Origin of the sequence: Streptomyces sp. JJ38 (assembly GCF_019303475.1) — a bacterium.
Classification (GTDB): domain Bacteria; phylum Actinomycetota; class Actinomycetes; order Streptomycetales; family Streptomycetaceae; genus Streptomyces.
This window is the reverse complement of sequence record NZ_JABLSI010000003.1, coordinates 1-55,978: the sequence shown is the minus strand read 5'-3', so window position 1 is coordinate 55,978 and position 55,978 is coordinate 1. Positions and strand designations below refer to the sequence as shown.

Annotated in this window: 51 protein-coding genes and 2 pseudogenes (1 of these 53 cut by a window edge); 20 read left to right on the top strand and 33 right to left on the bottom strand. The window is 72.4% G+C overall.

All coding sequences use genetic code 11. The annotated features are described in order from the left end of the window. Nucleotides 1-695, bottom strand: partial view of a putative protein N(5)-glutamine methyltransferase gene (locus HPT28_RS02145; RefSeq protein ID WP_219088631.1) — the 5' portion only. Its footprint begins 139 nt before the window's first position; the window shows 695 of its 834 coding nt (coding positions 1-695); its start codon is at nt 693-695; its stop codon lies beyond the left edge, outside the window. 214 nt (nt 696-909) lie between these two features. Between HPT28_RS02145 and HPT28_RS02140 the strand changes: the two genes are divergently transcribed. Both HPT28_RS02140 and HPT28_RS02135 read left to right on the top strand, forming a co-directional pair. Next, nucleotides 910-2,241: a molybdopterin-dependent oxidoreductase gene (locus HPT28_RS02140; protein ID WP_219088629.1), complete on the top strand. Its 1,332-nt coding sequence runs from the start codon at nt 910-912 to the stop codon at nt 2,239-2,241. Further along, complete coding sequence (locus tag HPT28_RS02135; protein WP_219088628.1) at nt 2,241-2,705, top strand: hypothetical protein; 465 nt, start codon at nt 2,241-2,243, stop codon at nt 2,703-2,705. The genes HPT28_RS02140 and HPT28_RS02135 overlap by 1 nt, the downstream gene beginning before the upstream one ends. Here HPT28_RS02135 and HPT28_RS02130 read toward each other — a convergent pair. Beyond that, the gene (locus tag HPT28_RS02130) at nt 2,680-3,504 is read right to left on the bottom strand and encodes a class I SAM-dependent methyltransferase (protein ID WP_219088626.1); all 825 of its coding nucleotides are present in this window, start codon (nt 3,502-3,504) and stop codon (nt 2,680-2,682) included. The genes HPT28_RS02135 and HPT28_RS02130 overlap by 26 nt on opposite strands. Beyond that, entirely contained in the window at nt 3,479-4,273 is a 795-nt protein-coding gene (locus HPT28_RS02125; protein WP_219088624.1) for a class I SAM-dependent methyltransferase, read from the bottom strand. The genes HPT28_RS02130 and HPT28_RS02125 overlap by 26 nt, the downstream gene beginning before the upstream one ends. 371 nt (nt 4,274-4,644) lie before the next feature. Here HPT28_RS02125 and HPT28_RS02120 point away from each other — a divergent pair, with 371 nt between their 5' ends. Next, the gene (locus tag HPT28_RS02120; RefSeq protein WP_219088622.1) at nt 4,645-5,346 is read left to right on the top strand and encodes a helix-turn-helix transcriptional regulator; all 702 of its coding nucleotides are present in this window, start codon (nt 4,645-4,647) and stop codon (nt 5,344-5,346) included. A 125-nt stretch (nt 5,347-5,471) separates the two neighbouring features. Beyond that, a complete protein-coding gene (locus HPT28_RS02115; protein ID WP_257577932.1) occupies nt 5,472-6,929 on the top strand; it encodes a hypothetical protein in 1,458 nt (485 codons plus the stop codon). Nucleotides 6,930-6,996: 67 nt separating this feature from the next. On the opposite strand, the gene HPT28_RS02110 is transcribed toward HPT28_RS02115, so the two are convergent. From HPT28_RS02110 to HPT28_RS02095, 4 genes are read right to left on the bottom strand one after another with little or no spacing between them, the layout of a single operon-like run. Beyond that, nucleotides 6,997-7,755, bottom strand: coding sequence for an SDR family NAD(P)-dependent oxidoreductase (locus HPT28_RS02110; RefSeq protein WP_219088620.1), 759 nt, complete (start codon nt 7,753-7,755; stop codon nt 6,997-6,999). Between the two features lie 2 nt (nt 7,756-7,757). Continuing rightward, nucleotides 7,758-8,735 (bottom strand): alpha-ketoacid dehydrogenase subunit beta, encoded by a 978-nt coding sequence (locus HPT28_RS02105; protein ID WP_219088618.1) that lies wholly within the window; start codon nt 8,733-8,735, stop codon nt 7,758-7,760. Then, nucleotides 8,732-9,739: a thiamine pyrophosphate-dependent dehydrogenase E1 component subunit alpha gene (locus HPT28_RS02100; RefSeq protein WP_219088616.1), complete on the bottom strand. Its 1,008-nt coding sequence runs from the start codon at nt 9,737-9,739 to the stop codon at nt 8,732-8,734. Before HPT28_RS02100 ends, HPT28_RS02105 begins: the two co-directional genes overlap by 4 nt. Further along, nucleotides 9,736-11,064, bottom strand: a complete 1,329-nt coding sequence (locus HPT28_RS02095) for an MFS transporter (RefSeq protein ID WP_219088614.1) — start codon at nt 11,062-11,064, stop codon at nt 9,736-9,738. Before HPT28_RS02095 ends, HPT28_RS02100 begins: the two co-directional genes overlap by 4 nt. 323 nt (nt 11,065-11,387) lie before the next feature. Here HPT28_RS02095 and HPT28_RS02090 point away from each other — a divergent pair, with 323 nt between their 5' ends. Further along, nucleotides 11,388-12,659 (top strand): ATP-grasp domain-containing protein, encoded by a 1,272-nt coding sequence (locus tag HPT28_RS02090; RefSeq protein ID WP_219088612.1) that lies wholly within the window; start codon nt 11,388-11,390, stop codon nt 12,657-12,659. Nucleotides 12,660-12,690: 31 nt separating this feature from the next. Here the strand turns inward: HPT28_RS02090 and HPT28_RS02085 are convergent, their stop codons facing one another. The 11 genes from HPT28_RS02085 to HPT28_RS27555 all read right to left on the bottom strand — a co-directional run bounded on the left by HPT28_RS02085 (nt 12,691) and on the right by HPT28_RS27555 (nt 24,040). Continuing rightward, on the bottom strand, nt 12,691-12,948 hold the full coding sequence (locus HPT28_RS02085) for an acyl carrier protein (protein WP_219088610.1): 258 nt from the start codon (nt 12,946-12,948) through the stop codon (nt 12,691-12,693). After that, a complete protein-coding gene (locus HPT28_RS02080) occupies nt 12,945-14,633 on the bottom strand; it encodes an AMP-binding protein (protein WP_219088608.1) in 1,689 nt (562 codons plus the stop codon). Before HPT28_RS02080 ends, HPT28_RS02085 begins: the two co-directional genes overlap by 4 nt. Before the next feature lie 55 nt (nt 14,634-14,688). Beyond that, nucleotides 14,689-15,900 (bottom strand): MFS transporter, encoded by a 1,212-nt coding sequence (locus HPT28_RS02075; protein ID WP_219088607.1) that lies wholly within the window; start codon nt 15,898-15,900, stop codon nt 14,689-14,691. After that, nucleotides 15,897-17,120 carry an ATP-grasp domain-containing protein gene (locus HPT28_RS02070; protein ID WP_219088605.1) on the bottom strand — a complete coding sequence of 408 codons (1,224 nt, stop codon included), beginning with the start codon at nt 17,118-17,120 and terminating at the stop codon, nt 15,897-15,899. Before HPT28_RS02070 ends, HPT28_RS02075 begins: the two co-directional genes overlap by 4 nt. 236 nt (nt 17,121-17,356) lie before the next feature. After that, nucleotides 17,357-18,346, bottom strand: coding sequence for an alpha/beta hydrolase (locus tag HPT28_RS02065; RefSeq protein ID WP_219088603.1), 990 nt, complete (start codon nt 18,344-18,346; stop codon nt 17,357-17,359). Continuing rightward, complete coding sequence (locus HPT28_RS02060) at nt 18,343-19,257, bottom strand: carbon-nitrogen family hydrolase (protein ID WP_219088601.1); 915 nt, start codon at nt 19,255-19,257, stop codon at nt 18,343-18,345. Before HPT28_RS02060 ends, HPT28_RS02065 begins: the two co-directional genes overlap by 4 nt. Before the next feature lie 22 nt (nt 19,258-19,279). Beyond that, nucleotides 19,280-20,056 carry a hypothetical protein gene (locus HPT28_RS02055; protein ID WP_219088599.1) on the bottom strand — a complete coding sequence of 259 codons (777 nt, stop codon included), beginning with the start codon at nt 20,054-20,056 and terminating at the stop codon, nt 19,280-19,282. Nucleotides 20,057-20,082: 26 nt separating this feature from the next. Beyond that, a complete protein-coding gene (locus tag HPT28_RS02050) occupies nt 20,083-20,826 on the bottom strand; it encodes an SDR family NAD(P)-dependent oxidoreductase (RefSeq protein ID WP_219088598.1) in 744 nt (247 codons plus the stop codon). Between the two features lie 6 nt (nt 20,827-20,832). Then, nucleotides 20,833-22,200 carry a hypothetical protein gene (locus HPT28_RS02045; RefSeq protein WP_219088597.1) on the bottom strand — a complete coding sequence of 456 codons (1,368 nt, stop codon included), beginning with the start codon at nt 22,198-22,200 and terminating at the stop codon, nt 20,833-20,835. Further along, nucleotides 22,197-23,342: a hypothetical protein gene (locus tag HPT28_RS02040; RefSeq protein ID WP_219088596.1), complete on the bottom strand. Its 1,146-nt coding sequence runs from the start codon at nt 23,340-23,342 to the stop codon at nt 22,197-22,199. The genes HPT28_RS02045 and HPT28_RS02040 overlap by 4 nt, the downstream gene beginning before the upstream one ends. Nucleotides 23,343-23,752: 410 nt before the next feature. Next, nucleotides 23,753-24,040: a hypothetical protein gene (locus HPT28_RS27555; protein WP_308119047.1), complete on the bottom strand. Its 288-nt coding sequence runs from the start codon at nt 24,038-24,040 to the stop codon at nt 23,753-23,755. Between HPT28_RS27555 and HPT28_RS02035 the strand changes: the two genes are divergently transcribed. Beyond that, nucleotides 23,930-24,700: an alpha/beta hydrolase gene (locus HPT28_RS02035; RefSeq protein WP_308119045.1), complete on the top strand. Its 771-nt coding sequence runs from the start codon at nt 23,930-23,932 to the stop codon at nt 24,698-24,700. The two genes, HPT28_RS27555 and HPT28_RS02035, sit on opposite strands and share 111 nt — an antisense overlap. A 157-nt stretch (nt 24,701-24,857) precedes the next feature. On the opposite strand, the gene HPT28_RS02030 is transcribed toward HPT28_RS02035, so the two are convergent. Continuing rightward, on the bottom strand, nt 24,858-25,883 hold the full coding sequence (locus HPT28_RS02030; RefSeq protein WP_219088594.1) for an ATP-dependent 6-phosphofructokinase: 1,026 nt from the start codon (nt 25,881-25,883) through the stop codon (nt 24,858-24,860). 229 nt (nt 25,884-26,112) lie between these two features. Here HPT28_RS02030 and HPT28_RS02025 point away from each other — a divergent pair, with 229 nt between their 5' ends. Together HPT28_RS02025 and pyk are read left to right on the top strand one after the other, a co-directional pair. Beyond that, nucleotides 26,113-27,318, top strand: a complete 1,206-nt coding sequence (locus HPT28_RS02025) for an acetate/propionate family kinase (RefSeq protein ID WP_219088593.1) — start codon at nt 26,113-26,115, stop codon at nt 27,316-27,318. 54 nt (nt 27,319-27,372) lie between these two features. After that, nucleotides 27,373-28,800 carry a pyruvate kinase gene (pyk, locus tag HPT28_RS02020; protein WP_219088592.1) on the top strand — a complete coding sequence of 476 codons (1,428 nt, stop codon included), beginning with the start codon at nt 27,373-27,375 and terminating at the stop codon, nt 28,798-28,800. A 99-nt stretch (nt 28,801-28,899) separates the two neighbouring features. Here pyk and HPT28_RS02015 read toward each other — a convergent pair whose 3' ends face one another. From HPT28_RS02015 to HPT28_RS02000, 4 genes are all read right to left on the bottom strand, one after another. Then, entirely contained in the window at nt 28,900-30,183 is a 1,284-nt protein-coding gene (locus HPT28_RS02015; protein ID WP_308119038.1) for a hypothetical protein, read from the bottom strand. Beyond that, on the bottom strand, nt 30,173-30,814 hold the full coding sequence (locus HPT28_RS02010) for a DUF6114 domain-containing protein (RefSeq protein WP_219088591.1): 642 nt from the start codon (nt 30,812-30,814) through the stop codon (nt 30,173-30,175). Before HPT28_RS02010 ends, HPT28_RS02015 begins: the two co-directional genes overlap by 11 nt. A 104-nt stretch (nt 30,815-30,918) precedes the next feature. Beyond that, nucleotides 30,919-31,557: a DUF6230 family protein gene (locus tag HPT28_RS02005; protein ID WP_219088589.1), complete on the bottom strand. Its 639-nt coding sequence runs from the start codon at nt 31,555-31,557 to the stop codon at nt 30,919-30,921. A gap of 596 nt (nt 31,558-32,153) precedes the next feature. Continuing rightward, nucleotides 32,154-33,128: a tetratricopeptide repeat protein gene (locus tag HPT28_RS02000; protein ID WP_219088587.1), complete on the bottom strand. Its 975-nt coding sequence runs from the start codon at nt 33,126-33,128 to the stop codon at nt 32,154-32,156. Between the two features lie 144 nt (nt 33,129-33,272). Between HPT28_RS02000 and HPT28_RS01995 the strand changes: the two genes are divergently transcribed. Continuing rightward, nucleotides 33,273-33,944: a TetR/AcrR family transcriptional regulator gene (locus tag HPT28_RS01995; RefSeq protein WP_219088585.1), complete on the top strand. Its 672-nt coding sequence runs from the start codon at nt 33,273-33,275 to the stop codon at nt 33,942-33,944. On the opposite strand, the gene HPT28_RS01990 is transcribed toward HPT28_RS01995, so the two are convergent. From HPT28_RS01990 to HPT28_RS01980, 3 genes are all read right to left on the bottom strand, one after another. Continuing rightward, the gene (locus HPT28_RS01990) at nt 33,920-35,620 is read right to left on the bottom strand and encodes a methylmalonyl-CoA mutase (protein WP_219088583.1); all 1,701 of its coding nucleotides are present in this window, start codon (nt 35,618-35,620) and stop codon (nt 33,920-33,922) included. The two genes, HPT28_RS01995 and HPT28_RS01990, sit on opposite strands and share 25 nt — an antisense overlap. A gap of 159 nt (nt 35,621-35,779) precedes the next feature. Beyond that, the gene (locus HPT28_RS01985; protein ID WP_219088581.1) at nt 35,780-36,118 is read right to left on the bottom strand and encodes a DUF3817 domain-containing protein; all 339 of its coding nucleotides are present in this window, start codon (nt 36,116-36,118) and stop codon (nt 35,780-35,782) included. Between the two features lie 196 nt (nt 36,119-36,314). Further along, nucleotides 36,315-36,824 (bottom strand): MarR family winged helix-turn-helix transcriptional regulator, encoded by a 510-nt coding sequence (locus tag HPT28_RS01980; protein WP_219088579.1) that lies wholly within the window; start codon nt 36,822-36,824, stop codon nt 36,315-36,317. A 151-nt stretch (nt 36,825-36,975) separates the two neighbouring features. On the opposite strand from HPT28_RS01980, the gene HPT28_RS01975 reads away from it, so the two are divergent. Beyond that, nucleotides 36,976-37,980, top strand: a complete 1,005-nt coding sequence (locus HPT28_RS01975) for a glycoside hydrolase family 6 protein (RefSeq protein WP_219088577.1) — start codon at nt 36,976-36,978, stop codon at nt 37,978-37,980. Between the two features lie 54 nt (nt 37,981-38,034). On the opposite strand, the gene HPT28_RS01970 is transcribed toward HPT28_RS01975, so the two are convergent. The 5 genes and pseudogenes from HPT28_RS01970 to HPT28_RS01955 form a co-directional block, all read right to left on the bottom strand. Then, nucleotides 38,035-39,969 carry a kelch motif-containing protein gene (locus HPT28_RS01970; RefSeq protein ID WP_219088575.1) on the bottom strand — a complete coding sequence of 645 codons (1,935 nt, stop codon included), beginning with the start codon at nt 39,967-39,969 and terminating at the stop codon, nt 38,035-38,037. A gap of 3 nt (nt 39,970-39,972) precedes the next feature. Next, complete coding sequence (locus tag HPT28_RS01965) at nt 39,973-41,709, bottom strand: glycosyltransferase family 2 protein (protein ID WP_219088573.1); 1,737 nt, start codon at nt 41,707-41,709, stop codon at nt 39,973-39,975. Nucleotides 41,710-41,896: 187 nt separating this feature from the next. After that, nucleotides 41,897-41,977: pseudogene (locus tag HPT28_RS27680) on the bottom strand (thiamine-binding protein); the annotation flags it as partial. Nucleotides 41,978-42,057: 80 nt separating this feature from the next. Next, nucleotides 42,058-42,180, bottom strand: a pseudogene (locus HPT28_RS27675) (MTH1187 family thiamine-binding protein); the annotation flags it as partial. After that, nucleotides 42,177-42,533 (bottom strand): DUF3817 domain-containing protein, encoded by a 357-nt coding sequence (locus tag HPT28_RS01955; protein WP_219088570.1) that lies wholly within the window; start codon nt 42,531-42,533, stop codon nt 42,177-42,179. The pseudogene HPT28_RS27675 and the gene HPT28_RS01955, both read right to left, overlap by 4 nt. Before the next feature lie 110 nt (nt 42,534-42,643). On the opposite strand from HPT28_RS01955, the gene HPT28_RS01950 reads away from it, so the two are divergent. Genes HPT28_RS01950 through HPT28_RS01935 form a run of 4 tightly spaced genes read left to right on the top strand, consistent with a single transcriptional unit; the run spans nt 42,644 to nt 45,134 of the window. After that, nucleotides 42,644-43,282: an AIM24 family protein gene (locus tag HPT28_RS01950; RefSeq protein WP_219088568.1), complete on the top strand. Its 639-nt coding sequence runs from the start codon at nt 42,644-42,646 to the stop codon at nt 43,280-43,282. Beyond that, nucleotides 43,282-43,932, top strand: coding sequence for an AIM24 family protein (locus HPT28_RS01945; protein ID WP_219088566.1), 651 nt, complete (start codon nt 43,282-43,284; stop codon nt 43,930-43,932). Before HPT28_RS01950 ends, HPT28_RS01945 begins: the two co-directional genes overlap by 1 nt. Further along, a complete protein-coding gene (locus HPT28_RS01940) occupies nt 43,929-44,630 on the top strand; it encodes an AIM24 family protein (RefSeq protein ID WP_219088564.1) in 702 nt (233 codons plus the stop codon). Before HPT28_RS01945 ends, HPT28_RS01940 begins: the two co-directional genes overlap by 4 nt. A gap of 27 nt (nt 44,631-44,657) precedes the next feature. Further along, the gene (locus tag HPT28_RS01935; RefSeq protein ID WP_219088563.1) at nt 44,658-45,134 is read left to right on the top strand and encodes a MarR family winged helix-turn-helix transcriptional regulator; all 477 of its coding nucleotides are present in this window, start codon (nt 44,658-44,660) and stop codon (nt 45,132-45,134) included. Between the two features lie 14 nt (nt 45,135-45,148). Here the strand turns inward: HPT28_RS01935 and meaB are convergent, their stop codons facing one another. Both meaB and HPT28_RS01925 read right to left on the bottom strand, forming a co-directional pair. Continuing rightward, entirely contained in the window at nt 45,149-46,108 is a 960-nt protein-coding gene (meaB, locus tag HPT28_RS01930) for a methylmalonyl Co-A mutase-associated GTPase MeaB (protein WP_219088561.1), read from the bottom strand. A 55-nt stretch (nt 46,109-46,163) separates the two neighbouring features. After that, nucleotides 46,164-47,366, bottom strand: coding sequence for an acetyl-CoA C-acetyltransferase (locus tag HPT28_RS01925; RefSeq protein WP_219088559.1), 1,203 nt, complete (start codon nt 47,364-47,366; stop codon nt 46,164-46,166). 136 nt (nt 47,367-47,502) lie between these two features. Here HPT28_RS01925 and mce point away from each other — a divergent pair, with 136 nt between their 5' ends. The 6 genes from mce to HPT28_RS01895 all read left to right on the top strand — a co-directional run. After that, the gene (mce, locus tag HPT28_RS01920) at nt 47,503-47,934 is read left to right on the top strand and encodes a methylmalonyl-CoA epimerase (RefSeq protein WP_219088558.1); all 432 of its coding nucleotides are present in this window, start codon (nt 47,503-47,505) and stop codon (nt 47,932-47,934) included. Nucleotides 47,935-48,188: 254 nt separating this feature from the next. Then, nucleotides 48,189-51,668: a polarized growth protein Scy gene (scy, locus tag HPT28_RS01915; protein WP_219088556.1), complete on the top strand. Its 3,480-nt coding sequence runs from the start codon at nt 48,189-48,191 to the stop codon at nt 51,666-51,668. Between the two features lie 225 nt (nt 51,669-51,893). After that, nucleotides 51,894-52,832: a cellulose-binding protein gene (locus tag HPT28_RS01910; protein ID WP_219088554.1), complete on the top strand. Its 939-nt coding sequence runs from the start codon at nt 51,894-51,896 to the stop codon at nt 52,830-52,832. A 138-nt stretch (nt 52,833-52,970) separates the two neighbouring features. Then, nucleotides 52,971-54,029, top strand: a complete 1,059-nt coding sequence (locus tag HPT28_RS01905) for an ABC transporter ATP-binding protein (protein ID WP_219088552.1) — start codon at nt 52,971-52,973, stop codon at nt 54,027-54,029. A 2-nt stretch (nt 54,030-54,031) separates the two neighbouring features. Beyond that, entirely contained in the window at nt 54,032-54,799 is a 768-nt protein-coding gene (locus tag HPT28_RS01900; RefSeq protein WP_219088550.1) for an ABC transporter permease subunit, read from the top strand. Nucleotides 54,800-54,921: 122 nt separating this feature from the next. Next, nucleotides 54,922-55,978 (top strand): ABC transporter ATP-binding protein (locus HPT28_RS01895; RefSeq protein WP_219088548.1); only part of this gene is annotated, 1,057 nt, incomplete at its 3' end.

Sequence of the window (55,978 nt, the reverse complement as noted above, 5' to 3'; positions counted from 1 at the left end):
AGGACGCCGCCGGGGGCCAGCCAGGCGGGGGCTTCGGCCACGAGGCGGCGCAGGACGTCGAGGCCGTCGCAGCCGCCGTCGAGCGCGGTGCGGGGCTCGTGGAGGCGGGCCTCGGGCGGGAGCAGGGCGACGGCGGCCGTGGGGACGTAGGGGACGTTGGCCGTCAGGAGGTCCACGCGGCCGCGGAGGCCGGACGGCAGGGGGGTGAACAGGTCGCCCGCGTGGGCGTGGCCGCCGCAGGGGGCGAGGTTGCGGCGGGCGCAGCGGACGGCGGCGGGGTCGAGGTCGGCCGCGTGCAGCTCGGCGGGGGCGAGGGCGGCGCCGAGCGCGGCCCCGACGGCTCCGGAGCCGCAGCACAGGTCGAGGACGACGGCGGGGCTCCGGGCTGCGGCGAGGGCCTGCCGGACGAGGAACTCGGTGCGGCGGCGCGGGACGAAGACGCCCTCGTCGACGGCGATCCGCAGGCCGCAGAACTCCGCCCAGCCGAGAACGTGTTCGAGCGGGAGCCCAAAGACGCGCCGGTCGACCAGGGCGGTGAGGTGGGCGGGGGTACGGGCGGCGGTGGCCAGCAGCGCCGCCTCGTCCTCAGCGAAGACGCAGCCGGCGGCGCGGAGGCGAGTGACGATCTCGGGCGAGGGCGAGGGCGAGGAAAGGGAAGGGGAAAGGGAAGGGGAGGGCGCATGCGAGGGGCGCATGGTGAGTGCCTTTCGGAGTACCGAAGGGCGCTCCCGCGGTCGCGCTCCTCACGCGCGGAGAGGTGACGGGAGCACCCGGCCTGCAACGGCGGTAATGGGTCCCACCTCCTCGTTCCGTGCTTGATCCGGTCAGCGTACCGGCCGCGTGTGTCGCGCGGGGGCGGGGGCCCGGCGTGGTTAGCGTCGTCCGGGGCCATTGCCGTCGGAGGGTGCCATGCAGCAGGACGAGGGGCGACGAGACGACGGGCCGTCAGGGCACGGGACGACGCGGGAAGGGCCCGGACGAGGGAGGCACCGGGGCTCGCGGCGGCCGCCGCCGGGGCCGACGCGGCCGGAGTTCTGGCGGTCCCCGGTGCGCGGGGTGCGGTTCACCTCGGTGCTGGGCGTGGTGCTGCTGGTGGGCGTTCCGGTGCTGTTCCTGACGGGGTTGCTGTCGTACGCGGCGTACAACCCGGATCTACGGGGCAACGACACGACGCCGGACCGGGGCTGGCTGGGTTTCTACCTGTTCGCCTGGCCCACCGACCCGCACTGGCTGTACCGGCTGACCCAGGGGGTGCACGTGACACTGGGGATCGTGCTGATCCCGGTGCTGCTGGCGAAGCTGTGGTCGGTGATTCCGAGGCTGTTCGTGTGGCCGCCGCTGAGGTCGCTCTCCCACGCCCTGGAGCGGCTGTCGCTGCTGCTGCTCGTGGGCGGCGCGCTGTTCGTCTTCGCGACCGGCGTGCTCAACGTGCAGCTGGACTACGTCTTCCCGGGCTCCTTCTACCCGCTGCACTTCTACGGTTCGTGGGTGTTCGCGGCGGCGTTCGTCGTCCATGTGGCCTTTCGGATTCCGGTGGTGGTGCGGGCGCTGCGGGGGCGGCACTGGGCGGAGGGCGCCGAGGAACGCGCGGGGCTGGCGGCGCCGCGTCCCGCGGCCGCGACGGTCTCGCGGCGGGGTGCGCTGGGGCTGGTGGGGGCGGGGTCGGTGCTGTTGTTCGCGGTGACGGCGGGCCAGTCGCTCGGCGGCTCGCTGCGCAGGACGGCGCTGCTCGCGCCGCACGGGCAGGACACCGGGCCGGGGCCGAACGGCTTCCAGGTCAACAAGACGCCGGCGGCGGTGGGCATCCGGGCCGAGCAGCTCGGTGACGGCTGGCGGCTGGTCGTGCGGGGCCGGGGGCGGCAGGAGGTGTTCACGCGGGCGCGGCTGCTGGAGCTGCCGCAGGACGAGGCGTCGCTGCCGATCGCCTGTGTGGAGGGCTGGTCGACGGTCGACCAGCGATGGGGCGGGGTGCGGCTGACGCGGCTGGCGGCGCTGGTGGGGTACGAGGAGGCGGGGACGGCGCCCGGGGTGTTCGTGGAGTCGGTGCAGCGGCGGGGGGCGTTCCGTTCGGCTTCGCTGCGGGACAACCAGGTGCGCGATCCGCGCTCGCTGCTGGCGCTGCGGGTCAACGGCGCCGAGCTGTCGCCGGATCACGGGTATCCGGCGCGGATCATCGTTCCGGCGGCTCCGGGGGTGCACAACACCAAGTGGGTGACGCGGCTGACGTTCGGGGAGGTCTGATGCGCGGGCTGTTCCGGCGCTGGTACGGGGCCTCGCCGCTGCATCTGCTCCTGGTGCTGGCCTCGTTCGCGCTGACGATGTACGCGGGGGTGCGGCTGCTGGACGGGGACACGGTCGGCGTCCTGGTGTGGTTCCTGGGCGCGGCGCTCCTGCACGACCTGGTGTTCCTGCCGCTGTACGGCACCGTCGACCGGGTGGGTCGCGGGGTGCTGCGGGCACCGCCGCGCGGGGTGGTCAACTTCGTCCGGGTTCCGGCGTTCCTGTCCGGTCTGCTGTTGCTCACCTGGTATCCGCTGATCCTGGGCCGGGTGGACCACTTCACCCGCTACACGGCCCTGCCGGACGACGTGTTCCTTGGGCGGTGGCTGCTGATCACCGCCGTCCTGTTCGGCGCCTCGGCGCTGGCGCTGGTACTGCGCACCTGGTGGCGCGCGCTGTTCAGCAGCGTGCCACCGCGAGGTTGACGAGGTAGCGCTCCTCGACGTGGCCGTCGGGGAAGAGGCGGGCGAGCCGGGCGCGCTCCTCGGCGAGGAAGGCGTGGGCGGCCTCGGGGCCCCGGACCAGGAACGCGGAGTGGCTGCCGAGGTTGGCCAGGTGACGGTCGAGGGTGACGCGGCGGGCCCAGTGGAACCGGCGGGTGGCCCAGGGCAGGGAGTCCGGGAGGTCGCGCAGCGGCCCCCCGGTGTCGTGGCCGGCGCTGTCGTCGCCGAGGAACCGGGCGATGCGGGCGTGCTGGCCGGCGAGCCAGCCGTGGGCGGCGTCGAAGTGGTTCCACCACAGGGCGAGGGAACCGCCGGGGCGCAGGACGCGGCGGGCCTCGGGGACGGCCAGCCGCGGGTCCGTCCAGTGCCAGGACTGCGCGAAGGTCAGCAGGTCCTGGGAGGCGGTGGCCAGCGGGAGCCGGTTGCCGTCGCCCCGGACGAGGGGGATCTCCGGGTGTTCGTGGCACAGGCGGGCGGCCATGCCCGCCCCCGGTTCGACGGCGATGACGTCGGCACCGCGCCGGTCGAGCAGGACCGTGCCGATGCCCGTTCCGGCGCCGACGTCGGCGACCTTGGCCCCGGCCAGGGGGCGTCCGGCGAGGTCCTCGACCGCGTCGAGGAGCGCGGGCGGGTACGAGGGCCGGTGGGCCGCGTACTGCTCGGCCGCGGCGTCGAAGGCGAGGGCGCGCGGGGCGGCGGTCGCGGCGTCGTTCTGCCGCGTCCCGCCCGCCCCGCGCCCCGGCGTGCCGGGTGCCTCAGCCGGCAACGGGTGCCCCACCATGCGGCCACTCCTCACGGGTGGCCACCACGAAGGCGAAGGTGTCGGAGAACTCCAGCTCGCCGGCCGGGTAACGCTCTCCGATCTCCTGGACGCCGGCGGCGAGCTCGGCGTCGGGGAAGGAGGAGAGGACGGACATCCAGCGGCCCTGGACCAGCCGCATCCACTCGTCGCGGTCCAGCCGCACCGGGTAGGCGCCGTGGTCGACGGTGGTGGTCAGGCCCGCCTCCTGCAGGATGCCGGCCAGGGCGGCCGGCTCCGGCTGACGCTCGGCGAAGCGGTCCAGCGCGGACTGGAACAGCGGGTAGCCGATCTTGGGCGGCAGCGTGACGATGACGATGCGCCCGCCGGGGGCGAGCAGCCCGGCGAGGCCGGTGAGGGTACGCCCGAGGTCGGCGAAGTGGTGCACGGCCTCCTTGATGAGCAGCCCGCCCAGGGGAGCGTCGCCGGGCAGCCGGACGGCTCCGGAGGCCAGCTCCTCGGCGGTGGCCCGCAGGGGGCGCAGCCGGGGGTCGTCGGGGAGCCGGTCGAGCATCGCCTGGGACGGGTCGACGCAGGTGATGGGGCGGTCAGGGGCGGCGTAGCGTTCCATCAGACGCTGCAGGAACAGCCCCGTACCCGCGCCGATGTCGGCGAGGGGGCGGCCGGGCGCGAGGCTCAGCCGCCGCTGGATCTGCTCCTCCATCCAGTCCACGTACTCCTGGCGCCTCGCCCAGTTGGCGTCGTAGTCGGCGGCCAGATGCTCGTAGTGGTGCTCCAGATCCTTGTCCACGTGGTCGCGGTCCTTCCCGCGCGCGGGCTTCGCCCCCGCGCTGGTGGTGGCTGCGGCTCGTCCGTGGCCGCTTCTACCCCTGATACGACCCCGCAGAACCGGAGGCGCGACGAGAGTGGCCGAAATGCATGCGGCATGGAGCCACCCCGGACGGGCCCGTCGGCCGCCACCCGCTTTCCCCGCCCCGGAGGGCTGCCGCCGACGGCCGGACTTGGATACGGTGATCTTGGAAGGCGTACGGAGTGCGCCGCCGGGCGATGAGTGGGTCCGGGGTTCGCCCCGCCGACCCCCGGCTAGAGCTTTCTACAATTTGTTGATTCATGGGATCACACTGTTGGTTACTCGCAGTTACTGGTCTTAACGTTGCGGGAATGCACGCACGACCGCCCTTCGATGCCGCGAAAGCCCGCCGACTGCGGGAATCCCTCGGCATGACCCCGGCCCACGTCTCCTACGGCATGTGGGCCGCCTTCGGGCTACGGATCACCCCTGAGACGATCGCCGCCTGGGAGCTCCAGGAGGAGACACCGAACGAGACGGAGCTGGCAGCACTGGCCGGAGCACTGTGGTGCTCCCCCGCCGACCTGCTGGGCAAACCCCGCACCCTGCACGAATACCGCCTGGTCAAAGGCGTCGCCCTGTCCGACGTGGCGCTCCAGATCGGCATGCCCACCGCCCAGTACGCGGAGGTGGAGCGCACCGGCACCTGGACCGGCAACGAGCAGCAGGCCGCCACGCTCGCGGCGATTCTCGGCCTGTCCGTGCGCACCCACATCGAGCTGATCGGCAAGGACCGCAAGCTGCGCGAGCACCTGCGCAGCGCTGCCGGCTCCCGCTGGCAGGCCTACGTACGACCGGTGCACAAGCTGCTGCCCTCACTGGACCGCCCGACCGTCGAACGGGTGCTCGAACGCCTCAACGACGAGTTCCACAAGCGGAGCTTCTCCTCGCTGAGCTGGATCGACACCTCCACGGAGACGGGCAGCAACTCGGTGGACGCGGGCCGTCAGTTCCTCGACGAGGTCGGCGAGCACTTCTGGGCCCAGCTCGAAGCCCTGCACCCGGGCCGCTGAGCCGGGCGCAGGGGCACGGCGGTGGGCCAGGTCCCGAAGGCGCCGATCGGGTTACCGTGGGGGTACGCAGGCCCCGACGACGGCCGTGTGGACGCCGTGGGGCGGTCGCCCCGAGGAGTTGCGCCATGACCTCCGCCCCGTCAGCCCCGTTGACGCCCCGCGCCCGCCCCGGCCGCGTCCGGGTCTCCGCGCCGGCCCCGATCCCGACCCGGTCGGCCCCCTCGCCCCTGGCGGCTCTGACCGGCCTGTTCGCCGTACTGGCCGTGCTGGCCGTCCTCGTCGCCGCGGTGGGGGCGGCACCGGCCGCCGCGGCCCCGGCCGCGCCCGCGCAGGGCCTCGGCACGGCCGCCGAGGAGCTGCGGCAGGACCCCGTCTACGTCCACCCCGACGCGCGCGACGAGCTGTCGCGGGGTGACGAGTCCGCGCTGGAGCAGCGCATCGAGCGCGCGGACAAGCCGGTCTTCGTCGCCGTGCTACCGCAGTCCGAGGAGTTCCCGCCGGACACCGTGCTGGCGGATCTGCGGGCGCTCACCGGCGTCACCGGCCTGTACGCCGTCCAGCTCGGCGACCGGTTCAGCGCGGGGGCGGACGACCAGGTGATGTCCCGCGACGCCGTCCGCAACCTGGAGGGCGCCGTCGAGCGGGACCAGGACGACGCCACGGCCCAGCTCACCACGTTCGTCGACCAGGCGCTGCCGCAGGTGAGCGGGCAGGCGCCCACGTCCTGGGACGGGGGCGGGCTCGGTGACGAGGGCTCCGGCGCGGCGGGCCTGCTGACGCTCGGCGGGCTGCTGCTGGTCGGCGGCGCGGGCTTCCTCGCCCTGCGGCGCCGCGCCAACCGGCAGCGCGAGCGGCGCGAGCGCGCGGACCTGGAGAAGCTGCGTGTCGTCGTCGACGAGGACATCACCGCGTTCGGCGAGGAGCTGAACCGGCTGGACTTCCACCCCGGCGAGGCGGGTGCCACCGACGCCATGCGCACCGACTACACCCGGGCGCTGGACGCCTACGACGCCGCGCGGGACCGCATGGAGCTGGCGCGTGGCCCCCGGGACGTCCAGCCGGTGACGGAGAAGCTGGCCGAGGGCCGCTTCGCCCTGGCCACCCTCGACGCACGGCGCACCGGCGAGCCGCTGCCGGAGGAGGAGCGCAAGCCGTGCTTCTTCGACCCCCGGCACGGGCCGTCCGTCACCGATGTGCAGTGGGCCCCGCATGGCGGAGCCCGTCGGCCGGTGCCGGCCTGTGCGGCGGACGCGACACGGCTCGCGGAGGGCGGGGAACCGGCTGCCCGCATGGTGGACACGGACGGCGGCCGGCAGCCGTACTGGAGCGCCGGACCCGTCTACGGGCCGTGGGCGGGCGGCTACTTCGGCGGCGGGCTGCTGCCCGGCATGCTCATGGGCACGATGCTCGGCAGCATGATGACGGCACCCGGCGCCTACGGCTACGGCGACGGCACGGGCCCCGCGGGCGGCGACGTCTCGGGCTCCGACTTCGACTCCGGCGACTTCGGCGGCGACTGGGGCGGCGGTGGCGACGTCGGCGGCTTCGGCGGCGGGTTCGGCGGGGACTTCGGCGGCTTCTGACCAGCGGGCCCCGGGGCGGGCCGGGCGCCCGGCCGCACGCGGGTCCGCGCACGGCCGGGCGGGTGCGTCACTGCGCGGTCCAGCCCCCGTCGACGGCGAGCGCCTGGCCGGTGACGTAAGCGGCCTCGTCGGAGGACAGCCACAGGATCGGCCCCGCGACCTCCTCCGGCCGGCACAGCCGGCCGAGGGGGATGTTGCGCAGGTAGAACGTGTCGGCCGACGGCCCCCGGTCCCGGCGCGCCTGTTCGAGCATCGGGGTGAGCACCGGGCCCGGGCAGACGGCGTTGACCCGGATGCCCTGCGGGCCGTAGTCGACCGCCGCGTTCCGGGTGAGGCCGACGACGCCGTGCTTGGCCGCCGTGTAGGGGGCGGCGTTGAGGTAGCCGATCACCCCGGCGATCGAGGAGACGTTGACGATGACCCCGCCGCCCTGCTCCAGCATGGCGGGCACCTGGTACTTCATCGACAGCCACACACCCTGGAGGTTGACGTCGACGACGCGCCGCCAGTCCTCGGCCCCGAACTCGTGGAGCTTGCGCCCGGACCCCGGGGCGCCGGCGTTGTTGCAGGCCACGTGGAGGGCGCCGTGCCGGTCGAGGACGGTGTCCACCAGGTCGGACATCTGCTCCTCGTCGGTGACGTCGGCCGGGCAGGCGTCCGCGCTGCCGCCCTCGGCCTCGATGAGCGCGACCGTCTCCTTGAGCGGCTCGGTCCGACGTCCGGTCAGCACGACCCGCGCCCCCTCCCGGGCGTACGCGAGTGCCGCTGCCTGGCCGATGCCGGTGCCGCCTCCGGTGACCAGCACGACCCGGTCCTGAAACCGCATGACTACTCCTTGATCAGTTGTTCGACGGACTGCTGGATGGCCACCGCGTCGGGCAGCACCCTCGGCTCCAGCGCGGGGCTGGCCGGGTAGGGCACGCCCAGCGAGCCGAGGCGGACGACGGGGGCACGGAGTTCGGCGAAGGCCGACTCGGTCACCGCGGCGGCGATCTCGGCGGTGGGGCCGTAGCGCACCCAGGACTCGGCCACCACGACGGCCCGACCGGTCCTGCGCACCGAACCGGTGAGCGTGCCCAGGTCGAGCGGGCGCAGCGAGCGCACGTCGACGACCTCGGCATCCACGCCCTGCTCGGCCAGCCGCTCGGCGGCGGTCAGCGCCTCCCCCACCATGCGGGAGAGGGCCAGCACGCTGACGTCCCGGCCGGGCCGGACGACCCGGGCGGTGCCCAGGGGCACCACGTGCTCACCGGAGGGCACGGGGCCCTCGGTGCCGTACAGCAGCTTGTGCTCGACGAGGACCACCGGGTCGTCGCCGCGCAGGGCGGCGGTCAGCAGGCCCTTGGCGTCGGCGGGCGTGCTCGGCATGACGGTGTGGACGCCGGGGAGGTGCGCCGTCCACGCCTCCAGCGACTTGGAGTGCTGCGGACCGGCGTTGACGCCCGCGCCGCCCTGCGTGCGGATCACCAGGGGCACGCGCACCTGGCCGCCGTAGGCGAACGGGAACACCGAGGCGGCGTTGGCGATGCTGTCCAGGGCGAGGGTCATGAAGTCCGTGTACATCATCTCGACGACGGGCCGCAGACCGCTCATGGCCATGCCGACCGCCGCACCGACGATGCCGTTCTCGGAGATCGGGGTGTCCATGACGCGCTCGGCGCCGAACTCCTCCAGCAGGCCGCGCGTCACGGAGAAGACACCGCCGTAGACGCCGATGTCCTCGCCCAGCAGCACCACGCTCTCGTCACGCCGCATCTCCTCGCGCAGGGCCGCGTTCAGGGCCTCGCTGTACGTCATGCGCGTCATCGCGCACCTCCCTCGTCCCAGGCTGCGGCGTAGGCGAGCAGCTCCTCCGGGTCCGGCCAGGGGCTCGCCTCGGCGAAGTCGACGGCGTCGGCGATGCGCCGTGCCGCGTCGGCCGCGGCCCCGGCGACGGCCTCGGCGGAGACGCCGCGCTCGCGCAGCCGGGCCTCGGCGCGCTCCAGCGGGTCGACGTAGCCCTCCCACTCCTCGTCCGGCCGGTAGCCGCCGCGGTCCGAGCCGGAGAAGGCGCTGTCCCGGAAGGTGACGGCCTCGACCAGGGTCGGCCCGTCGCCCTCCCGGGCGCGCTCGGCCGCCTGCGCGACGGCGTCCCGCACCGCCTCCGGGTCGCCGCCGTCGACCTGGCGGCCGGGCATGCCGAACCCGGCCGCCCTGCGGTGCAGTGCGGTCTCGCGAACGTGCCGGTCGAGCCGGACGCTGAGTCCGTAGCCGTTGTTCTCGACGAGCACCACGACAGGGAGCCGCCACAGGGCCATCATGTTCAACGCCTCGTTGAAAGCACCGGAGTTGACGGAGCCGTCGCCCGTCATGCACAGGGTCACGCGCGCGTCCGCGGCCCGGCGCTGGGCGGTGCCGTGGCCGACCGCGAGCAGCAGCGAGTGGCCGACGATGCCCGAGGGGCCGAGGAGCCCGTGCTCCCGGTCGCCCACGAGCATGTGGCCGCCACGGCCCCGGCACTGGCCGTCGGCACGGCCCATCATCTCGGCGAAGGTGGGGCCGAGGGGCAGCCCGAGTCCGACGTAGAGCGAGTGGGGCCGGTGGGTTCCGGTCACGATGTCGCCCCGCCGGAGCGCGGCGGTGGCGCCGATGCCGACGGCCTCCTGGCCGACGCCGAGGTGCATCGGGCCGCGGACGAGCCCCTCGGCCACCAGGCGGGGCAGGGTCTCGTCCATGCGTCGGGACAGGCACATCCGCCGGTAGAGCTCCAGGAGCGGGACGGTCGGCGGGTCGAGTGACGGTTCGGGACTGGGGGGTGTCTGCGGGTTCACAACGCCTTCTGCAGGGTGAGGGGCTTGGTGTCCGGGCGCAGCCTGCGGCGCACCGGACGGGTCAGGGCCAGCCCGCCGGCCAGCCCGGCGGCACCGAGGGCGGCACACGTCCACCAGAGGGCGTCCGGCCCCACGGAGACGTACAGCTGTGCGCCCAGGGGCGGCCCGACGAACTGGGCGGCGGCGAACGACCAGCCGAACGCGGCCTGGTAGCGCCCCTGAGCGTGGTCGGGGGCCAGGTCGGCGACGAGCGAGCCGACGAAGCTCGCCGCGCCGATCTCGCCGAGCGTCCAGACGACGACGGTGATCAGGTATTCGGGTACCGAGTCGGCCAGCCCGGTGCAGGCGATACCGACGCCGAACACCAGCCAGGAGACGGACAGGACGGTCAGCCGGTCGTAGCGTTCCAGCCAGGCGCTGAGCAGGGGCTGGCTGACGCCGATGATCACCCCGCTGGCCAGGAACACCGAACCGTAGACGGTGCTGCTGAGGCCGTCGTCCTTGATGGCCAGGGGCAGGCCGACCGTGATCTGCGCGGCGACCACGCCGTTGACGAGGTTGAGGCAGATGAGGGCGAGCAGCAGCCGGTCGCGGAGCACGCCGGACCGGGACCCGCCTCCGGCGGGGCCGGGCCGGGCGGTGCCCTCCTCGCCGGCGGGGTTCTGGCCGGTGGCGCCCCGCGGCTCGTCCGCCGGCCCGGGCGGGCCGACGCGGTGGCCTCCGCGACGGCCGAAGCGACCGCCGCGGAGGCGGACGGAAGGGCGACGCGCCGTTGCGCCCGTGGGCCGGTCGTCCGGCAGGAGGGTGGCGGCGACCACCGCGAACGCGGCCGTCGTGACGGCCTGGACGACGAAAAGGAGCCAGTAGCCGTGCTGGGCGAGCAGCCCGGCGACGAGTCCGCCCAGGGCCACACCGAGGTTGACGGCCCAGTAGACGAGGCTGTAGGCACGGGTCCGGTCGCCGGCCGCGACCACCATCGCCACCAGGGCCGCGGCGGCGGGACGGTAGATATCGACGACGAGGCCGACGAGCAGACCGGCCGCGAGGGTCGCGGGGAGTCCGGTGGCCATGCCGAGCAGGGCGATGGCGACCGCGCTCGTGGCCAGGCCGGTCACCAGCGCGAACCGCGGCCCCCACCGGTCGGCCAGGACCCCGCCGAGGGGCTGCGAGAAAAGCCCCCCGAGACCGACGGCGCCGAGCACGAGTCCGGCGTCCCCCGAGGACAGTCCGCGATCGCCGAGATAGAGGACCAGAAAGGGGACGACCATGCTGCCGATGCGATTGATGAACTGCCCGGCGAAAACGACCCAGAAACTTCGTGGCATTCCGCCGAATCGGGCTGTGCCCACAGCGGATAACCGGCGCATGCCGGATCTCATGGATTCCCCCAACATAGCTGGTCAGACGCCGAACTCACCCCGATCAGGAGGCCGTTGCCCAGCTTCCGACCCTACAAGGAGGAATCGGCATACCGGGCCATGCGGTTGACGCATGTGACCTTCCTCACCGAAATAGCCGGGAAGTCAACTACCGTACACGGCAGGGAAGTTGACAATTCATTCGCTATCGGGTCTGATCGGGAATCCCCGCGGACCCGCCGTCGGCCCCTGTTCGCGGAGCTCGATCCGACAGAACGGACCTGACCGGAATGACTTCTCGCCATATCGCCCTGGTCGATACGTACGCGCTGTCCCAGCGGCTGGCCGCGGGATTCGCGTCCGCGGGGTTCACGCCCATCCGGGTGCAGAGCACTGTGGAGGTCCCGGCGCTGTACGAGGGAAAGCCGGACCCGCACCCCTATGCGGCGGAGATCGTGCACGAGGGCGATGTGGCCAAGACGGCCGAGCAGGTGGCCGCGTTCCGTCCGCTGGCGGTCGTGGCCGGGGGTGAGATCGGCGTGGAACTGGCGGACGCGCTCAGCGAGCACCTCGCGGAGGAGCTCGGCCTCCCGACCAACGGCACCGCCTTGAGCCGGGCGCGGCGGGACAAGTTCGCGATGATCGAGACGGTCAAGTCCCACGGTCTGCACGGCGCGGAGCAGATCCGCGTCGCCGACGAGGACGAACTGGCCGAATGGCACCGGAAGCTGGGGCGCCGCGTGGTGCTCAAGCCGCTGCGGAGCGCCGCCAACGACGGGGTGCAGTGGTGTGACACGCCGGAGGAGTCGGTCCGCGCCTTCCGCCGGCTCTCCGGCCGTCGCAACATCTTCTCCGAGCCCGGCGACGGCGTCGTCGCGCAGGAGTACCTGGTGGGCGCCGAGTACCTCCTCAACACGGTGAGCCGCAACGGCAGGCACCACGTCTGCGACATCTGGAAGACCTACCGGATCAGCGCCAACGGCATCCGCGACCTGGCCGTCGCCGTCCACCTGCTGCCCCGCCGGGGCGAGGTGCAGGAGCAGGTCGTCGACTACGGCTTCCGGGCGCTGGACGCCCTGGGCATCCAGCACGGCCCCGCCCACGTCGAGGTCAAGATGACGCCGCAGGGCCCGTGCCTGGTGGAGCTGGGGGCCCGGGTCTCCGGCCTGGACCTGCCCGGCTACACGGCCCGGGCGACCGGTGAGTCGCAGATCAGCTGGACGGTGGACGCGTACACCGACCCCGAGCGCTTCCTCGCGCGCTGCGACGAGGACTACGTGATGCGCCGCAGCGTGGCCTGGGCGGGCATGGTCTCCCCCGTGGGCGGCAGGCTGCTCGGGTACCGGGGTCTGGAGGAGCTGCGCGGGCTGGAGAGCGTCGAGGACGTGCGGGTCCTGGTCGCGCCGGGCGACACGCTGCACCCCACGGTGGACGACTCCACGTACCCGATGTCGATCTCGATGGCCCACGACGTGGACGAGGTCCTGCTGCGCGATCTCGGCACCGTCCGCTACCTGGACGGGCGCGGCTTCTACGAGGTCGAGGCCACGCCCGCCGGGTGACGGTCCGCCGGTCACGGGACCCCTCGACCGGTCAGGCGGCGGCCTGCGCCTGGCCGACCGCCCGGGCGATGCCGTTCACCGTCAGGTCGTCCAGGATGTCCTCGGCCTCCAGGTAGACGTCGAACTCGCCCTCGATCTCGGTGAGCATGGCGATCAGGAGCAGTGAGTCGCCGCCGAGTTCGGGGAAGGAGACGTCGTGCGGCACGTCGTCGCGCTTGAGCAGCTTCCTCCACAGCTCGGCGACCTGGGCCACCGGGGTGTCGAGATCCGCGGTGCGGTGTTCCGTCATGCCTGACTGCCTTTCGTGCGGGGATCGGGCCAGGGGAGGGTTTCCAGCCGGTCGGCGGTGGCCTGGCGCACCGCCTCGCGGTTGACTTTGAGGTTGCGGTTGAGCAGAGGGCTGTCGGGGGTGAGCGGTCCGGGCATCAGGCCGATCCCGCGCACGGCCTGGGCCGCGCCGAGCTTCGCGTTGAGCTGCTCGACACGCGGCCGCAGCGAGCCCCGGACGGCGTCCTCGTCACCCTCGTACCAGAGCACGGCCGCCATGCCGCCCCCGTCCTCCAGGGGGTACAGGCAGGCCTGCGTCACGCCGCGGGCGCGGGCGAGTTCGTCCTCCAGGTCCTCGGTCTGGAGCTTCTGTCCGCCCGTGGTGATGATGAGGTTCTTCCTGCGGCCTCGCAGGAAGAGATAGCCGTCCTCGTCGAAGGCGCCGAGGTCGCCGGTGGCGATGGTGTCGTCGCCGCGGAGCACAGCGCGCACGCTGTCGGCGGGCTCTCCCTCGTAGCCGACGCACAGGTGCCGGTCGTGCCGGACGACGACCTCGCCGTCGTCGGTGATCGCGACCGTGCCCGGGAAGACGGGGCGCCCCACCGAGCCGATCCGGTTGGCGCCGCGCCGGTTCCAGGTCAGGTAGCCGATCTCCGTCATCCCGTAGATCTGGTAGAGCTCGAAGCCGGCCTTGGCGAAGAACTCCAGCATGCCGTCGCGGACCGGGGCCGAGCCGACCAGCATGAGCCGCATCGCCCCGCCGTACATCTGGTGCAGCTCGCGGAAGACGAGCCGCCGCCAGCGTCGGCGCAGCCCGGGCGAGGGCAGCAGATGCGCCAGGGAGGCCAGCGCGTCGAGCGCGGCCCGCCGGCGGGCGGGCATGTTCCGGTAGCGGTTCTCGACGAACTCGTAGAAGTTCGGGGGGCCGAGGAGGATCGTGGGCCGCGTCTCCGGCAGCGCGGGCAGGAACCGGCCGACCGTCGTGAGCACGATGTCGCAGTCGTTGCGCATCGCCAGGTAGCACAGATAGCGCTGCTGGAAGGTGGAGAGCGGCAGCGCGATCATGAGACGGTCGTCGCGCCGGAACGGGTAGGCCGCCGTGTGGGCCTCGATCAGTTCGCGCACCCCCGGCCAGGCGATGAGCAGGCACTTGACCCGGCCAGCGGTGCCGGAGGAGAAGGCGAGAGTGAAAGGCTCCGGACCGTCGGCGGGGACGCGCTCCCCCGCCGGGCTCGGGGCGGGGTCGCGCGGGGTGACGGCGAGGGGCTGGTCGAGCACGGTGTCGAGCGGGGCCACGGCGGCGTCCTCGGAGCGGCCACGGGCCTCCCTCCCCGCGAACACGGCCGCGAGCCCGTAGGTCTCGGAGATCTCCGCGTTGCCGCGACCCTTGAAGTCCGGGACGGGGATGGCGACGGGCGTCGCCCCGAGCTCCAGCAGGGCCAGGTCGAGCACGAGCCAGGGGTAGGAGTTGTGGCCGCGGATGCCGACGCGCATGCCCGCACGGAAGCCGTGGGACTCCAGGCTCTTCGCGAGCGCCGTCACGTCGTCCAGCACCGCGCGCCAGGAGATGAACCGCGCCCCGTCGCGGTCGAAGACGCGGACGCCGCCCGAGGTGCTGCGGCGCAGCCATTCGAGGACGACCCGGGGGCCGTCGGAGTGGTCGTGGCGCGGGAGGCCGGTGCCTGCCGGGACCTGCTGTTCACGCATTGCCTTCTCCAAGCTGGGGGTGCCGACGTACACGGGGCCGGAGGTGCGCCGTCCGTCAGCCCGGGCTGCGGGCCCAGCGGCTGACGCCGAGGAAGCCGAGGCAGGCCAGCAGGCCCACGACGGAGCAGCTCAGCCACAGCAGCCCGGTGCCAATGCCGTAGAGGTACGTGCCGACGGCCGGTCCGAGGCCGAAGGCCACGGCTTGCACCGTGGCCAGGTAGCCCTGGTAGAGCCCGACCCGGTCGGGCGGGGAGAGCGCGGCCGTGGCACTGCTGACGACGGGCGAGAACAGCATCTCGCCGACGGTCCAGACGCCCACCGCCACGGCGATCAGCCAGTACGGGCCGGCCACGCCCGTGAGCACGATGCCGAAGGTCATCAGCAGGGTGCCGATCGCCGCGGGGATCCACCAGGGCACCCGGCGGGTGAGCCCGCTGAGCGGCATCTCGAAGAGGATCACCAGCCCGCTGTTGAGCGTCAGCAGGAGGGCGTACGCGCTGGCGCTGTGCCCCTCCTCGACGGCCAGCGCGACCGTGGAGGTGTACTGCACGTACACGGCCGTGATGGCGATGATCGAACCGTAGAAGAGGATCAGGCGCAGCGGCGGGAGCCCGCCGCCCGCGGCCCGCCGCGCGTCGGCCGTGCGGGCCCGGGACGGGACGGCCGGCAGGCCCAGCCACAGCAGCAGGCTGAACGCGGCGTAGGTGCAACTGCTGATGACGAAGAGGGTCTTGAGGTTGTCGTTCGCCACGGTGGCGGCGATGAGCGGCCCGAGGGTCGAGCCGAGGTTCAACGCGAGCCGGAAGAAGGCGAAGATCGGGACCCGGTCTTCCTCCTTCGTGTGGTCGACCAGCAGCGCCGAGGCGGCCGGCAGGTAGGCCTGCGCGAACAGCGCGGTCGCGAACACGCCGCACAGGGCCACCGGCCGGTTCGGGGACATGCCGATGACCGCGAGCCCGCCGGAGGCGAGCACGGTCGAGCCGACCAGGGACGCCTTCCGGGACAGCCGGTCCGAGGCCCAGCCGCCCAGCAGCGAGCCCATCGGGGTGGCGATGCCGACCGCGAGCAGGATCAGCGGCATCTCCTGCGTGGTGAAGCCGAGTTGCTTGAGGAAGAGCACCAGGAAGGTGGCGAAGAACGAGCCCGCCCGGTTGAGGAAGACACCGGCCACCAGGACCCAGACGGGCCGCGGGGCGTCGCGGACGACCCGGAGCACCGAGCGCCGTTGCTGTGGCCGGTCGGTGCCGACCGCCTCGTCGGTACTCATCGAGCGCTCAGCGGCTCGCCTTCGATCACGACGCCCGCCTCCACCGCCCGCCGGCGTCGCAGGCACTCGTCCCGGTCGGCTCCGCTGACGACGGCGAACCCCATCCGGGAGAGGAAGCCCTCGGGCGGCAGCCGAACCTCGGTGCCGGGCGGCAGGAAGGCGACGAAGCGGTCGAGGCCGGGGTAGGCGTCGGGTGCCTCGGCCAGCCGCACCGTGTCGAGTCGCATGGCCTGCGGGGGATAGATCATGGTGATGGCGGCGGTGCCGTCGCCGGGCGCGGACAGGTCGGGCTCCCGGCCCACCGCGATGTCGGCCGCGGCCCCGGCGAGGTCCACGCCGTGGGCGAGCGCGCCGAGGTGCGGGATGAGGTCGCCGCCGAGCCGGACGTTGATCTCCACGATCCGGGGGCCGCGGCTGGTGAGCCGGAACTCCGCGTGGGTGACGAGGTTGTCCAGGCCGGCCGCCTTGTGCGCCGCCGCGACCATCTCCAGGGCCGCGTCCAGGTCGGGGTGCGGCCGGGCCGGCACCACGTGCCCGAGCTCCTCGAAGTACGGCGCGAAGCCGATCTCCTTCTCCGCGACGACCAGCGGAGTTGCCGTCCCCTGCCACACGGCGCAGTCGGCGCTGTACTCGGGGCCGTCGAGGTACTCCTCGATCAGCACCCCGTCGAGCCGGGAGACGGTGCCGTCTCCGGCCCGGGCGGTGTCCGCCGTGCCGAAGGCGGCCAGCAGGTCCGCCTCGGTGTCGGCGCGGACGACGCCGATGCTGCCCCCGAGGGCACGGGGCTTGAGGACCACGGGGTAGCCGATGTCTGCCGCCGCCCGGCGGGCCGTCTCCACGTCGTGGGCGACGGCGAAACGGACCGGGCCGAGGCCGGCCTCGGCGAGGCAGGCGCGCAGGGCGCCCTTGTCCTTGCACCGGCGGACCGCCTCCGGGTCCGTGTGGGGCACGCCCAGCTCCCGGGCGAGCCGGGCCGCGGGCTCGACGAGGGCCTCGTCGTAGGTCAGCACCCCGTCCGGGGACACCTCCCGCGCGACGGCGAGCAGCCGCTCGGAATCCTCGGCGTCTATTCGGTGGAATCCCCTGACGTAAGGCTCCTGCCAGGACAGGTCCCTGCCCTCGACCAGAACGACGTCGACGCGCTCACTGATCGCTTTGAGCGCGTAGTCGCGAAACGGCTGACCGCCACTGCCGATCAGTAGCAGCTTCTTCCTGCTCATACAGCGTACCCCACCACAGGCTTCGATTGTCTGTCAATCATTCTTATACGCCAAGGAGTTGGCACATCAGCACCCCGGAAACGGGCGTTTCCGGACCACCTCGGAACCGAAGAATTCCGGCCGTTCGATCGGCCGCCCCGGCGTGAAATCCGCGCACCGCGGAATACCCGGCCGACACCGTCCGGCACTCCCGAACGGGAAGGGCGCGGCCCGCGGGGACGGTGGCCGGGACGGCCTCACTCCAGGGCCGGGTCGAGCGGCCGTGCGCCCGTGGCCCGCACGAGCACGGCGCACTGCTCGTCGAGCGCCCGGCGGGTGACCGTCGCCTCGGCCGCCGCCGCGTCGAACCCGTGGAAGGTGCCGGGAAAGTGACGGATCTCGACGGAAACGCGCGCGGCCAGCAATCGCCGCGCGTAGGCCAGCCCCTCGTCCCGCAGCGGATCGAACTCCGCCGTCATGACATAGGCGGGCGGAAGTCCGCTCAGGTCTTCCGCCATGGCCGGAGCGGCATAGGGGGACACGGATTCGGGCGTGCCGGAACCCAGGTAATGGCGCCACATGTGGACGTTGTTGCGCTGATGCCAGCCCGGTGTGGAGTCGAATTCCTTCATCGAATCCGTGGTCATGCGGTGATCCGTGACCGGATACAACATGAGCTGGTGGACGACCCGCGGCCCGTCGAGGTCGCGGGCCGCCAGCGAGACGGCCGCCGCGAGGGCACCGCCCGCGCTGGTGCCGCCCACGGCGACGCGCTCGCGGTCGATGCCGAGTTCGGCGGCGTTGCCCGCGGCCCACACCAGGACGTCGTAGCAGTCCTCGAAGGCGGCCGGGAACGGGTGCTCGGGCGCGAGCCGGTAGTCGACCGAGATCACCACGATGCCGGTGCGCCGGGCGATCTCCCGGCAGCGGGCGTCCTCCGTCTCCAGGTTCCCCGTGACGAAGCCGCCCCCGTGGAAGAAGAGGAGGGCCGGTGCCGGTTCCACGGACCCGTGCGCGGCGTAGAGGCGGACCGGTATGCCGGCCTCTCCCTCCCGCGCCGGCGCGGTGCGGTCGGTGACCGCCACCTCGTCCCGTGGTGCCGCCCTGCCGCGCATCGCGTTGGAGATCCGGTAGGCGCGGGCGAGGGCCGCGCGGGCCTCCTGGGGGCGGGCGTAGTCGAGGTCGGGCTGGAGCCCGGCGGCGCGGGCGAGTTCCGGGTCGATGCCCTCGGGCACGGTCAGGGTCACGGGCGGTTCCTCAGCGGCTGCGACGGGGTGGTCGGGTCGGGACGGGACGGAGGCGGGCCATCGGCGGCCGCCAGCTGCCGCGGGGGCGGGGCCGGGCCGTCCCCCGGGGCGGAGGCGGGCCCGGGGCCCGCGGCGGGGACGGGGCGCCGGTCGTGGAAGGCGGGGAACGCGGCCCGGGTCCGGCCCACCTCGGCCGGGTCGAGGTCCAGGGTGAGCGTGCCGGCCTCGCCTCCGGCCTCCGCGAGCACGGTCCCCCAGGGGTCGACAACCATGCTGGTGCCGCCCACCTCGACGCCTTCCTGCCGCCCGGCGGCGTTGCAGGCGAGCAGGAACGCCTGGTTCTCCAGGGCCCGGGCCCGTACCAGCAGGCGCCAGTGCTCGATCCGGGACGCCGGCCAGGCGGCGGGCACGATCAGCAGCTCGGCGCCGTCGCCGGCGAGGGCCCGGAACAGCTCGGGGAAGCGCAGGTCGTAGCAGGTCGCCAGGCCCGCCCGGCCGAGCGCGGTGTCCCGCGCCCGCACGCCGTCCCCCGGGGCGAGCAGCTCCGCCTCCCGCGACCGGTATCCCAGCAGGTGGAACTTGCGGTAGGTGTGGAGGAGTTCGCCGTCCGGCCCGAACAACAGGCTCGTGTTGTGGAGCCGGCCGTCCGGGCCCCGCTCCACCACGCTGCCCGCGTGCAGATGGACCGAGGCCGCCCGGGCGGCCTCGCCCAGCGCCCGAACGGTCGGGCCGGCCAGGGGCTCGGCCGTCTCCTCGTAGGCGTCGAAGGCGAAGTAGCCGGTGGCCCACAGCTCGGGCAGGACGACGAGGTCCGCGCCACGGTGGGCGACCACCCGGTCGCACACCGCCGCGACCCGTCGGGGGAAGGACTCCCGGCGGTCCACGTCGAGTTGGAGCAGAACAGCGCGCACCACTGTCTCCCGTCGCGGTCGCTCAGCGGATCCTGCTGATGATGAGGAAGGCGTCGAGCGGCCCGAGGGTGCCGCGGAACATGGCGTCCAGCTCCGGGTCCCCGGTCGTCGGCAGCTCACCGTAGAGCTCGTCCAGCGCGTCGTACGCGTTGCGCAGGGTGAGCGTGGAGGGCTCCAGGATGTGCCGCTGGCCCAGCCAGGTGGCCAGACTGACGCCACAGGCCGCGACGTCCGCCGGCAGCGGGGTACTCGGGTGCGGGAAGACGGTGCCGCCGTCGACGAGGCCGCGCATGAGCCGGTAGAAGATCGGGCTCTCGGTGCGGGCCGTCAGGTAGACGGGCAGGTCGCCCGGGCAGTTCGGCAGCACCGCCTCGGCGACCCGCTCCCCCATGAGCTTGCGCATGGTGCCCCTGGACTGGCGCCGGGGCACCATCCCGGTGGAGTCGAGGTAGGCGATGACGTGTTCGTCGAACCGGAGCAGATGGTGCCCGGTCCAGCCGACGATGGCGCCCTCCTCGTCGGCGACGAGCACGAACTCCGCCAGCCGCTCCAGGTAGCCCTCCTTGCTCCGCTGCGCCCAGTAGGGCGTCATGTCGGCCTCGAAGGACTGGGTGGTCACCGGGACCAGGGCGTCGTAGACACGGTGGTGCGCCGAGACGCTGAGGTTCTGCCGGGGGTTGTCCACGACGTAGGCGGTCAGTCCGCCGTCGAGGGCGGTCGTCCGGCAGCGCTCCAGGGCCTCCCCGAGCACGTCGGTGATCAGGGGAAGGCCGTGGGCGACGGCCGCGGTCGAGGTCATGATGGCTTCCTTTTGGTTCTGACCTGTCAGGCGAACATGGTTCCGTGGGCCGACGCCGTACCGCCGGCCAGTTCGCCGCCGTCGACGACGAGCTGCTGGCCGGTGACGAACCTGGCTCCGTCGGAGGCCAGGAAGAAGAAGGTCTCGGCGATCTCGGCCGGGTCGGCGTGGCGGTTGGCCGGGATCTTGGCGTTGACCTCGGCGAACATCTCGTCCGTGTACTCGGCGCGCTGCATCGGCGTCATCACGTAGCCGGGGCTCACGCAGGCCGTGCGCACGTGGGGGGCCAGCTCCAGGGCCAGGCTGCGGGTCAGGGCCAGCACGGCGGCCTTGGAGGCGTTGTAGTCGGCGTAGTAGGGGTAGCCCGCGGAGGCGTTGGTGGACGCCGTGGCCAGCAGCACACCGCTGCGCGCCTCGATCATGTGACGCGCAGCGGCCTGCCACAGTGCCATGACGCCCATGACGTTGATGTCCATCAGCTGCCTGATGTCCTTCTCGGTCATCTCCACGAAGGGGCGGCGCAGGCTGATGCCCGCGTTGGCGATGACGACGTCGACGGAGCCGTGCTCCGCGACGACGCCGTCCACCGTCTGTCGTACACCGGCCCAGTCGGTGACGTCCGTGTGGAGCCACTGCCCCACCGCGTCGCCGGGAGCGGGTTCGCTGAGGTCGAGGTTGACGACGTGGTCACCCGCTTCGGCGAAGCGGCGCGCGGTCGCGAGGCCGATTCCGGACGAGGCTCCGGAGATGACGACAGTTCGAGCGGTCATATGTCCTTATCCGAAGGTGTAGGAGAGGTCGGTGGGGGTGGAGCCGAGGTGCTCGGCCAGGGTGTCGTAGTATGCGGCACCTTTGGCCAACGCCGAGCGGAGACGGACCAGTTGTGCCCCGTCGGCGTCCCAGAGGACGTCGTGCAGGGTGCGCACCAGATCCTCCAGGGTGGGGCGCGACTTCTGCAAGAAGCGACGCTTGACCGGGAAGTCGGCGGCCTCCGCGTGCTGTTGGATCCAGCCGAGGGTGAGCATGGCCGCCGCGCTGTCGGCGAAGTGGTGGTGTCGTCGGGACAGATAGCGGATCAGCTCGGCGGCGAAGGCCGTGTCGAGCGCCTCGCCCGCCCCGCCGAGGGCATCCGCCGTGAGCAGTCCGAGGGTGTCGGCGTAGGCCTCCTCCAGCGCCATCCGCTCGAAGTGCTCAAGCCCCTGCGCGGGCCGGCCGTCGCCCGGTATCGAGGTGCGGCGCCAGAAGTGCCCGAGGTCGTGGCAGCGGAACCAGCGCAGCGACATACGCAGCGCCTCGTCCAGCCGTGCCTCGTCCGGCGCGTCCGCCACCCCCCGCAGCAGCTCCAGCGAGCACCGCCGGAGCCGTTCGCGGTGGACGTTGGCGAAGACGACGGTGAACTCGGGCCCGAGCACCGTGGACCCCGCCGCCTCCAGCGGGAAGAAGTGGGCGAAGTTCTTGTGCCCGGAGACCGACTCGCCCCCGGCCAGCAGCAGGTCGGTGATCTGCATGGTGGGGTGGAGCTGCTGGACGGACCGCACCGGCCCGCCCAGGACACGCGCCGCCTCCGCGCGGGCCGCGTCGACCCGCGAGCTGACCTCGTCCACCTCCGCCTGGAGGCCGGCGTCGGGCACGGCCACCAGCAGGGCGACCGGGGAGGCCACGTCCCGGGTCGCCCAGGTGCTGATGGGACCGCAGTACAGCCACGGTTCGCCCGGCCGCGGCTCGTAGAGGGTGACGGGCTTCCACTCCCGCGTGACCACGTGGTCGGCCAGCCGCTGGGCGGCGGTGCGGGCGTGCTCCACGACGGCGCGGGTGGCCGGGCCCCGCTCCGCCTCGGCGAAGCGCAGCAGCGTGTCCGCGGCCGTTGTGAGCAGCGCGTCGATCCGCTCGGCGTACTGCGGGTCGTCGCCCGAGAGGGACGGCGCGTCCAGGGCGCTGACGCTGTCGAAGAGCTTCTTCACCCGGACGAGGTACCGCCAGCTGTCGGGGAAGTTCCGGCGCAGTTCCGCGTACTCGGGATCCATCCGGGACACGGCGACGACGGGTTCGTCGCGGTGCCAGTAGGGGTACCCGTGGATGGTCTGGCGCAGGGGTATGTCCAGGGTCGCGCTGTGCGTGGGGTGTTGCTCCGCGGTCGTACTCACCCGCGGCCTCCGGCCTGTTCCACCGTGAGAGCGCTCCCGACGGGGGTCCGGGGGTTGGGCTGCGCGGCGGGCTGCGCAGCGGGGGCCTCGTCGACGGGGACGAGCGAGACGGACCACTTCTTGCGGTCGGCCAGGAAGGCGAAGACGTGGCCGAGGTACTGGACGGTGAACCACAGCGGCAGGAAGGCGGCGAAGGGCGGGGCCTGGCCCGTCTGGATCCAGCCGATGACGGCCCAGGTGACCACGCCGGTCGCGGCGTTGAGGGCGACGGTGGTCGACAGGTCGGTCTGCTGCTGGCCCCAGTCCGAGGCTCGAGGCTTCAGCCACGCACCCAGGATCAACCCGGTGACGACGGCGCCGAGGAGACCCGCGCCGCCGGCCTTGAGCATGTCCGTACCGGTGACGGCGTGCGCGCCGATGAGGAAGTGGTACATGACGCCGAGGCCGATGCCGACGACGAGGCCGGGCAGGTGCATGGACGGCTTGCGCCAGTGCCGCGGTGCCGCCATCTCCAGGTCGGCCGCGCCCTTGGGGTTGCGGTAGACCGGCGGGAGGATCAGACCGGTGCGGTTCAGATACGGGCGGTAGGCGTCACCGGCCAGGGTGAGGAGGCGCTTGTCGTACAGGATGCTGCCGATGACGTTGTAGACGTTGATCACCACGGCCAGCACGAGCAGATCGGTGGTCATGGTCGGCAGGCAGAAGAACATGCCGAAGAACGCGGTGTGCACCGGGAAGCGGATCCAGCGGCGCGTCCCGACCTTCCAGTTGATCAGCTTGGGCCCCTGGGCGCCGGCGGTCTGCGCCACGAGGGTGGTGGAGCCGAAAGCCAGGCCGCAGTCGTACTCGAACAGGTGGAGCTGCCAGTACCACAGCCACGAGGCCACGACGAGGACGTACATGGTGACCATCGCGGCGCCCGACAGCTCCCACACCACATCACCGGTGTGCTGCCACAGCGAGGCCGCGACGAGGATGTACACGACGTTGGCCAGGGACTCGACGGAGCGCCAGGCCAGCGCCTCCATCCCGGTCTTGGCCTTGACAACGCGCTTGACGCGCAGCGTGGCGAGGACGGAGTGCTGCACTCCGAACCCCACGACCAGCAGCGCGTCCACGAGGAGTTTCACGGACGATTCCACGGAACACTCACCCCTCCGGGCAAACGAGTGACAGATTGTGTCTGCGTTCCATTTGGACGTTGCGCGAATTACGGGACTCCACCGAACAGCTGCGGAGTGCGCGACGGAGAGTAGCCTTCAAGGATCGTCAAAAAGGTTGGCCCGACGTCGCACCCCTGGAAGCTACCCAGCACGTGATCAATGGTCAATGGATTTGGCTGGAATCCGCTGGCCCACCGGAACGAGTCGCTCGGCTTTCGGGCGGCGGCCAGCGGAAATATGACCGGAGTTCATCAGTGCGACATATGCCGCACAGGCCGCAAAGTATGTGGAACCACCAGAACGACCTGACTACTGTTCGTCACAGCGCCCGCGCTACAGTCCGGCCCATGACGTCAACGGAAGACATTTCAGCGCTACTTGACAACGACCTACGGGATGCCGAGCGGCGGCAGCCCTTCGTGTCCTTCGATGACCCACTGAAGGCCCGCCGCAACTTCCGGAGGGCGGTCGCCCTCTCCCGGGCCCTGCGCGGGCCGGCCCCGGAGCAGGACGACGTGGCGATCCGGAATACCGTTGTCGCACCCGCGGACGACAGTGACAGAGAAATCCCGGTCCGCATTTACGAACCGAAAAACAGAAAGAACTCCGCGCCCCTTCCGGTACTGGTTTACCTCCACGGCGGCGCGTTTGTCGCGGGTGATCTGGAAACGGAACACGACCGCTGTGTTCGGTATGTACGGGAGGCCGACTGCGCCTTGGTTTCCGTGGAATACCGGCGCCCGCCGGAGCATCCGTTCCCCGCACCGGCCGAGGACGGCTACGCCGTCGTGTCCGAGGTCGTGCGGACGGCGGACACGCGCGGCTGGGACGGCACGCGCGTCGCCGTGGGGGGCAGTAGCGCGGGGGGCAACCTCGCGGCGGCGGTCGCCCTCATGGCCCGGGACCGCGGTGGCCCCGCCCTGGTGCTTCAGCTGCTCCTGTACCCGGCCCTGGACGACCGGCTGGAGACCGGCTCCGTCCGGCGCTTCCGCCGCGCCTCGGGCTGGGACGTCGAGGACAGCCCGCACATGTGGCGCCACTACCTCGGGGGCGAGCCGGGGGGCGGGCCGCCCCCGCACGCGGTGCCGGCCCGGTGCGACGACTTCCACGGGGTGGCTCCCGCCTACCTGCTGGTGGCCGAGGTCGACGCACTGCGCGACGAGGGAATCGACTATGCCTGCCGTCTGATGCGCGATGGCGTCCACGTCGAACTCCACTGCTATGCGGGGGCATTTCACGGCTTCGAACTCGCCGCCCCGAACGCCGCGGCCAGTCGCCGGGCACACGCGGACCAGGCGGCCGCTCTGAGGGCGGCTTTCACCGTGCGCGCAGGGTGAGTCACGGAATTCCCACAACTCCTCCACCTTTCCGGCGGGGAACGCGCGGCCGCACCCGTGCGCGCCCCGCCCGGCGCTCGGGTGTCAGCGCGTGGCACCGCCCCGCCCGGCGCCGTCCCGGTCCCCGGCGAGGGCCGATGGGTGCGCCCTGACGGGCTCAGAAGACGGCTTCGGTCTCGTCCATCCGGGCCTGGGGCACGGTCTTCAGCACCCGGGTGGCGTCGGCGAGCGGGGCCATGACGATGTCGGTGCCGCGCAGGGCCGTCATCATGCCGAAGTCGCCGCGGTGCGCCGCCTCCACGGCGTGCCAGCCGAAGCGGGTGGCGAGCACGCGGTCGTAGGCCGTCGGGGTGCCGCCGCGCTGGACGTGGCCGAGGATGACGGGACGGGCCTCCGTGCCGAGGCGGTCCTCCAGCTCGCGGGCGAGACGGTTGCCGATACCGGTGAACCGCTCGTGCCCGTACTGGTCGATCACGCCCTTCTCGTAGGGCATCGTGCCCTCGGCCGGGCGGGCACCCTCCGCGACGCACAGGACCGCGAACTTCTTGCCCCGGGAGAAGCGCTCCTCGACCATCTTGCACAGCGCGTCGATCTGGAACGGCCGCTCGGGCAGGCAGATGCCGTGGGCGCCGCCGGCCATGCCCGCCTCCAGCGCGATCCACCCGGCGTGCCGGCCCATGACCTCGACGACCATCACCCGCTGGTGGGACTCGGCGGTGGTCTTGAGCCGGTCCATCGCCTCGGTGGCCACCCCGACCGCGGTGTCGAAGCCGAAGGTGCGGTCGGTGGCGGAGATGTCGTTGTCGATGGTCTTCGGCACTCCGACGACGGGCAAACCCGCCTCGGAGAGCATGCTGGCGGCCGTCAGAGTGCCCTCGCCGCCGATCGGGATCAGCGCGTCGACGCCCAGACGCGCGAGGAGTTCCTCGCCGTTCGCGCAGGCCTCGGCCAGCCGGCCGCGCTCCAGCCGGGCGGAGCCGAGGATCGTGCCGCCCCGGGCCAGGATGCCCGCGACGGAGTTGAGGTCGAGCTCGCGGTAACGGCCGTCCAGCAGCCCCTTGTAACCGTCTTCGAAACCGATGACCGTGTCGCCGCGGTCGGCCACGGCCCGGTGCACGACCGACCGGATGACGGCGTTCAGGCCGGGGCAGTCGCCGCCGGCGGTGAGGACTCCGATACGCATGTGATCGCTACTCCTGATCGGGTGACGGTCCGATGGAGGGGGGATTGTTTCACGTCCTGAACACAGCCCACGGGGCTGTCCTCATGCTGGCCTTCACCGCGCGATATGTCGCCCTTCGCGCGTATCGTCTGCAGCGTATCCGGTTCCACCCGGGCGGAACCGGGTATCCGTGCGGTCGGTCGCCGCCGGAACACGCGGTCGACCCCGTCGGCGAAGGGAAGGGCCCGGCATGACCGCCAGCCACGTCCTCGTCCTCAACAGTGGCTCCTCGTCCGTGAAGTACCAACTCTTGAACATGTCCGACCGCACCCGGCTCGCCGTGGGGCTGGTGGAGCGGATCGGTGAGGACGCCTCCCGGCTGGTGCACACCCCGCGCGACGGGGCCGTGCGGGAGAGGTCGCCGCACGTCCCCGACCACGAGACGGCGCTGCGCGCCCTGGCGAAGGAGCTGGAGCGGGACGGCCTCGGCTTCGACTCCCCCCGGCTGGCCGCCGTCGGGCACCGGGTCGTCCACGGCGGGGCGCGGTTCACCCGGCCCACGGTGCTGGACGACGCCGTGCTCGCCGAGATCGAACGGCTCACCCCGATGGCGCCGCTGCACACCCCGGCCAACCTCCGTGGCATCCGCGTCGCCCGCGCGCTGAACCCCCGGCTGCCGCAGGTCGCGGTCTTCGACACGGCCTTCCACACGACGCTTCCGGAGCACGCCGCGCGGTACGCGGTCGACGTGGAGACGGCGGACGCCCACGGCATCCGGCGCTACGGCTTCCACGGCACCTCGCACGCCCACGTCTCGCGCCGTACCGCCGAGCTGCTGGGCAGGGACCCCGCGGACGTCAACGTCATCGTGCTGCACCTGGGCAACGGCGCCTCGGCCGCCGCCGTCGCCGCCGGGCGCTGCGTGGACACCTCGATGGGCTTCACCCCGCTGGAGGGGCTGGTGATGGGCAGCCGCTCGGGGGACCTCGACCCCGCGGTGGTCACGTATCTGACCCGGACGGCCGGTCTGGACGCGGAGGCGGTGGACGAGCTGTTGAACCGGCGCAGCGGGCTGCTCGGACTGTGCGGGGACAACGACATGAGGGAGGTCGTCCGCCGGATGGACGAGGGCGACGCCGCCGCCGAGCTGGCCTTCGGGATCTACGTCCACCGGCTGCGGAAGTACATCGGGGCCTACTGCGCGGTCCTCGGCCGCGTGGACGCGGTGGCCTTCACGGCGGGCGTGGGGGAGAACATGCCGCGGGTGCGACGAGCCGCCGTGGCCGGGCTGGCGGAGCTGGGGCTGGCCGTGGACGAGCGGCTGAACTCCGAGCTGTCGTCCACGGCGCGCGTCATCTCGCCGCAGTACGCTCGGGTCGCCGTCGCCGTGGTGCCCACCGACGAGGAGCTGGAGATCGCCACGCAGACATATGCCCTGGTCAAGGATGCGGGGTGAGGCAGATCACCCCCAGTACGTTTGGCGTCTAAACAAAACGATAGGATCGACACCATGCGCCGTTCCAAAATCGTCTGCACCCTGGGCCCAGCCGTTGACTCCTTCGAACAGCTGAAGACGCTGATCGAGGCAGGCATGAACGTGGCCCGCTTCAACATGAGCCATGGCACCCAGCGGGAGCACGAGGAGCGCTACGCCCGGCTCCGCAAGGCATGCGAGGAGACGGGCCGCGCCGTGGGCGTGCTCGCCGACCTCCAGGGGCCCAAGATCCGGCTGGGCACCTTCGCCGAGGGCCCGGTCGAGCTGGTCCGCGGTGAGGAGTTCACGATCACCGTCGAGGACGTCCCCGGCGACAAGACCATCTGCGGGACGACCTACAAGGGCCTCAACGGCGACGTGTCCAAGGGCGACCCCATCCTGATCAACGACGGCAACGTGGCCCTCCAGGTCACCGAGGTCGACGGGCCGCGGGTCCACACGATCGTCATCGAGGGCGGCGTCGTCTCCGACCACAAGGGCATCAACCTGCCCGGCGCGGCCGTGAACGTCCCGGCACTCAGCGAGAAGGACGTCGACGACCTGAAGTTCGCCCTGCGGATGGGCGCCGACATGGTCGCCCTCTCCTTCGTGCGGGACGCCTCGGACGTGCGCGACGTGCACCGGGTGATGGACGAGGTCGGGCGCCGGGTGCCCGTCATCGCCAAGGTCGAGAAGCCGCAGGCCGTCGAGAACATGGAGCAGGTCGTCCTCGCGTTCGACGGCGTCATGGTGGCCCGTGGCGACCTGGCGGTCGAGTATCCGCTGGAGCGGGTGCCGATGGTGCAGAAGCGCCTGGTGGAGCTGTGCCGCCGCAACGCCAAGCCGGTCATCGTGGCGACCCAGATGATGGAGTCCATGATCACCAACTCGCGGCCGACGCGCGCCGAGGCGTCCGACGTCGCGAACGCGATCCTGGACGGGGCTGATGCGGTGATGCTGTCGGCCGAGTCCTCGGTCGGCCAGTTCCCCATCGAGACCGTCAAGACGATGTCGAAGATCGTCATCGCGGCGGAGCAGGAGCTGCTCTCCAAGGGCCTGCAGCCGCTGGTGCCGGGGAAGAAGCCGCGCACCCAGGGCGGCTCGGTGGCCCGGGCCGCCTGCGAGATGGCCGACTTCCTCGGCGCGAAGGCGCTCGTCGCCTTCACCAAGTCGGGCGACACGGCACGGCGGCTCTCGCGCTACCGGGCCGAGCAGCCGATCCTCGCCTTCAGCGAGGACCCCGGCACCCGCAACCAGCTCACGCTGAGCTGGGGCGTCGAGACGTTCGTCGTACCGCACGCGGAGAACACCGACGCCATGGTCGACCTGGTGGACCGGGAGCTGCTGAAGCTCCAGCGGTACAGCGAGGGCGACGTGATGATCATGACCGCCGGAACCCCGCCGGGCGTCCCCGGCACGACCAACATGGTCCGCGTCCTGCACCTGGGCCAGGGCAGCCGCTGACCCGGACCCCGGGACGAAGAAAAGGCCGGGCCCGCCGCGCCATGCGGCGGGCCCGGCCTTTCTCACGCCGTGGCCGCGGGCGTGCCCCGGCCGCGGACCTCAGTCCGAGTACAGGCGCATGCCCGGGATGGTGAGGGTGCCGCCGAACTGGGCCGCCTGCGTCACGTGCACGTCGGTGAAGACGGCGTAGGGCACGTTCAGCGGCGGCGGCGTCTCAGGGCTGAACGTCACCGGGATGAGCCCGAACAGGTTGCCCTTCAGCTCCTCGGTGTACATCGTCACCGTGCCGCCCCGGAAGGTGGACGTCGAGCCCGACTCCGCCCGCACGTGCGACGTCGTGCCCTGGGGACCCACCACCAGCTGGTGCAGATCCCCGATGTCCACGGTGTCGGCCGTGAACTTCAGCGCCTTCTTGACCTTGCCGCCGGCCGTCCTGACCTCGACGATGCCGTGGTAGTCGAGCCCGCGCAGCACCAGCTTGGAGGACTCCAGCCGCCACGGCTCGTCCGGCAGCAGCGGGATGCCCTGCTCCAGCTCGGCGTTGGCCAGCGCCTCCGGGTCGTGGGTGGGGCAGGGGAAGGGCTGCTTGCCGTCGGCGTCCGGCTGGGGCTGCGGCTCCCGCGTCACCCCGTCCGTGACGTCCTCGGGCAGCTCCTCGACGTCGGCACCGGCCTGCTCGGCGGCGTCGCGGATCGCCCGCTCCGTCTCGTCCACGGCCTCGTCGGCACGCTCCACGGTGTCGTCGACGATCCCGGCCACCGCGTCGGTGCCCTCCGGCTCCGCCGCGGGCTGCGCCACCGTCTCCTGCCGCGGCTCGACCACGGCCTCCGAGCCGCCCTGCGGCGCGGTGGACCCCTTGTCGCCGCCGGTGAAGAGATCCTCCAGCGCGTCGCCCAGGCCCAGCGGGTCCCAGGGGTTCTCCGGCTCCGGCTCGGGCTCCGGTTCCGGCTGCGGTTCCGGCTCCGGGGTGGGCTCGGGCGCCGGCTCGGTGGGCTCCGGGGTGGGCTCCGGCTCCGCCGGCTGCTCCCCAGCCTCGGGCTCCTCGGCACCGCCGTCCCGGCCGTCCCCGTCCCGGCCCTCGCCGGTCTCCTGCTCCGGCTGCTCCGGCTGCTCCGGCTCGGGCTGGCTCCCCTCGTCCGGCTGTGTGACGCACGGCCCCGGCGCGAAGGGGTTCACCGGCTCGTCGGCGAGCGCCAGCTTGGGCGTCAGTCCCATGCCGAACAGCAGGGCGCTCGGCATCGCCGCGAGCGCGATGGCCCTGCCCGCGGGGAGCTGTACCCGCGTCAGCAGCGACCTGCGCGGTGCCGCGTGGCGCGGGCCCGTGCCACGGCCGCGCAGGGCCTCCTGCCCGGCGTCGGGCCCGGGCTTGTCGTCACGCTGCACTGATCTTCCCCCCGGTCGGTTCGGTCCCGGCGACGGCCGGCTCACGGGCCGTCTCCTCGCGTGCCTCCTCCCCGGACGCCTCGGCCTGTCCGGTCTCCGGTCGCGCGGACTTCGACAGCTCCGGCTCCGGCCGCTCGGTCGCCGCCGGTTCGGGGGTCCGGTCGTCGGCGTCCCCGGCCGGGGTCGCCGACGTCCGCGCCGGGTCCTCGCCGTCGTCCTCGCCGCTCTCGTCGGCCGGCTCGTACGGCGCCCACGACACGGACAGGGCCCCGCCGACGAGGGCGAGCAGGAAGCCCATGAAGAACCCGCCCAGGTTGGAGATGGGTATGGAGATCAGGGCAAGAAGGATGGCGGCGACGCCCGCGAAGACCCGGACCACCTGCTGGAACCACATCGTCAGGCCGAGCGTCACCAGCAGCACGCCGATGATCAGTGAGCCCGCTCCCGCGGTGGTGGCCATCGTCAGCGTCATGTGGCCGAGGTTGAGGTTGGCGTAGGGGAAGTAGGCGATCGGCAGACCGCCCAGCAGGGTCAGCAGCCCCGCCCAGAAGGGCCGGCTGCGCCGCCAGGCGCGGAACCGCAGCCGCCAGTCGGTGAGTCGGCCGCGGAGACCCGGAGACTCGGCGCTCATGGAAAACAGCTCCCTGGAACCGGCAATGCCGTGGTGAAGGTGGAGAGAGGTGCGGGAGACGCGGGCGGGGGCCGAAGCCGGCCCCCGCCCGCGTCAACGGGTGCTCAGTAGCATTCCTTGACGCCCTTGTGCAGGCGCAGGCTCAGGTTGCTGAGCTCGAAGGTGCCCGCCGTGGTCGCCCACGCACGCTGCTCGACGTCGGTGAGCAGAACCTCCTCGGCCTGCTGCGCGAAGCCGAACGGGTTGACGCGCTCCTCGGTGCCCGGCTGGATGCCCGGCCCCTTCTTCGCGTCCTTCGTCGCCACACCGATGTCGATGTTGGTGAACTTGGCGTCGGCGTCCAGGTCGGCCACGTCCAGGTAGAGGTTCTTGGCCTTCACCGGTGTGTCGCCGGTGCCCGCGGTCAGGTTGAGGCTGACGGAGCCGATGAACGGCACGTCGGGCGTGACGACGGACTGGCACATGTTCGTGATCTCGGCGCGCTTGAAGCCGGAGACCGCGACCGGGTGGTTGGCCTTGTTGCCCTTGAGGTCGTATCCCTCGGTGTAGCTGCCGTACTGAACGAAGTCGTAGCCGACGAGCTTGTCAGCGCTCACCTTGAACGACTGTCCGGAGACGCTGAACGACGCGGCGAGCGCACCCTGGGCCAGACCGATGCCGACCGCCGCCGTGGCCGCCAGGCTCGGCACCATGACGACGGCGAACCGCTTCCATCTGGTCCCGCCACGAACTTGGGACTTCATGACTTTCCTCCTTCTCGGACGTACATCCCGCCGGTCGGCCCGCGACCGGTACCGGGATGGGAGAAGTGCTACGCCCTCGGGAAGGAGCGCCGACGGCGGTGACGACGTGAGACGCGCGTCGGACTGCCGGCGATCACCCCCGAGCGACAACCACAGGCCGTGCTCGCGCACGGCCGGGGGACAGGCTCCGCCACCGAGGCGAAGACCCCCCTGTCCACACTCCACCGGGGCGGGAAAGGCCCCGGTCGCTCGGTGGGGACTCCGTTCACGCCGGGCTCCGGATGGCTGCCGGGCTGCGTTCACGAACCGAGCGTGGCGATCGTCGTCCATCAACGGGGGACGGCACAAGGGGCTCGTTACTTATGAGTAACGGGGAGATGAAGGAAGCGGCGCGGGAAAGTCTCTCCGGGCACCGTCCGTAGCCAGCACTCTGCGTTGCTATGAGGTGATTTGTCGGCGCACACTCGGACGTAGGGAAGTGGCCGACTTACCAGAAGTAACAGCGACCGCGTTTACCAAATTTTGGCAAAGCGCGGTCGCTGTTTGTCGCTATATCGCGAGGTCGAGACGGGCTCGACGCGAGCGGCCTACGGGTGTCAGAAGAGGACGCGGGCGAGCGCGCCGCGGGCGGCGACCACCCGCGGGTCCTCGCCACCGATGACCTCGAACAACTCCAGGAGCCGGACGCGCACCGCCTCCCGCTCGTCCCCCGCGGTGCGGCGGACGGTCTCCACCAGCCGGCCGAAGGCGTCCTCGACGTGGCCGCCCACCAGATCCAGGTCGGCGGCGCGGAGCTGCGCCTCGACGTCGCCCGGACGGTCGGCGGCGTCCTTGCGGACCTGGGCCGCGTCCAGCCCCTGCACTCGGCCCAGCAGCTCGGCCTGGGCGAGTCCGAGCTTCGCCTCCAGGTTGCCCGGGTCGTCGGAGAGCACGTTCTTGTAGGCCTGGACCGCGCCGCCCAGGTCGCCGGCGTCCAGCGCGGAGTGCGCCGCGGCCAGCGCCGGGTTCGCGGGCGGCTCCGGAGCCGCCGGGACCGCCTGCTCCTCGGCACCCGGCTCGACCGGGGCGCCCTCGATCCCGAACTGCTGCCGGGCGGCCTCGACGAGCTGGTCCAGCACCTGCCGGACCTGCTGCTCGGGCGCCGCTCCCTGGAACAGCGGGAGGGCCTGGCCCGCGATCACGGCGAAGACCGCTGGAATCCCCTGCACGCCGAACTGCTGGAAGAGCATCTGGTTCTGGTCGACGTCGACCTTGGCGAGGACGAACTTCCCGGCGTACTCGTGGGCGAGCTTCTCCAGGACGGGCCCGAGCTGCTTGCACGGCTCACACCACTCGGCCCAGAAGTCGATGACGACGGGCACCTCGGCCGAGCGCTGGAGGATCTCGCTCTCGAAGGTCGCCTCGTCGACGTCGATGACGACGCGGCCGCCGCCGGCCGGCACGCCGCCGCCCTCCTCGGCGGACGCGGCACGCTGGGCGCGGGCCTCCTCCGCCTTCTGCTTGGCCTCACCGGCCGCCTTCACCGCGGCGAGGTCGACCACTCCGCTCATGGACATGTTGCGTGGCTGCATGAGAACAGTCTCCCCCCTTCGCGCGGTGTTGTGTGCCGGGTCCCCACCCGGCGTCGTGGTCGTCGCGAGGATGCCGTCGCTGACACGGCATGTCATTTCGCTACGGGTCGTAGCGTAACGCAGGAGGGCGGATAGGGTCACGCCATGGCACGCCCCCGCAGCACCGCCGCCGACCAGGCCATCCTCCTCGCCACCCGGGCCGCGTTGGTGGAAATGGGCTGGTCACGGCTGACGATGGCGGACATCGCCGTCCGGGCGGGTGTGGCGAAGACCACGCTGTACCGGCGCTGGCCGGGCAAGAGCGAACTCGTCGTCGACGCCGTCGCCGTCCTCTTCGACGAGCTGGCCCTCCCCGACCGCGGCAGCCTCGCCGCCGACATCGAGGGCACGGTGCTCCAGTTCGCGGCCCTGTTGGCCCGTCCGGAGACGCGGACATCGCTGATGGCCGTGGTCGCCGAGTCCACCCACGACCCGGCGCTGCGGGAGCGGCTCAAGGCGGCCGTCGTCGACCGGCAGAAGCGGCTCGTCGTCCAGGGCCGCCTGCGCGCCCAGGAGCGCGGCGAGCTGCCGCCCGACGAGGACCCGCGGCAGACCGCCGCGAACGTGGACCTCATCTTCGACGTGGTGGCGGGCGCCGTGGTGCACCGGGCCCTGGTGAGCGCGGAGTCGGTCGACGCCGCCTGGGCCCGCCGCTTCACCGCCCTCCTCGTCGGCGGGCTGACGGCCCTGGAAACGGGCAACGGGCTCCCCCGGCCGAAGCCGGGGGAGCCCGTTGCCCGTCCGCTCCCGGATCAGAAGCCGGCGGGCTCCGTGTAGACGCCCCACTCGTCGCGCAGGGCGTTGCAGATCTCGCCGAGCGTGGCCTCCGCCCGGACGGCGTCCAGCATCGGCTCGATCATGTTCGAGCCGTCCCGCGCCGCCGCCAGCATCGCGTCCAGCGCGGAGCGCACGGCCGCGTCGTCCCGGGCGCTCTTCCGCTCCGCCAGCACGCGAACCTGCTCGCGCTCGACCTCATGGCTGACCCGGAGGATCTCCAGGTCCCCGGTGACCGATCCGGTGTGGCAGTTGACGCCGACGACCCTCTTGTCGTCCTTCTCCAGCGCACGCTGGTACTGGAAGGCGGCCTCGGCGATCTCGCCGGTGAACCAGCCGTCCTCGATGCCCCGCAGGATGCCGGAGGTGATCGGGCCGATGGGGTGCTGGCCGTCGGGGTGGGCGCGCAGACCGCGCTCCTTGATCTGCTCGAAGATCTTCTCGGCGTCGGCCTCGATCCGGTCGGTGAGCTGCTCGACGAACCAGGAGCCGCCCAGCGGGTCGGCCACGTTGGTGACGCCGGTCTCCTCCATGATCACCTGCTGGGTGCGCAGCGCGATCTCGGCGGCCTGCTCCGAGGGCAGCGCCAGCGTCTCGTCCAGCGCGTTGGTGTGCAGCGAGTTGGTGCCGCCGAGCACCGCGGAGAGCGCCTCCAGCGCCGTGCGGACCACGTTGTTGTAGGGCTGCTGCGCGGTGAGCGAGACCCCGGCCGTCTGGGTGTGGAACCGCAGCCACTGGGCCTTCTCGCTCGTCGCTCCGTAGACGTCGCGCATCCAGCGGGCCCAGATGCGGCGAGCCGCGCGGAACTTGGCGATCTCCTCGAAGAAGTCCAGGTGGGCGTCGAAGAAGAAGGACAGCCCCGGGGCGAACCGGTTGACGTCCAGGCCGCGACTGAGGCCCAGCTCGACGTAGCCGAAGCCGTCGGCCAGGGTGTACGCGAGCTCCTGCGCGGCCGTCGCCCCGGCCTCCCGGATGTGGTAACCGGAGACGGACAGCGGCTTGTACGCCGGGATGCCGCGCGCGCAGTGCTCCATCAGGTCACCGATGAGGCGCAGGTGCGGCTCGGGCTGGAAGAGCCACTCCTTCTGGGCGATGTACTCCTTGAAGATGTCCGTCTGCAGGGTGCCGTTCAGCACCGACGGGTCCACGCCCTGCCGCTCGGCGGCCACCAGGTACATGCAGAAGACGGGGACGGCGGGGCCACTGATCGTCATCGAGGTGGTGACGTCGCCGAGGGGGATGTCCTTGAACAGGACCTCCATGTCGGCCGCGGAGTCGATCGCCACACCGCAGTGCCCGACCTCGCCCAGCGAGCGCGGGTCGTCGGAGTCGCGGCCCATCAGCGTCGGCATGTCGAAGGCCACGGACAGCCCGCCGCCGCCCGCCTCCAGGATCATCTTGTAGCGCTCGTTCGTCTGCTCGGCGTTGCCGAAGCCCGCGAACTGCCGGATCGTCCAGGTGCGCCCCCGGTAGCCGGTGGGGTGCAGGCCACGGGTGAACGGGAACTCCCCCGGCCAGCCGATGCGCTCGAAGCCCTCGTAGCTGTCCCCGGGGCGCGGCCCGTAGACCGGGTCGACCTCGTCACCGCTCAGGGTGGTGAAGTCGGCGTCCCGCTTGCGTGCGGCGTCGTACCGGGCCTGCCACCGAAGGCGGCCCTCTGCGATGGCGTCAGCGTCCATACCCACGAATTTACTAGGACGTCCAAGTATTTGGCCAGCGTCGCAGGTGGGGGACTACTCCGACCCGGGGCGGGAGCGGCCCGACGCCGCCGCGACGCCGACCGCGGCTCCTGTGGCGGACGGCGCGCCCCGAGCCGTCCGCCCGGGGCGCGGGGAGCGTCAGACGCCGGCCGGGGCCTCGGCGGGCTCGGCCTCCACCAGCGGGGCGACGTCACGCGTCACCCGCTTCTCCACGAAGAACGCCGCGAAGGGGATGCACCCGGCCACCAGCACCCACAGCAGCCTCCCGAAGGGCCACCGCGCCTTCGAGCCCAGATCGAAGGCGAAGATCACGTACACGATGAAGAGCACACCGTGGATCTGGGAGACCAGCATGGTGTCGCCGGTGTCGAAGCCGTACTTCGCCACGATGAAGCCCGTGAACACGAGCAGCCAGACGGCGGTCACGTAGGCCATCACCCGGTAACGGGTCAGCACCTTCTGCTTCACAGAGCCCATTCCTCGCATCAGGCAGCCCGCGCGGCCGGGGTGCGGGGGTGCCCCGGGCAGGCTGCGGCGTCCCGTCGAGCGTAACCGGGCACCCGGCGCCGCCGTGCGGCAGCCCGCGGCTCCCGGGACACGCCAGGGGCGGGGCGGGAGCCTGGGCGCGGGAGTCGGGCACGGGCGAGAGCCGGCGGTCGGGCCCCGGCGGGGATCAGGACTCGTCGAAGTCCTTGGCCGCTATGCGCAGGGGCCGCAGCAGCGCGAAGATCTCCGCGCACTCCTCGTCGTCGTAGGCCGCCAGCCCGAAGTCCATCTCCATGAGGTCGCGGGTGGCCGCCTCGCACACCTCGCGTCCCTTGTCGGTGATCGACGCCAGCGTGCCCCGGCCGTCGTTCGGGTTGGGCCGCTTGGCCACCAGCCCGGCCCGCTGCAGCCGGTCCACGGTGTTGGTGACGGACGTGGGGTGCACCATGAGCCGCTCGCCGATCTTCGACATCGGCAGCTCACCGTTGCGGGAGAAGGTGAGCAGCACCAGCGCCTCGTAGCGGGCGAACGTGAGCCCGTACGGCCTGACCACCGCGTCCACCTCGGCCAGGAGGATCTGCTGGGCGCGCATGATCGAGGTGATCGCCCCCATCGCCGGGACGGAACCCCAGCGCTGCTTCCACAGCTCGTCGGCGCGGGCGATCGGATCGAAGGAGAGACTAAGCGGCTTGGGCACGTCTTCGACCCTACCCGCGCGGCCACATGGTGATCAGCCGCATCTCACACCTCGGCCATCGGCCGCCGCTCGCCGTGTCCCTCCAACCGATCCCCTGTCCGCTATGTCAGGGTTGTCCGCGCCGCGTTCCCTGGTCTCCTGAGGAGGGCCGATGTCCGGCCGCCGTCTCCGGGCGCTCGCCGCCCTCACCCTGCTCGCCACGGCCCTGGGCTGCTCGGGCCAGGGCGCCGCCGCCCCCGCCGACCGGCCGGGCTCGGATGGCGCCGGCGTCGCCCCCGGCTCCTCCCCGTTCTGGGTGGACCCGGACAGCGAAGCCGCGCGGCAGGCCGAGGAGTGGGAACGCGAGGGCCGGAAGAAGGACGCCGAGCTGCTGCGCCGGATCTCCGAGCGGCCGGCGGCGGTCTGGCCCACCCCCGAGGACCCGGCCGCCCGCATCGGCCCCGCCGTGGCGGGCGCCGCGGCGACCGGCACGACGGCGGTGCTCGTCGCCTACAACATCCCCCACCGTGACTGCGGCCAGTACTCGGGCGGCGGCGCCCCGGACGCCGCCGCCTACCGGGCCTACCTGGAGAAGTTCGCCGAGGCCGTGGGCGAGCACGAGGCCGTCGTCGTCCTGGAGCCGGACGCGGTCGCACACGTGGTGGACGGCTGCACCCCCGCTGTCCACCACGAGGAGCGCTACACCCTCCTCGCCGAGGCCGTGGCCCGTCTCGGGGAGCTGCCCGGGACGACGGTCTACCTGGACGCCGGCAATCCGGGCTGGATCGCCGACCCGCAGAAGCTGGTCCGCCCGCTGCGGCGCGCGGGCATCGAGGCGGCCGACGGCTTCGCCCTCAACGTGGCCAACTTCTACCGGGACGAGACCGTGACCTCGTACGGGCGTGAGCTCTCCGCCGCGCTCGGCGGGAAGCACTTCGTGATCGACTCCAGCCGCAACGGCAACGGCCCCTACACCGACGGAGAGGAGTCCTGGTGCAACCCGCCCGGGCGGGCCCTCGGCACCCCGCCCACCCGGGACACCGACGAACCGCTGCTCGACGCCTACCTGTGGATCAAGCGTCCCGGCGAGTCGGACGGCGAGTGCCGGGGCGGCCCGCCGGCCGGGCGGTGGTGGCCCGAGTACGCCCTGGGCCTGGCCCGCAACGCGCGCGGGTGACCCGGCCGGGGGCTGCCGCCGCCCCGCGTCGTGGGGCGCGCGCCCCACGGCCGCTCACGGCAGGTGGACCCACTTCGCGACCGACGGGGTGCCCTCCTCGTCCGTGAGGAAGAGCATGTACCAGCCTGGCGGGATCAGTGAGCCGTCGTCCGGCACCGAGACCGTCACGCCGTCCGGGCCCCGGTCGAGACCGAGCGCGATCGAGCGCTGCTCGACGTCGGTGACGTGGGTGACGGCGCTCGGCCGCATGAGCCGGGCCGTGGCGATACGGTCGGCGTCCGGCGTCGCGTACGTGGCCTCGCCGCCGCGCTCCAGCCTCAGCGGGCCGTCGCCGATCACCGGCCGGTTCTCGCCGCGCTCCCCGTGCAGGTACGGCGGCGTGTACACCTCGATCCGCTTCTCGAAGGTGCCCAGGCGGGTGTTGTCCTTGTCCGCGTACAGGGGGTCGGAACCGAACGTCGCGACCCGGCCGTCGGGCAGGAGCAGCGCCTCGGAGTGGTAGTTGCGGCCCACCTCGGGGGCCGCGGCCTCGGTGAACTCACCGCTCCGCGGGTCGTAGATCTGCGCGGCGAGGATGTCGCTGTCGCTCCGGCCCCGGTAGTCGCGCGATCCGCCCGTGGTGAAGACGGTGTCGTCGGGCAGGATCACGCTGTTGAGGTAGCGGGTCGGTTCCGGCAGGTCGGGACCGTCGCGGTAGACGGGGTTGTCCGCGGTCAGGTCCACGATCGCGGTGCGCTCCGTGGACTTCTCCGACTCGCCCACTCCCCCGCCGCCGAGCACCATGACCTTGCGGTCCTGGGCCGGGGGCAGCAGCAGGGAGCTGGAGGTCTCCAGCTGGTCGGGGTCCTTGAGCCCGTCGACCTTCTCGAAGGTGTTGGCCGACAGGTCCCAGATGCCGGGGACGCGGCCCTTGTCGGCGGGCCCGTACCCGGCGTTCGACCCGGAGTAGAAGAGCTTGTCCCCCTCGAAGAGGAACAGCGCGGGGTAGGTCGGGAAGTAGCGCTTGGGGCCGGTGGACCAGCTCCGCTTCCGCGGGTCGTAGATCTCGTTGTCGCCCTGGAGGATCTTGCCGACCTCGTCCAGCCCCGAGACGGACAGCACCCGGCCGTCGGGCAGGGTGACGAGGGTCGGATACCAGCGGGCCTTGTCCATGGGGTCGACGCGCACGTACTTCTCGGCCACGGGGTCGAACTCGAAGGAGTCCTTGATCCCCTGGAAGTCCTGCTTGTCGAGGGTGAGCTTCTCCGCGAGGCCGTAGAGGTTGTCGGCGTCCTCGCCGCCGAGGCCGACGATCTCGTACTGCGCCGGGTCGTCGGTGACGTACTCCTCGCCCTCCTCGACGGCCTCCACGAAGACGACGGCCTCGCTGGCGGTGACGGTGACCTCGCCGGTCTCGTCGTCCGCCTCCTTCTCCGCCCGCGGGACGAGCACCGAGGCGGTGCTCGCGTACTCCGTGCCGGAAGGGGAACGGAAGCGGGTGCCCTCGGGGAAGGTACGGGGCTTGTCCGGGTTCTCGTTCTTGACCCTCATGGCGCCCCCCGCGCGCTTCACCTTCCCTTCGAGGACCTCGTAGCGCGCGGTGCCCCCGGCGACCAGCATGCTGCCGTCGGCGAGCTGGGCGTGTCCGGCACAGAACAGGTCCTCGGGGGTGGGGACGCGCTCGAAGCTGTTGTCCGCCGGGTCCCACAGGATCGTGGCGAAGGTGCCGGCGTCGAACTGCTCCTGGTTGTTGCCGGAGCCCGCGATGAGCAGCACCTTGCCCGTGTGCAGCAGCGCGGCGTGGATGGCGTTGGTCTGGTACTGCGAGGGGACGTCCATGATCTGCCAGGACCCGTAGCGCGCCTTGTAGGCGGGCCGGGATATGCGGTAATCGTGCAGCCGCTCCTGGGCGAAACCTATGGTGGCCGGGGCGTTGAGCCCGGCGAGCACGACGGTGACGCCGGTGCCTATGAGGGTCTTCCGGAACTGCTTGCTCGGGCGGTAGGGCATGGGTCAGCTCCCGCTGGACGTGGCGACGAGGGCGGGCTCGCGCTCGTCGCGCGGTGCACGGCGAACGCGCTTCGTGCGGTACTCGGACAGGCTCCACAGCACCACCGGGGCGAGTGCGACGACGAGCGCCAGCACCGTCCAGGTGCGCATGGCGGCGTGTGTGTGGCCGAGGGCGAAGGACGCCACGAGCCCGGAGCCGAGCACGACGATCCACATGAGGTGGACGCGGAAGGTGCTGAGGCGGTCGGGGCTGGCGGTGCCTCCCTTGGGCGTGACGACGAACCGGCAGTCACGGCGCAGGACCGCGGCTATGGCGGAGCGCGCGTAGACCGGGGCGCAGATCGCGGACATGGCCATGCCCGCCAGACCGCCGGAGCCCTCCGGTTCGTGGGGCGAGACGTTGTGCCGCCGATTCCACACGTACAGCCCGATCTGGAGGGCGGCGACGTCGCTGTAGAGCATCATCCACACGGCCGCCGTGACCTGCGTCCCGGAGGCGCCGAACCAGAGGAAGAGCGTGCAGCTCAGGGCGCCCAGCAGCCAGGTGACGGCGCTCATGGGGTAGTAGGCCAGCATGAGCGAGTAGTTGAGGAGCCGGCCCGGGGGGAAGCGGTGGGGGCCGCGCCAGAACTGCCGCAGGATCGTCTCGTACGTGCCGCGCGACCAGCGGGTCTGCTGGGTGAAGAAGTCGGTCCAGCACGCCGGCCCCTCCCCGACGGCCAGCACGTCGGGGGTGTAGACGGAACGCCAGCACCGGCCCGTGGCGGGGTTGCGGGTGCGGTGGAGCTCGAAGCCGGTGGCCATGTCCTCGGTGATCGAGTCCCGCAGGCCGCCGATCTGCAGGACGGCCGAGACCCGCACGGCGTTGTTGGTGCCGACGAACATGGGGGCTCCGTAGCGGTTCCCGGCCCGTTGGATGAGGGCGTGGAAGAGGAACTGCTGGCTCTCGGCGAGCTTGGTGACGGTCCGCGTGTAGTTGCCGTACACCTGCGGGCCGACGACGAAGGCCACGTCGGGGTCGCGGAAGTAGCCCAGCATCCGTTCGAGGTAGTTGGGCAGCGGCACGTGGTCTGTGTCGACGGAGGCGAAGTAGTGGTAGTCGGGGCCGTGCAGGGCCAGCCAGGCGTTGTAGTTGCCGTGCTTGGTGCGGGCCCGGTGGACGCCGTCGTCCTGGTTCCACTCCTCGACGCCCCGGCGGGTGAAGTGGTGGACGCCGAGCTCCGCGCAGAGGGCGCGGGCCACCTCGTCGTCACCCTCGTCCAGCAGCCACACGTCCAGCACGCCGTCGTGGCGGAGGGCGACGGCGCCCTCCAGCGTCGCCCGCACCATCTCGATGGGCTCCTTGCCCGGCACGTACGTCGTCAGGAAGGCGACCCTCGTACCGGGCTCGGGCGTGACGGGGACGGGATCGCGGGCGACCATCGTGGCGTGCGCGATGGAGAACACGTTCACGAAGCGGAACAGCTCGATGCAGCCGATGCAGCCGAGCATCACCCAGTCGGCGGCCACCAGCCAGCCGGGGGCTCCGGGCCGGTCCGTCCAGTGGTCCGGCCACACGAGCCACAGGAGGAGTACGGCCGACAGCGCGGGGGCCGCCGTCATCAGCAGGATCGCGCGCACCCGGTGCGGCTCCTGCGACAGCAGGCTGCGGTAGCGCACCCGGTAGGGCGATGCGTCAGGCTCGGTGAGAGGCCCCGCGAGTCGGCTGTAGCTCTCGTAGTCGTAGCCCTGCTGGCGCACGGTCCCTCCACGACTCACTCGAACGAAACCGACACGTCCCAGCAGAAGGGACGTGCGGTTCCGTGTCGAACGGAGTGCGGAGGGTGTCCGCCGTCCCCTTGCGGCACCGGAGGGCTTCTGCTCTCCGGCCCGCCGGGGCGGTGGTGCAGCGCAACCGCCCGGTGCGGGGGCGGTTTGGAGGGGGCGGTCAGCGCAGGTGGCGCTCGACCGTTTCCACCTTCCGGGTTAGTCCATCCGTGACTCCCGGGCGGACGTCGGCCTTGAGTGGGGGCACCTCCCAGCGTTGGCTGAGGGAGATAGCCGGGGGAGAGTGTCGACGGAGGGTCAGAGCGCCCGGAGGCGGACCGGCTCGAAAAGGGCGTCGGTCCGGTTCGGGAGGCCGGATTCGCGGACGACTCGGACGGCATCGGCGACGTACTCCCCCACGTCCTCACCGACCCCGAGCGGGGTCACGGAGAAGGCGACGATCACGCGCCCGCCACGCCCTCGCGCTGCGGCTCCGCCGCGTCCTGCCCGGAGGCCACGGCCTCCTCGCACTCGCGGCGCAGCATCCTGTCGGCGTAGAAGCCGCCGAACGGCACGACCGAGAGGACGAAGTAGACCAGCGGACGGCCGAGCTGCCACTTGGTGCGGTTCCAGGCGTCGGCCAGGAAGACGAGGAACAGCACGACGAGGACACCGTGCACCGGCCCCATCACCGGGACGGCGTTGAAGTCCGTCGTCCGCTTGAGCACGGAGCACAGCAGGAGGAGGAGGTACGACACCGCCTCGACGACGGAGACGAGGCGGAGGCGGCGGAGGGCGGAGGCGGTCTTTATGTCCACGGGGAGTCCTCGGGAAAAGCTGGGAGAGGGGCTTGTGAAGGAAAGCACAAGGCTTCCGGCCATTGTGGCACCCTCCCGGAGCCTCACCCGCACGGGGTAGGTTCGGGCCCGTGGCTCAGTTCCGACTCCAGGGCGGCAAGGTGCTCGCCGTCGACCTCAGCGGTGACAGCGTGCGGGCGAAGAACGGATCGATGATCGCCTACGAGGGCGAGATGGCGTTCAAACGGCTCACGGGTGGGGGTGACGGCCTGCGCGGCATGGTCACCCGCAGGCTCACCGGGGAGCAGATGGAGGTCATGGAGGTGAAGGGCAAGGGCACCTGCTACTTCGCCGACGCCGCCGGCGACGTCTCCCTCGTCACACTCCAGCAGGACACCCTGCACGTGGAGTCGAGCAACCTGCTGTGCACCGAGGGCGGGCTGCGCACGGGGACGACGTTCACCGGGCTGCGCGGCGCCTCCCAGGGCAACGGGCTGTTCACCACCACGGTCGAGGGCACCGGGCGGGCGGCCCTGACGTCCCAGGGCCCGGCGATCGTCCTCCGGGTGACCCCGCAGACACCCCTGCGCGTCGATCCGGGCGCCTACCTCGCCCACTCCGGCCGGCTCCGCCAGGAGCTGCAGAGCGGGGTGACCTTCCGCACCTTCCTCGGCGAGGGCTCGGGCGAGGCGTTCCAGATCCGCTTCGAGGGCGAGGGCCTGGTCTACGTCCAGCCCAGCGAGCGCACCACCCTGGGAGGGCAGCTCTGATGGGGTTCACCAAGATCAGCAGCCAGATGGTCGAGGCGCACGTCCGCGGCGGCGAGCGGCTCTACAGCCAGCGCGGCGCGATGCTCGCCTACCGCGGCGACGTCTCCTTCACCCCCAACCTGACCAGCGGGCAGGGCGGGGTGATGTCCGCCATCGGACGCCGGGTGCGGGGCGAGGCCGCGCCGCTGATGACCGTCGAGGGGCAGGGCAGCGTCCTGTTCGGGCACGGCGGCCACCACGTGCACGTCGTCGAGCTGACCGGCTCCCTGCTGCACGTCGAGGCCGACCGGCTGCTGGCCTTCGAGGGCACGCTCCGCCAGGGCACCGTCTTCCTCGGCTCCCAGGGCGGCGTCATGGGCATGGTGCGGGGCCAGGCCACGGGCCAGGGGCTGTTCACCACCACCCTGGAGGGCCACGGCAGCGTCGCCGTCCTCGCCCACGGCGGGGTGCTGGAGCTCCCGGTGACCCCGCGGCGGCCGGTCCACGTGGACCCGCAGGCCTACGTCGGCCACCAGGGCGACCTGCGCAACAAGCTGTCGTCCGCCCTCGGCTGGCGGGACATGGTGGGCCGCGGCTCGGGGGAGGCCTTCCAGCTCGAACTGTCCGGCCAGGGAACCGTCTACGTCCAGGCGAGCGAGGAGAAGCTGTGAACGGTCCGGTGGTCTACGACGCGCACACGCTGCCGGTCGACGACAACGTCAACCCCTACGCCTTCAGCGTGGACCTGAACGGCCGGTGGTTCCTCCAGAAGGGCAAGATGATCGCCTACTTCGGCGACATCCGCTTCGACGGCATCGGCCACGGCCCGCTCGACCAGCTGGTGGCCCGCAGCTTCCACTCCCCGCTGCACGCGGCCGACTGGGTCGTGGCCCAGGGCCGGGGCAGGCTGCTCCTCGCCGACCGCGCCTTCGACGTCAACTCCTACGACCTGGACGACGGCAACCTGACGATCCGTTCGGGCAACCTCCTCGCGTTCCAGGAGACGCTCTCACTCAAACAGTCCATCATCCCGGGCTTCGTGACGCTCATCGGCACCGGGAAGTTCGTCGCCGCGTCCAACGGCCCGGTGCACTTCGTCGAGCCTCCGGTGCGGGTGGACCCGCAGGCGCTGGTCGGCTGGGCCGACTGCCCGTCGCCGTGCCACCACTACGACCACGGTTACCTGCGGGGATTCCTCGGCGGGGTCCGCGCGCTGACGGGGCTGGGCGGCGCCTCCGGCGAGGAGCACCAGTTCGAGTTCACCGGCGCGGGCACGGTCCTGCTGCAGTCCTCCGAGACGCTGATGGCCGAGCGGGCCGTCGGCGGGGTTCCGGGGCAGCCGGGCGTCCCCGGTACTCACGGCGGCTGAGCCGGGCGGGCTGGGTAAAGTCGCCGCATGGACACCGAAAACGGTCCGCAGTGGCTCACCGATGGCGAGCAGCGGGCCTGGCGCACTCACCTCGACGTCAGCCGCCTGCTGATGTACCAGCTCGAACGGGACCTCCAGCCGTTCGGCCTCACCATGCACGACTACGAGATCCTGGTGAACCTCTCGGAGTCCGGGGACCGGCGGATGCGCATGAGCGACCTGGCGCAGGCGACGCTGCAGTCCAAGAGCAGGCTCTCCCACCAGATCACCCGGATGGAGAACGCTGGGCTGGTGCGGCGCGAGCACTGCGACACGGACAAGCGAGGGCTGTTCGCCTGTCTCACCGACCACGGCTGGAACACCATGCGGGAGGTCGCCCCGCACCACGTGGAGTCGGTGCGGCGGCACTTCATCGACCTGCTCGACCCGGAGAGCCTGAACGCCCTCCAGGCCACCCTGGCGCCCGTCGCGGAGCATCTGCGCTCCCGTCGCGGCCGGGTCTGAAGGAGCCGGGGCGCCTACCCGGCGGTCAGACCCACGACGAGTTCGTCGGCCGCCGCGTAGGGGTCGAGCGCGCCGGCGACGATGCGGTCGGCCAGGGCGCCGAGGCGGCGGTCGCCGTGCAGGTCGGCAATGCGCTCCCGCAGGGCGGTCACGGCGATGGTCTCGACCTCGTGGGCGGCCCTGCGCGTGCGGCGCTCCGCGAGGACGCCGCGCTCCTCCATCCAGGCGCGGTGCTTCTCCAGCGCCTCCACGACCTCGTCCACGCCCTCGCCCCGCGCCGCGACGGTCTTGACGATGGGGGGACGCCAGTCCCCCGGCGCCCGGGACTCCCCGAGGCCGAGCATGTGGTTGAGCTCGCGCGCGGTGGCGTCGGCGCCGTCCCGGTCCGCCTTGTTGACGACGTAGACGTCGCCGATCTCCAGGATGCCCGCCTTGGCGGCCTGGATGCCGTCCCCCATGCCCGGGGCCAGCAGGACGACGGAGGTGTCGGCCTGGCCCGCGATCTCGACCTCGGACTGGCCGACGCCGACGGTCTCGACCAGGACGACGTCGCAACCGGCCGCGTCCAGGACGCGGATGGCCTGCGGGGCGGCCCAGGCCAGCCCGCCCAGGTGGCCACGGGTGGCCATGGAGCGGATGTAGACGCCCGGGTCGGAGGCGTGGTCCGACATCCGGACGCGGTCCCCGAGCAGGGCGCCGCCGGAGAACGGCGAGGACGGGTCGACGGCGAGGACGCCGACCCGCTTGCCGATCCTGCGGTACGCGCTGACCAGCGCCGACGTCGAGGTGGACTTGCCGACGCCCGGGGAGCCGGTGAGCCCGACGACGTACGCGTTGCCGGTCAGCGGGGCGAGAGCCGCCATCACCTCGCGCAGATGCGGGGACGCCCCCTCCACCAGTGAGATCAGCCGCGCCACTGCCCGCGGCCTGCCCTCGCGGGCCTGCTCCACCAGTCCGGGGACGTCCACCGTCATGTGTGCTGCGCTCCTCGCTCCGTTGCGTGTACGCGTTGCCGGGTCCTGCGCCGGGCTACTTGCCGGGGACCTTGACGATCAGGGCGTCGCCCTGGCCGCCGCCACCGCACAGGGCCGCCGCGCCGGTGCCGCCGCCGCGCCGCTTCAGCTCCAGGGCCAGGTGGAGGACGATGCGGGCGCCGGACATGCCGATCGGGTGGCCGAGGGCGATGGCGCCACCGTTGACGTTCACCTTGTCGGAGGTCACGCCCAGGTCCTTCATGGACTGGTGGGAGACGGCGGCGAAGGCCTCGTTGATCTCGATGAGGTCGAGGTCGGCAACGTCGAGGCCCTCCTTGCCGAGGGCGTGCTTGATCGCGTTGGACGGCTGCGACTGGAGCGAGTTGTCCGGCCCGGCCACGTTGCCGTGGGCGCCGATCTCGGCGATCCACTCCAGGCCCAGCTCCTCGGCCTTGGCCTTGCTCATGACGACGACCGCGGCGGCGCCGTCGGAGATCTGCGAGGCGGAGCCCGCGGTGATGGTGCCGTCCTTGGCGAAGGCGGGGCGCAGCTTGCCCAGGGACTCGGCCGTCGTCTCCGCCCGGATGCCCTCGTCCTTGCTGAAGACGACCGGCTCGCCCTTGCGCTGGGGAATCTCCACGGGGGTGATCTCGGCCTCGAACAGGCCGTTCTTCTGCGCGGCGGCGGCCCGCTGGTGCGAGGCGGCGGCGATCTCGTCCTGCACGTCGCGCGGGATGCCCAGGCGCGTGTTGTGCTTCTCGGTCGACTCGCCCATCGCGACGCCCTCGAAGGCGTCCGTCAGGCCGTCGTGGGCCATGGCGTCGAGCATCTCCACCGCGCCGTACTTGTAGCCCTCACGGGACCGCGGCAGCAGGTGCGGGGCGTTGGTCATCGACTCCTGACCGCCGGCGACGACGACATCGAACTCACCGGCGCGGACGAGCTGGTCCGCGAGCGCGATGGCGTCGAGACCGGAGAGGCAGACCTTGTTGATGGTGAGGGCGGGGACGTTCATGGGGATGCCGGCCTTGACGGCGGCCTGGCGGGCCGGGATCTGCCCCGCGCCGGCCTGGAGCACCTGCCCCATGATCACGTACTGGACCTGGTCGCCGCCGATCCCCGCACGGTCGAGGGCTGCCTTGATCGCGAAGCCGCCGAGGTCGGCTCCGGAGAAGGACTTGAGCGAGCCGAGCAGTCGGCCCATGGGCGTACGGGCGCCCGCGACGATCACTGAGGTGGTGCCGGTCGTGCCAGTCATGCTGCGGCCCCTTCGGAGAAGGAAGTGAACGAGGGTTAATCGTCAATGTACTGAGCGGTATGCGGCCAGGTCACCGGTCGGAAGGTGTGACCGTGCGCACGTTGCGTAACCACCTCCGAAGCGGTGTCCTGGTTCCATGTTGACGCGTATCGACCACATCGGGATCGCCTGCTTCGACCTGGACCGGACGGTGGAGTTCTACCGTGCCACGTATGGCTTCGAGGTGTTCCACACCGAGGTCAACGAGGAGCAGGGCGTCCGCGAGGCCATGCTGAAGATCAACGAGACGAGCGACGGCGGCGCCTCCTACCTGCAGCTCCTGGAGCCGACGCGGGAGGACTCGGCCGTCGGGAAGTGGCTGGCGAAGAACGGCGAGGGCGTGCACCACATCGCCTTCGGCACGGCCGACGTGGACGGGGACGCGGCCGCGATCCGCGACAAGGGCGTGCGCGTGCTCTACGACGAGCCGCGCATCGGCTCCATGGGCTCGCGGATCACGTTCCTGCACCCCAAGGACTGCCACGGCGTCCTGACCGAGCTGGTGACCTCGGCCGAAGACCCGCACTGACCCGCTGAGGCGAGGACGAAGGGCGGTGCCGTGGGCGCCGCCCGTCGCCCGGGTCGCCGCACGAGAACACCGAGATCGCCGAACTCGGTAGAGTACGCGGCACGGCGAACCGCCGTGGGCCCGTTCCGCGCACCCCCGATGATCTGACACCATTTCCTCGGAGGCTCTACGGACGCACTCCGTGGAGCGATCCGCGGACGCCCGCCGGAACAGCCTGCACACCTTACCGACCAGGGGACGGATGGGACCGCGCAGTGCGGGGCTACGACCGCTACGAGGCTGACGATCACCTGTCGCGCTTCGAGGCCGAGATGGAACGGCTGAAGAAGGAGCGGGACAAGGCGGTCGACCACGCCGACGACCTCGGCTATCAGGTCGAGGTGCTGCGCGCCAAGCTCCACGAGGCGCGCCGCAGCCTCGCCTCCCGGCCCGCGGGTTACGACAACCTGGCCGGGCAGGCCGAACAGCTCCTGCGCAACGCCCAGATGCAGGCCGAGCAGCTGCGGGCCGACGCCGACCGCGAGCTGCGCGAGGCGCGCGCCCAGGTCCAGCGCATCCAGCAGGAACACGCCGAGGCGCAGGCCCGCATGGAGTCGGAGCTGCACACCGAGGCCGTCCGCCGCCGACAGCAGCTCGACCAGGAGCTGGCGGAACGCCGCGCCACCGTCGAGTCACACGTCAACGAGAACGTGGCGTGGGCGGAGCAGGTGCGGGCGCGCAGCGAGTCCCAGGCGCGCAGGCTCACCGAGGAGGCCCGTGCCGAGGCCGAGCAGGCGCTCCGGGCCGCGCGGGCCGAGGCCCAGCGGCTGACGGAGCAGTCCCGGCACCGGCTGAACGAGGAGGCCGAAAGCGCCCGGGCCGAGGCCGAGGCGCTGCTGCGCCGGGCCCGCACGGACGCGGAGCGGCTGCTGACGGCCGCGTCCACGCAGGCCCAGGAGGCCACCGAGCACGCGGACCGGCTGCGGACCACCTCGGCCGCCGAGGCGGACTCGGCGCGGCGGGAGGCCGCCGAGCAGGCGCGCCGGGCCGAGGAGCGGGTGCGGGAGGCCGACGAGGCGCTGCGGGCGGCGCGTGCGGAGGCCGACAAGCTGCTGGAGAGCGCCCGGGAGGACGCGGAGAAGCGGCTCGCCGACGCCGAGGCCACGAACGAGCAGCGCACCCGCACCGCGAAGGCGCAGGTCGCCCGCCTGGTCAGCGAGGCCACCGGCGAGGCGGAGGCGGTCAAGGCGGAGGCCGAGCAGCTGCGCGCGGACGCGAAGGCGGAGGCGGAACGGCTGCTGGCCGAGGCCAAGGAGGACGCGAAGGCCTCGGCGGCGGAGGAGTCGGCGGCCCAGCTGGCCGAGGCGGCCCGCGGCGCCGAGGAGATCCTGAGCAAGGCGGCGGAGGAGGCCCGCTCCACCAAGAGGTCGGCCGCCGAGGAGGCCGAGCGGCTGCGCCGGGAGGCCGAGGAGGAGGCCGACCGGCTGCGGGCCGAAGCGCACGACACGGCCGAGCAGTTGAAGGGCGCGGCGCAGGCCGACACCAAGGACTACCGGGCGAAGACCGTCGAACTCCAGGAGGAGGCGCGGCGGCTGCGCGGCGAGGCCGAGCAACTGCGGTCGGAAGCCGTCGAGGAGGGCGAGCGCATTCGGGCCGAGGCCCGCAAGGACGCCGTCCAGCAGATCGAGGAGGCGGCGTCCAAGGCCGAGGGGCTGCTGAGCCAGGCCAAGGCGGACGCCGAGGAGACGCGCGGCTCGGCGAGCGCCGAGGCGGAACGGCTGCGCGGCGAGGCCATCGAGCGGGCCACGGGTCTGCGGCGGCAGGCGGACGAGCTGCTGGAGCGGGCCCGGGGCGAGGCCGAGGAGCTGCGCCGGGACGCCGAGGAGCAGGCGGAGCGGACGCGGGCGGAGGCCGAGCAGGCCGTGCGCCGCACCCGTGAGGAGGCCGAGCAGCAGGCGGCGCAGACGACGGCCGAGGCGGAGGAGGCGGCCGCACGGCGGCGGGACGAGGCGGAGCAGCAGCTCTCGGCCGCCCAGGAGGAACTGACCGCGGCACGCGCGGAGGCCGAGCGGCTGCGCGAGGAGGCGCGGGCCGAGACGGAGCGGCTGCGGTCCGAGGCCGCCGAGCGGGTCCGGGCCCTGCGCGAGCAGGCCGAGGAGGAGGCCGAGCGGCTGCGGTCGGAGGCCGCGTCGGACGCCGCGCAGGCGCGGGCGGAGGGCGAGGCCGTCGCCGTCCGGCTGCGCACCGAGGCGGCGACGGAGGCGGAGCGGCTGCGGGCGGAGGCGCAGGAGGCGGCCGACCGGGTGCGGTCGGAGGCGGACGCGGCGGCCGAGCGGCTGGGCGCCGAGGCCGCCGAGGCGCTGTCGGCGGCGCAGGAGGAGGCGTCCCGGCGTCGGCGGGAGGCCGAGGAGCTGCTGGCCGACGCCCGCGAGGAGGCCCACCGCGAGCGCACCCAGGCGCGCGAGCAGAGCGAGGAGTTGCTGGCCTCGGCCCGCCGCCGGGTGGAGGAGGCGCAGGCGGAGGCCACCCGGCTGGTGGCCGAGGCGGAGGAACGGGCCGCGGGGCTCGTGGCTTCCGCCGAGGAGCAGGCCCAGCAGGTCCGGGACTCGGTCTCGGGGTTGCGGGAGGAGGCCGAGGAGGAGATCGCCGGGCTGCGCTCGGCGGCCGAGCACGCGGCGGAGACCCTGCGCCGGGAGGCGAGCGAGGAGTCGGCGGCGGCCAAGGCGCTGGCGGAGCGCACCGTCGCGGACGCCATCGCGGAGGCCGAGCGGCTGCGTTCGACCGCGCAGCAGGAGTCCGAGCAGGCGCGCGCCGACGGGGACCGGGTCCGGGACGAGGCCCGGGCGGAGGCGTCCCGCAAGGTCACCGAAGCCGCCGAACAGGCGGACGAGTTGCTGGCGGAGGCCCGCAAGGAGGCGCTGCGCACGGCGACGGCGTCCGAGGAGCAGGCCGACACGATGATCGGTGTGGCGCGCGCCGAGGCCGAGCGGCTGGTCGCGGAGGCCCGGGCGGAGAGCCACGAGCTGGTCGAGCAGGCCCGTGGGGACTCCAACACGATGCTGGAGGAGGCCCGCAGGGACGCGGCCGCTATCCGGGAGCGCACCGAGGAGCGGCGCAGCCGGGTGGAGAGCGAGGTCGAGGAGCTGCACGACCGGGCCCGCCGGGAGGCGGCCGAGGCGATGAAGTCGGCCGGTGAGCGGACGGACAAGCTGGTCCGGGCGGCCGAGGAGCAGCTCACCGAGGCGAAGGAGAAGGCCGCCGAGCTGATCTCGGACGCGAAGTCCGAGGCGAGCAGTGTGCGGATCTCGGCGGTGAAGAAGGCCGAGTCGCTGCTGAAGGAGGCCGAGCAGAAGAAGGCCGCCGTCCTGCGGGAGGCGGAGGAGACGCGCAGCGAGGCCCGGGCGGAGGCCCAGCGCATCGTGGACGAGGGCCGGAGCGAGCTGGAGGCCCTGGTGCGACGCCAGGAGGACATCAACGCCGAGATCTCCCGGGTGCAGGACGTGCTGGAGGCGCTGGAGTCCTTCGAGATGCCGGGCGGTGGCGGCGGGCGCGGCCGGGACGAGGACGGGGGCAGGCCGGGCCGGTCGGGCAAGCCCGCCAAGGAGGGCAAGTCCGCCAAAGAGAGCAAAGACGGCAAGGGGGGCAAGGGCGGCCGGGACGCGGAGGACGCCGACGAGGGCGGCGCCGGCGGGAAGGGCGACGGCGTCAAGGCCGGTGCGGGGGCGGGCGGCCAGCGCGGCAACGGAAAGGCGTGAGCGGGCCGTGACCTGCGGCGCCCACCGTCGGAGGCTCGGGCCCTCGGGTTCGGGCCGTCAGCGGTCCGGGCCGTCGGGCGTTCGGGCCGCCCATCCGAAAGCCACCCGAAAGAGCGCACATTGTCCTCAGCAAACCCCATGAATCGGCCATCCGCTCGATGACACGCCGCTTGGGCCCCTAGGATTCCGCTTAACACCTCACCGGTCTCTTTCGACAGGAACCCCATGAGCGACACTTCCTCCCCCTTCGGCTTCGAGCTCGTGCGGCGTGGTTACGACCGCGGACAGGTGGACGACCGCATCACGAAGCTCGTCGCCGACCGTGACAGCGCCCTGGCCCGCATCACCTCGCTGGAAAAGCGCATCGAGGAGCTGCACCTCGAGACGCAGAACGCCCAGGCCCAGGTCAATGACTCCGAACCGTCCTATGCCGGGCTCGGCGCGCGGGTCGAGAAGATCCTGCGGCTGGCCGAAGAAGAGGCCAAGGACCTGCGCGAGGAGGCCCGTCGGGCCGCCGAGCAGCACCGGGAGCTCGCGGAGAGCGCCGCCCAGCAGGTGCGGGACGACGCCGAGGCGTTCGCGGCCGACCGGAAGCAGAAGGCCGAGGAAGACGGCGTCCGCATCGTCGACAAGGCGAAGGGCGAGGCCGAGGTGCTGCGCTCCGACGCCGAGAAGGACGCGCAGTCCAAGCGGGAGGAGGCGGACGCCCTCTTCGAGGACACCCGCGCGAAGGCCGCTCAGGCCGCCGCCGACTTCGAGACGAACCTGGCCAAGCGCCGCGAGCAGTCCGAGCGCGACCTGGCCTCCCGTCAGGCGAAGGCCGAGAAGCGGCTGGCGGAGATCGAGCACCGCGCGGAGCAGCTCCGGCTGGAGGCCGAGAAGCTGCGCACCGACGCCGAGCGCCGGGCCCGCCAGACGGTGGAGACGGCTCAGCGGCAGGCCGAGGACATCGTGGCCGACGCCAACGCCAAGGCCGACCGCGTCCGCAGCGAGTCCGAGCGTGAGCTGGCCGCGCTGACCAACCGCCGCGACAGCATCAACGCGCAGCTCACGAACGTGCGCGAGATGCTGGCCACCCTCACGGGCGCGGCCGTCGCGGCCTCCGGGCAGCCGGTCGACGAGGACGAGGTGGCCAAGAACGTCCCGGCGCAGCAGTCCCGCTGACGCCCCGCCGACGCCCGGCGGGCCCGGCTGAGGCCCGCGGGGCGGCGGCCGAAGCCTCGGCCGGCCTCCGTGGCCGGTACCGGTCCGGGCGGCGCACGCAAGTTGGCGTGCGCCGCCCGGACCGTTTAGGTTCGGACCATGATCGAGCTTGACGGGCTCACGAAGCGCTATGGCACCACCGTCGCGGTGGACCGGCTCACCTGCACGGTCCAGCCCGGCGTCGTGACCGGCTTCCTGGGTCCAAACGGGGCAGGCAAATCGACCACGATGCGCATGATGCTCGGCCTGGACCGGCCGACCGCGGGCGACGTCCGCATCGACGGCGAACACTACGACCGGCTTCGCGATCCGCTGAAGCGCATCGGCGCGCTGCTGGAGGCGAAGGCCGTCCATCCGGGGAGGACGGCGTACAACCATCTGAAGGTCCTCGCCCAGTCCAACGGTATTCCCGAGCGCCGGGTGCCCGAGGTGCTGGACCTGGTCGGGCTGACCTCGGTGGCGAAGAAGCGGCCCAAGGCGTTCTCGCTGGGCATGGGCCAGCGGCTCGGCATCGCCACGGCGCTACTGGGCGATCCGAAGATCCTGATGTTCGACGAGCCGGTCAACGGACTGGACCCGGAGGGCATCCACTGGATTCGCAACCTGATGAAGTACCTGGCCTCCGAGGGCAAGACGGTCTTCGTCTCCAGCCATCTGATGAGCGAGATGGCCCTCACCGCCGACCACCTCATCGTCATCGGCCAGGGCCGGCTCCTCGCCGACACCTCCATGCGCCAGTTCATCCGGGAGAACTCCCGCTCGTACGTGCGGGTGCGCACGCCCGAGCCCGAGCGGCTGCGCGACGTCCTGGCGGGCGCCGGGCTGACGGCCGCGGACTCCGCGGACGGCGCGCTGGAGGTGGACGGCGCCGAGTCCGACCGCGTGGGCGAGCTGGCCGCGGGCGAGGGGCTCGTGCTCCACGAGCTGAGCCCGCAGCAGGCCTCGCTGGAGGAGGCCTTCATGCGGCTGACGGCCGGTTCGGTGCAGTACCACGCGCACGGTGCCGCGCCGGCGCCGGGCGGGCACCCCGGTGCCGACGGCTCCGGGGTGCCCGCGGCGCCCGCGGCTCCGGGCGCCCCGGGCGGGCCCGCAGCCACGACGGCGCCCGGCGGGCCGGAAGGGCCCGCGGCGGCCGACGGTCACGGAAAGGGGGCCTGATCATGGCTCACACGACTCAGGTCCTCCGTTCGGAGTGGACCAAGGCCATCACCGTCCGGACCACGGTGTGGACGCTCGGCATCGCGTTCCTCGTCACGGTCGCGATCGGTGTCCTCATCAGCCTGGTGATCAACAACAGCTTCGAGGACCTCCCCGAGCGGGACCGGCTCAACTTCGACCCGGTGCTGACGAGCTTCGCCGGGATGTCGCTCGGGCAGCTCGCGATGATCGCCTTCGGCATCCTGCTGGTCTCCAGCGAGTACAGCACCGGGATGATCCGGGCCTCGCTGGCCGCGGTTCCGCAGCGCGGGACGTTCATGGCGGCGAAGCTGGTCGTCGGCACGGCGCTGGTCTTCGTCGTCGGCATGATCACCAGCTTCGTGTCGTTCTTCCTCGGACAGGCGATGCTCGGCGACCTGTCGGTCTCGCTCGGCGACGAGAACGTGCTGCGCGCCGTCATCGGCGGCGGTCTCTACATGACGCTCATCGCGTTGTTCGCGATGGGGGTCACCTGGATCCTGCGCAGCGCGCTGCTGGCGTTCTCCATCCTCGTCCCGCTGTTCTTCCTGGTCACGCCGATCCTGGCCAACATCGAGGCCACCCGCGACGTCGGGTACTGGTTCCCGGACCAGGCCGGCGGCTGGATCATGAGCGTCGTGGACACCGGTGACCGGCCCTACGGCCCGTGGGGCGGGCTGCTGATCATGGTGGGCTGGACGGCGGTGGCCCTCGTCGCCGGCTATCTGACGCTGAGGAAGCGGGACGCCTGAGCCCGTCCCGGACCGCCCCTGGCCCACCCGTCTGACGGGAACCGTTCAAGCGACGGTAGCCTCCTAGCCTACGGGGGCGCTGACCAAAGCCCCGCACGCACGTACGGCCAGGGGCGAACTGCATGATCGAGGCTTTCGGGCTGACCAAGCACTACGGTGCCAAGACAGCCGTGTACAACCTGTCCTTCCAGGTACGTCCAGGTGTCGTCACCGGCTTCCTCGGGCCCAACGGCTCGGGGAAGTCCACGACGATGCGGATGATCCTGGGGCTGGACGCACCGAGCAGCGGGACCGTGTCCATCGGCGGACGGTCGTTCCGCCAGCACGGCAACGCGGCCCGCGAGGTGGGGGCGCTGCTCGACGCGAAGGCCCTGCACGGTGGCCGCAGCGCGCGCAACCACCTGATGTGCCTGGCGCAGTTGTCGGGCATCCCGAAGCGGCGCGTGGACGAGGTGCTGGACATCGTCGGCCTGCGGTCCGTCGCGGGCAAGCGGGCCAAGGACTTCTCCCTCGGCATGGGCCAGCGGCTCGGCATCGCCGCCGCGCTGCTCGGCGACCCGCGGGTGCTCCTCTTCGACGAGCCCGTCAACGGCCTCGACCCGGAGGGCATCCGCTGGGTGCGGCAGCTCATGAAGCAGCTGGCCGCCGAGGGGCGCACCGTGTTCGTCTCCAGCCACCTCATGAGCGAGATGGCCCTCACCGCCGATCACCTCATCGTCATCGGCCGGGGCCAGCTCCTGGCCGACCAGTCGGTGAAGGAGTTCATCGCCGCCAACTCCGCGGAGTTCGCCCGCGTCCGCACCCCGGACGACTCGCCGCGGCACCGGGAGAAGCTCTCCGCCGCGCTCGCCGAGGCGGGCGGCCGCGTCGAGCCCGAGCAGGACGGCGCGCTGAAGGTCACCGGGCTGCCGCTCCCCCGGATCAGCGATGTCGCGCACTCCGCCGACGTCCGGCTGTGGGAGCTCTCGCCGCACCACGCCTCCCTGGAGGAGGCCTACATGCTCATGACCCAGGGCGCCGTCGACTACGCCGCGGCGGCCGCCGGTCCCGGGCACCCGGCCCTGCCGCCGCAGGGCGCCCCGCACGGCGCTCCCCACGGCGGCCGGCCCACCGGGGGCTGGGGCGGTGGTGCACCCTCCGCACCCGGGCAGCAGCCGGGCCAGCCGGGGCCGTGGCAGG

What these genes read in the sequence shown, in the direction of transcription:
- HPT28_RS02140 (WP_219088629.1), top strand. Translation starts at nt 910, where the DNA reads ATGCAGCAGGACGAGGGGCGACGAGACGACGGGCCGTCAGGGCACGGG.
- HPT28_RS02135 (WP_219088628.1), top strand. Translation starts at nt 2,241, where the DNA reads ATGCGCGGGCTGTTCCGGCGCTGGTACGGGGCCTCGCCGCTGCATCTG.
- HPT28_RS02130 (WP_219088626.1), bottom strand. Translation starts at nt 3,504, where the DNA reads ATGGTGGGGCACCCGTTGCCGGCTGAGGCACCCGGCACGCCGGGGCGC.
- HPT28_RS02120 (WP_219088622.1), top strand. Translation starts at nt 4,645, where the DNA reads ATGCACGCACGACCGCCCTTCGATGCCGCGAAAGCCCGCCGACTGCGG.
- HPT28_RS02115 (WP_257577932.1), top strand. Translation starts at nt 5,472, where the DNA reads ATGACCTCCGCCCCGTCAGCCCCGTTGACGCCCCGCGCCCGCCCCGGC.
- HPT28_RS02110 (WP_219088620.1), bottom strand. Translation starts at nt 7,755, where the DNA reads ATGCGGTTTCAGGACCGGGTCGTGCTGGTCACCGGAGGCGGCACCGGC.
- HPT28_RS02105 (WP_219088618.1), bottom strand. Translation starts at nt 8,735, where the DNA reads ATGACGCGCATGACGTACAGCGAGGCCCTGAACGCGGCCCTGCGCGAG.
- HPT28_RS02095 (WP_219088614.1), bottom strand. Translation starts at nt 11,064, where the DNA reads ATGCCACGAAGTTTCTGGGTCGTTTTCGCCGGGCAGTTCATCAATCGC.
- HPT28_RS02090 (WP_219088612.1), top strand. Translation starts at nt 11,388, where the DNA reads ATGACTTCTCGCCATATCGCCCTGGTCGATACGTACGCGCTGTCCCAG.
- HPT28_RS02085 (WP_219088610.1), bottom strand. Translation starts at nt 12,948, where the DNA reads ATGACGGAACACCGCACCGCGGATCTCGACACCCCGGTGGCCCAGGTC.
- HPT28_RS02080 (WP_219088608.1), bottom strand. Translation starts at nt 14,633, where the DNA reads ATGCGTGAACAGCAGGTCCCGGCAGGCACCGGCCTCCCGCGCCACGAC.
- HPT28_RS02075 (WP_219088607.1), bottom strand. Translation starts at nt 15,900, where the DNA reads ATGAGTACCGACGAGGCGGTCGGCACCGACCGGCCACAGCAACGGCGC.
- HPT28_RS02070 (WP_219088605.1), bottom strand. Translation starts at nt 17,120, where the DNA reads ATGAGCAGGAAGAAGCTGCTACTGATCGGCAGTGGCGGTCAGCCGTTT.
- HPT28_RS02055 (WP_219088599.1), bottom strand. Translation starts at nt 20,056, where the DNA reads ATGACCTCGACCGCGGCCGTCGCCCACGGCCTTCCCCTGATCACCGAC.
- HPT28_RS02050 (WP_219088598.1), bottom strand. Translation starts at nt 20,826, where the DNA reads ATGACCGCTCGAACTGTCGTCATCTCCGGAGCCTCGTCCGGAATCGGC.
- HPT28_RS02030 (WP_219088594.1), bottom strand. Translation starts at nt 25,883, where the DNA reads ATGCGTATCGGAGTCCTCACCGCCGGCGGCGACTGCCCCGGCCTGAAC.
- HPT28_RS02025 (WP_219088593.1), top strand. Translation starts at nt 26,113, where the DNA reads ATGACCGCCAGCCACGTCCTCGTCCTCAACAGTGGCTCCTCGTCCGTG.
- pyk (WP_219088592.1), top strand. Translation starts at nt 27,373, where the DNA reads ATGCGCCGTTCCAAAATCGTCTGCACCCTGGGCCCAGCCGTTGACTCC.
- HPT28_RS02010 (WP_219088591.1), bottom strand. Translation starts at nt 30,814, where the DNA reads ATGAGCGCCGAGTCTCCGGGTCTCCGCGGCCGACTCACCGACTGGCGG.
- HPT28_RS02005 (WP_219088589.1), bottom strand. Translation starts at nt 31,557, where the DNA reads ATGAAGTCCCAAGTTCGTGGCGGGACCAGATGGAAGCGGTTCGCCGTC.
- HPT28_RS02000 (WP_219088587.1), bottom strand. Translation starts at nt 33,128, where the DNA reads ATGCAGCCACGCAACATGTCCATGAGCGGAGTGGTCGACCTCGCCGCG.
- HPT28_RS01995 (WP_219088585.1), top strand. Translation starts at nt 33,273, where the DNA reads ATGGCACGCCCCCGCAGCACCGCCGCCGACCAGGCCATCCTCCTCGCC.
- HPT28_RS01990 (WP_219088583.1), bottom strand. Translation starts at nt 35,620, where the DNA reads ATGGACGCTGACGCCATCGCAGAGGGCCGCCTTCGGTGGCAGGCCCGG.
- HPT28_RS01985 (WP_219088581.1), bottom strand. Translation starts at nt 36,118, where the DNA reads ATGGGCTCTGTGAAGCAGAAGGTGCTGACCCGTTACCGGGTGATGGCC.
- HPT28_RS01975 (WP_219088577.1), top strand. Translation starts at nt 36,976, where the DNA reads ATGTCCGGCCGCCGTCTCCGGGCGCTCGCCGCCCTCACCCTGCTCGCC.
- HPT28_RS01970 (WP_219088575.1), bottom strand. Translation starts at nt 39,969, where the DNA reads ATGCCCTACCGCCCGAGCAAGCAGTTCCGGAAGACCCTCATAGGCACC.
- HPT28_RS01945 (WP_219088566.1), top strand. Translation starts at nt 43,282, where the DNA reads ATGGGGTTCACCAAGATCAGCAGCCAGATGGTCGAGGCGCACGTCCGC.
- HPT28_RS01935 (WP_219088563.1), top strand. Translation starts at nt 44,658, where the DNA reads ATGGACACCGAAAACGGTCCGCAGTGGCTCACCGATGGCGAGCAGCGG.
- meaB (WP_219088561.1), bottom strand. Translation starts at nt 46,108, where the DNA reads ATGACGGTGGACGTCCCCGGACTGGTGGAGCAGGCCCGCGAGGGCAGG.
- HPT28_RS01925 (WP_219088559.1), bottom strand. Translation starts at nt 47,366, where the DNA reads ATGACTGGCACGACCGGCACCACCTCAGTGATCGTCGCGGGCGCCCGT.
- mce (WP_219088558.1), top strand. Translation starts at nt 47,503, where the DNA reads ATGTTGACGCGTATCGACCACATCGGGATCGCCTGCTTCGACCTGGAC.
- HPT28_RS01910 (WP_219088554.1), top strand. Translation starts at nt 51,894, where the DNA reads ATGAGCGACACTTCCTCCCCCTTCGGCTTCGAGCTCGTGCGGCGTGGT.
- HPT28_RS01905 (WP_219088552.1), top strand. Translation starts at nt 52,971, where the DNA reads ATGATCGAGCTTGACGGGCTCACGAAGCGCTATGGCACCACCGTCGCG.
- HPT28_RS01900 (WP_219088550.1), top strand. Translation starts at nt 54,032, where the DNA reads ATGGCTCACACGACTCAGGTCCTCCGTTCGGAGTGGACCAAGGCCATC.